Source organism: Kluyvera sp., from assembly GCF_047971185.1.
GTDB lineage: Bacteria > Pseudomonadota > Gammaproteobacteria > Enterobacterales > Enterobacteriaceae > Kluyvera.
This window is the reverse complement of record NZ_JBKDZH010000012.1, coordinates 1-56,228: the sequence shown is the minus strand read 5'-3', so window position 1 is coordinate 56,228 and position 56,228 is coordinate 1. Positions and strand designations below refer to the sequence as shown.

General features: G+C 57.5%; 56 protein-coding genes and 1 pseudogene (1 of these 57 running past the window's edge). 36 read left to right on the top strand and 21 right to left on the bottom strand.

Annotated features, from left to right (window positions below; translation table 11 throughout):
* From sapF to ACK5JN_RS01985, 6 genes are all read right to left on the bottom strand, one after another.
* Positions 1-332: the start of a putrescine export ABC transporter ATP-binding protein SapF gene (sapF, locus tag ACK5JN_RS02010; RefSeq protein WP_035896320.1), read on the bottom strand. 475 nt of this gene lie to the left of the window's left edge; the window shows 332 of its 807 coding nt (coding positions 1-332); its start codon is at positions 330-332; its stop codon lies off the left edge, out of view.
* Position 333: 1 nt separating this feature from the next.
* Entirely contained in the window at positions 334-1,326 is a 993-nt protein-coding gene (sapD, locus tag ACK5JN_RS02005; RefSeq protein ID WP_416868616.1) for a putrescine export ABC transporter ATP-binding protein SapD, read from the bottom strand.
* The gene (gene sapC, locus ACK5JN_RS02000) at positions 1,326-2,216 is read right to left on the bottom strand and encodes a putrescine export ABC transporter permease SapC (protein ID WP_416868615.1); all 891 of its coding nucleotides are present in this window, start codon (positions 2,214-2,216) and stop codon (positions 1,326-1,328) included. The genes sapD and sapC overlap by 1 nt, the downstream gene beginning before the upstream one ends.
* Complete coding sequence (gene sapB / locus ACK5JN_RS01995; RefSeq protein WP_416868614.1) at positions 2,203-3,168, bottom strand: putrescine export ABC transporter permease SapB; 966 nt, start codon at positions 3,166-3,168, stop codon at positions 2,203-2,205. The genes sapC and sapB overlap by 14 nt, the downstream gene beginning before the upstream one ends.
* Positions 3,165-4,814 carry an ABC transporter substrate-binding protein SapA gene (gene sapA / locus ACK5JN_RS01990; RefSeq protein WP_416868613.1) on the bottom strand — a complete coding sequence of 550 codons (1,650 nt, stop codon included), beginning with the start codon at positions 4,812-4,814 and terminating at the stop codon, positions 3,165-3,167. The genes sapB and sapA overlap by 4 nt, the downstream gene beginning before the upstream one ends.
* A gap of 90 nt (positions 4,815-4,904) precedes the next feature.
* Entirely contained in the window at positions 4,905-7,202 is a 2,298-nt protein-coding gene (locus ACK5JN_RS01985; protein WP_416868612.1) for a helix-turn-helix domain-containing protein, read from the bottom strand.
* A gap of 172 nt (positions 7,203-7,374) precedes the next feature.
* Between ACK5JN_RS01985 and ACK5JN_RS01980 the strand changes: the two genes are divergently transcribed.
* Both ACK5JN_RS01980 and ACK5JN_RS01975 read left to right on the top strand, forming a co-directional pair.
* On the top strand, positions 7,375-8,547 hold the full coding sequence (locus ACK5JN_RS01980; protein WP_416868611.1) for a M20 aminoacylase family protein: 1,173 nt from the start codon (positions 7,375-7,377) through the stop codon (positions 8,545-8,547).
* Between the two features lie 27 nt (positions 8,548-8,574).
* A complete protein-coding gene (locus ACK5JN_RS01975; protein WP_416868610.1) occupies positions 8,575-9,960 on the top strand; it encodes an MFS transporter in 1,386 nt (461 codons plus the stop codon).
* A gap of 86 nt (positions 9,961-10,046) precedes the next feature.
* Here ACK5JN_RS01975 and ACK5JN_RS01970 read toward each other — a convergent pair whose 3' ends face one another.
* From ACK5JN_RS01970 to pspF, 3 genes are all read right to left on the bottom strand, one after another.
* Positions 10,047-10,220: a hypothetical protein gene (locus tag ACK5JN_RS01970; RefSeq protein WP_416868609.1), complete on the bottom strand. Its 174-nt coding sequence runs from the start codon at positions 10,218-10,220 to the stop codon at positions 10,047-10,049.
* An 83-nt stretch (positions 10,221-10,303) separates the two neighbouring features.
* On the bottom strand, positions 10,304-10,882 hold the full coding sequence (locus ACK5JN_RS01965; RefSeq protein WP_416868608.1) for a hypothetical protein: 579 nt from the start codon (positions 10,880-10,882) through the stop codon (positions 10,304-10,306).
* Positions 10,883-11,028: 146 nt separating this feature from the next.
* Positions 11,029-12,003, bottom strand: coding sequence for a phage shock protein operon transcriptional activator (pspF, locus tag ACK5JN_RS01960; protein WP_416868607.1), 975 nt, complete (start codon positions 12,001-12,003; stop codon positions 11,029-11,031).
* 167 nt (positions 12,004-12,170) lie between these two features.
* Here pspF and pspA point away from each other — a divergent pair, with 167 nt between their 5' ends.
* The 15 genes from pspA to ACK5JN_RS01885 all read left to right on the top strand — a co-directional run bounded on the left by pspA (position 12,171) and on the right by ACK5JN_RS01885 (position 27,220).
* A complete protein-coding gene (gene pspA, locus ACK5JN_RS01955; protein ID WP_416868606.1) occupies positions 12,171-12,839 on the top strand; it encodes a phage shock protein PspA in 669 nt (222 codons plus the stop codon).
* A gap of 52 nt (positions 12,840-12,891) precedes the next feature.
* Positions 12,892-13,116: an envelope stress response membrane protein PspB gene (gene pspB / locus ACK5JN_RS01950; protein ID WP_416868605.1), complete on the top strand. Its 225-nt coding sequence runs from the start codon at positions 12,892-12,894 to the stop codon at positions 13,114-13,116.
* The gene (gene pspC, locus ACK5JN_RS01945) at positions 13,113-13,472 is read left to right on the top strand and encodes an envelope stress response membrane protein PspC (protein WP_416868659.1); all 360 of its coding nucleotides are present in this window, start codon (positions 13,113-13,115) and stop codon (positions 13,470-13,472) included. Before pspB ends, pspC begins: the two co-directional genes overlap by 4 nt.
* A 14-nt stretch (positions 13,473-13,486) precedes the next feature.
* On the top strand, positions 13,487-13,705 hold the full coding sequence (gene pspD / locus ACK5JN_RS01940) for a phage shock protein PspD (protein WP_416868658.1): 219 nt from the start codon (positions 13,487-13,489) through the stop codon (positions 13,703-13,705).
* A 34-nt stretch (positions 13,706-13,739) separates the two neighbouring features.
* Positions 13,740-15,137 (top strand): YcjX family protein, encoded by a 1,398-nt coding sequence (locus ACK5JN_RS01935; RefSeq protein ID WP_416868604.1) that lies wholly within the window; start codon positions 13,740-13,742, stop codon positions 15,135-15,137.
* Entirely contained in the window at positions 15,134-16,201 is a 1,068-nt protein-coding gene (locus tag ACK5JN_RS01930; protein WP_416868603.1) for a TIGR01620 family protein, read from the top strand. Before ACK5JN_RS01935 ends, ACK5JN_RS01930 begins: the two co-directional genes overlap by 4 nt.
* Positions 16,202-16,325: 124 nt before the next feature.
* Positions 16,326-17,894, top strand: coding sequence for an ABC transporter substrate-binding protein (locus ACK5JN_RS01925; protein WP_416868602.1), 1,569 nt, complete (start codon positions 16,326-16,328; stop codon positions 17,892-17,894).
* A gap of 80 nt (positions 17,895-17,974) precedes the next feature.
* Positions 17,975-19,024, top strand: a complete 1,050-nt coding sequence (locus tag ACK5JN_RS01920) for an ABC transporter permease (protein WP_416868601.1) — start codon at positions 17,975-17,977, stop codon at positions 19,022-19,024.
* Complete coding sequence (locus tag ACK5JN_RS01915; protein ID WP_416868600.1) at positions 19,024-19,857, top strand: ABC transporter permease; 834 nt, start codon at positions 19,024-19,026, stop codon at positions 19,855-19,857. The genes ACK5JN_RS01920 and ACK5JN_RS01915 overlap by 1 nt, the downstream gene beginning before the upstream one ends.
* On the top strand, positions 19,850-20,686 hold the full coding sequence (locus ACK5JN_RS01910) for an ABC transporter ATP-binding protein (RefSeq protein WP_416868599.1): 837 nt from the start codon (positions 19,850-19,852) through the stop codon (positions 20,684-20,686). The genes ACK5JN_RS01915 and ACK5JN_RS01910 overlap by 8 nt, the downstream gene beginning before the upstream one ends.
* Entirely contained in the window at positions 20,673-21,377 is a 705-nt protein-coding gene (locus ACK5JN_RS01905; protein ID WP_416868598.1) for an ABC transporter ATP-binding protein, read from the top strand. The genes ACK5JN_RS01910 and ACK5JN_RS01905 overlap by 14 nt, the downstream gene beginning before the upstream one ends.
* Positions 21,378-21,550: 173 nt before the next feature.
* On the top strand, positions 21,551-23,092 hold the full coding sequence (gene tyrR, locus ACK5JN_RS01900; protein WP_416868597.1) for a transcriptional regulator TyrR: 1,542 nt from the start codon (positions 21,551-21,553) through the stop codon (positions 23,090-23,092).
* Between the two features lie 211 nt (positions 23,093-23,303).
* Positions 23,304-24,563, top strand: a complete 1,260-nt coding sequence (locus ACK5JN_RS01895) for an oligosaccharide MFS transporter (RefSeq protein ID WP_416868596.1) — start codon at positions 23,304-23,306, stop codon at positions 24,561-24,563.
* A gap of 7 nt (positions 24,564-24,570) precedes the next feature.
* Entirely contained in the window at positions 24,571-26,232 is a 1,662-nt protein-coding gene (locus ACK5JN_RS01890) for a hypothetical protein (protein WP_416868595.1), read from the top strand.
* Positions 26,233-26,344: 112 nt separating this feature from the next.
* Complete coding sequence (locus tag ACK5JN_RS01885) at positions 26,345-27,220, top strand: helix-turn-helix domain-containing protein (RefSeq protein WP_416868594.1); 876 nt, start codon at positions 26,345-26,347, stop codon at positions 27,218-27,220.
* A gap of 43 nt (positions 27,221-27,263) precedes the next feature.
* Here ACK5JN_RS01885 and tpx read toward each other — a convergent pair whose 3' ends face one another.
* The gene (tpx, locus tag ACK5JN_RS01880; protein ID WP_064545896.1) at positions 27,264-27,770 is read right to left on the bottom strand and encodes a thiol peroxidase; all 507 of its coding nucleotides are present in this window, start codon (positions 27,768-27,770) and stop codon (positions 27,264-27,266) included.
* A 100-nt stretch (positions 27,771-27,870) separates the two neighbouring features.
* Here tpx and ycjG point away from each other — a divergent pair, with 100 nt between their 5' ends.
* Entirely contained in the window at positions 27,871-28,836 is a 966-nt protein-coding gene (ycjG, locus tag ACK5JN_RS01875) for an L-Ala-D/L-Glu epimerase (protein WP_416868593.1), read from the top strand.
* Here the strand turns inward: ycjG and mpaA are convergent.
* Positions 28,827-29,546 (bottom strand): murein tripeptide amidase MpaA, encoded by a 720-nt coding sequence (gene mpaA, locus ACK5JN_RS01870; protein WP_416868592.1) that lies wholly within the window; start codon positions 29,544-29,546, stop codon positions 28,827-28,829. The two genes, ycjG and mpaA, sit on opposite strands and share 10 nt — an antisense overlap.
* 192 nt (positions 29,547-29,738) lie before the next feature.
* Here mpaA and ACK5JN_RS01865 point away from each other — a divergent pair, with 192 nt between their 5' ends.
* Both ACK5JN_RS01865 and ACK5JN_RS01860 read left to right on the top strand, forming a co-directional pair.
* Positions 29,739-31,355 carry a peptide ABC transporter substrate-binding protein gene (locus ACK5JN_RS01865; RefSeq protein WP_416868591.1) on the top strand — a complete coding sequence of 539 codons (1,617 nt, stop codon included), beginning with the start codon at positions 29,739-29,741 and terminating at the stop codon, positions 31,353-31,355.
* 189 nt (positions 31,356-31,544) lie between these two features.
* Positions 31,545-32,414: an aldo/keto reductase gene (locus ACK5JN_RS01860; protein ID WP_416868590.1), complete on the top strand. Its 870-nt coding sequence runs from the start codon at positions 31,545-31,547 to the stop codon at positions 32,412-32,414.
* Between the two features lie 61 nt (positions 32,415-32,475).
* On the opposite strand, the gene ACK5JN_RS01855 is transcribed toward ACK5JN_RS01860, so the two are convergent.
* On the bottom strand, positions 32,476-33,042 hold the full coding sequence (locus ACK5JN_RS01855) for a DJ-1/PfpI family protein (protein WP_416868589.1): 567 nt from the start codon (positions 33,040-33,042) through the stop codon (positions 32,476-32,478).
* 205 nt (positions 33,043-33,247) lie between these two features.
* Between ACK5JN_RS01855 and ACK5JN_RS01850 the strand changes: the two genes are divergently transcribed.
* Complete coding sequence (locus ACK5JN_RS01850; protein WP_416868588.1) at positions 33,248-33,604, top strand: hypothetical protein; 357 nt, start codon at positions 33,248-33,250, stop codon at positions 33,602-33,604.
* Positions 33,605-33,637: 33 nt separating this feature from the next.
* On the opposite strand, the gene ACK5JN_RS01845 is transcribed toward ACK5JN_RS01850, so the two are convergent.
* The gene (locus ACK5JN_RS01845) at positions 33,638-34,573 is read right to left on the bottom strand and encodes a LysR family transcriptional regulator (RefSeq protein ID WP_416868587.1); all 936 of its coding nucleotides are present in this window, start codon (positions 34,571-34,573) and stop codon (positions 33,638-33,640) included.
* A gap of 95 nt (positions 34,574-34,668) precedes the next feature.
* On the opposite strand from ACK5JN_RS01845, the gene ACK5JN_RS01840 reads away from it, so the two are divergent.
* Both ACK5JN_RS01840 and ACK5JN_RS01835 read left to right on the top strand, forming a co-directional pair.
* Complete coding sequence (locus ACK5JN_RS01840) at positions 34,669-35,103, top strand: DMT family transporter (RefSeq protein ID WP_416868657.1); 435 nt, start codon at positions 34,669-34,671, stop codon at positions 35,101-35,103.
* Between the two features lie 2 nt (positions 35,104-35,105).
* Positions 35,106-35,564: a DMT family transporter gene (locus ACK5JN_RS01835; RefSeq protein WP_416868586.1), complete on the top strand. Its 459-nt coding sequence runs from the start codon at positions 35,106-35,108 to the stop codon at positions 35,562-35,564.
* 58 nt (positions 35,565-35,622) lie between these two features.
* On the opposite strand, the gene ACK5JN_RS01830 is transcribed toward ACK5JN_RS01835, so the two are convergent.
* The gene (locus ACK5JN_RS01830; protein ID WP_416868585.1) at positions 35,623-37,767 is read right to left on the bottom strand and encodes a putative bifunctional diguanylate cyclase/phosphodiesterase; all 2,145 of its coding nucleotides are present in this window, start codon (positions 37,765-37,767) and stop codon (positions 35,623-35,625) included.
* Positions 37,768-38,144: 377 nt separating this feature from the next.
* Here ACK5JN_RS01830 and ACK5JN_RS01825 point away from each other — a divergent pair, with 377 nt between their 5' ends.
* The 3 genes from ACK5JN_RS01825 to dbpA all read left to right on the top strand — a co-directional run bounded on the left by ACK5JN_RS01825 (position 38,145) and on the right by dbpA (position 42,154).
* Complete coding sequence (locus ACK5JN_RS01825) at positions 38,145-39,317, top strand: methyl-accepting chemotaxis protein (protein ID WP_416868584.1); 1,173 nt, start codon at positions 38,145-38,147, stop codon at positions 39,315-39,317.
* Positions 39,318-39,465: 148 nt separating this feature from the next.
* Positions 39,466-40,449 (top strand): zinc transporter ZntB, encoded by a 984-nt coding sequence (gene zntB, locus ACK5JN_RS01820; RefSeq protein WP_416868583.1) that lies wholly within the window; start codon positions 39,466-39,468, stop codon positions 40,447-40,449.
* Positions 40,450-40,780: 331 nt separating this feature from the next.
* Positions 40,781-42,154 carry an ATP-dependent RNA helicase DbpA gene (gene dbpA, locus ACK5JN_RS01815; RefSeq protein WP_416868582.1) on the top strand — a complete coding sequence of 458 codons (1,374 nt, stop codon included), beginning with the start codon at positions 40,781-40,783 and terminating at the stop codon, positions 42,152-42,154.
* Positions 42,155-42,200: 46 nt separating this feature from the next.
* Here the strand turns inward: dbpA and ttcA are convergent, their stop codons facing one another.
* On the bottom strand, positions 42,201-43,136 hold the full coding sequence (gene ttcA, locus ACK5JN_RS01810) for a tRNA 2-thiocytidine(32) synthetase TtcA (RefSeq protein ID WP_416868581.1): 936 nt from the start codon (positions 43,134-43,136) through the stop codon (positions 42,201-42,203).
* A gap of 44 nt (positions 43,137-43,180) precedes the next feature.
* Positions 43,181-43,291, bottom strand: a pseudogene (locus ACK5JN_RS01805) (hypothetical protein); the annotation flags it as partial.
* Between the two features lie 155 nt (positions 43,292-43,446).
* On the opposite strand from ACK5JN_RS01805, the gene umuD reads away from it, so the two are divergent.
* Positions 43,447-43,881: a translesion error-prone DNA polymerase V autoproteolytic subunit gene (gene umuD, locus ACK5JN_RS01800; RefSeq protein ID WP_416868580.1), complete on the top strand. Its 435-nt coding sequence runs from the start codon at positions 43,447-43,449 to the stop codon at positions 43,879-43,881.
* Positions 43,865-45,118 carry a translesion error-prone DNA polymerase V subunit UmuC gene (gene umuC, locus ACK5JN_RS01795; protein WP_416868579.1) on the top strand — a complete coding sequence of 418 codons (1,254 nt, stop codon included), beginning with the start codon at positions 43,865-43,867 and terminating at the stop codon, positions 45,116-45,118. Before umuD ends, umuC begins: the two co-directional genes overlap by 17 nt.
* A 20-nt stretch (positions 45,119-45,138) precedes the next feature.
* Here umuC and ACK5JN_RS01790 read toward each other — a convergent pair whose 3' ends face one another.
* The 3 genes from ACK5JN_RS01790 to ACK5JN_RS01780 form a co-directional block, all read right to left on the bottom strand.
* Positions 45,139-45,480: a hypothetical protein gene (locus ACK5JN_RS01790; RefSeq protein ID WP_416868578.1), complete on the bottom strand. Its 342-nt coding sequence runs from the start codon at positions 45,478-45,480 to the stop codon at positions 45,139-45,141.
* Positions 45,481-45,630: 150 nt separating this feature from the next.
* Positions 45,631-45,834 carry a putative selenium delivery protein YdfZ gene (ydfZ, locus tag ACK5JN_RS01785; protein WP_416868577.1) on the bottom strand — a complete coding sequence of 68 codons (204 nt, stop codon included), beginning with the start codon at positions 45,832-45,834 and terminating at the stop codon, positions 45,631-45,633.
* A gap of 165 nt (positions 45,835-45,999) precedes the next feature.
* Complete coding sequence (locus ACK5JN_RS01780) at positions 46,000-46,245, bottom strand: hypothetical protein (protein ID WP_416868576.1); 246 nt, start codon at positions 46,243-46,245, stop codon at positions 46,000-46,002.
* Between the two features lie 577 nt (positions 46,246-46,822).
* On the opposite strand from ACK5JN_RS01780, the gene ACK5JN_RS01775 reads away from it, so the two are divergent.
* From ACK5JN_RS01775 to ldtE, 8 genes are all read left to right on the top strand, one after another.
* On the top strand, positions 46,823-47,413 hold the full coding sequence (locus tag ACK5JN_RS01775; RefSeq protein ID WP_416868575.1) for a hypothetical protein: 591 nt from the start codon (positions 46,823-46,825) through the stop codon (positions 47,411-47,413).
* A 631-nt stretch (positions 47,414-48,044) separates the two neighbouring features.
* Positions 48,045-48,413 (top strand): Fe-S cluster assembly scaffold SufA, encoded by a 369-nt coding sequence (sufA, locus tag ACK5JN_RS01770; protein ID WP_064545857.1) that lies wholly within the window; start codon positions 48,045-48,047, stop codon positions 48,411-48,413.
* A 10-nt stretch (positions 48,414-48,423) separates the two neighbouring features.
* The gene (gene sufB / locus ACK5JN_RS01765; RefSeq protein WP_416868574.1) at positions 48,424-49,911 is read left to right on the top strand and encodes a Fe-S cluster assembly protein SufB; all 1,488 of its coding nucleotides are present in this window, start codon (positions 48,424-48,426) and stop codon (positions 49,909-49,911) included.
* Positions 49,912-49,928: 17 nt separating this feature from the next.
* Positions 49,929-50,675 (top strand): Fe-S cluster assembly ATPase SufC, encoded by a 747-nt coding sequence (gene sufC / locus ACK5JN_RS01760; RefSeq protein ID WP_416868573.1) that lies wholly within the window; start codon positions 49,929-49,931, stop codon positions 50,673-50,675.
* Positions 50,650-51,924, top strand: a complete 1,275-nt coding sequence (gene sufD / locus ACK5JN_RS01755; protein ID WP_416868572.1) for a Fe-S cluster assembly protein SufD — start codon at positions 50,650-50,652, stop codon at positions 51,922-51,924. The genes sufC and sufD overlap by 26 nt, the downstream gene beginning before the upstream one ends.
* The gene (gene sufS / locus ACK5JN_RS01750) at positions 51,921-53,141 is read left to right on the top strand and encodes a cysteine desulfurase SufS (RefSeq protein WP_416868571.1); all 1,221 of its coding nucleotides are present in this window, start codon (positions 51,921-51,923) and stop codon (positions 53,139-53,141) included. Before sufD ends, sufS begins: the two co-directional genes overlap by 4 nt.
* A 12-nt stretch (positions 53,142-53,153) precedes the next feature.
* Positions 53,154-53,570 (top strand): cysteine desulfuration protein SufE, encoded by a 417-nt coding sequence (gene sufE / locus ACK5JN_RS01745; protein WP_416868570.1) that lies wholly within the window; start codon positions 53,154-53,156, stop codon positions 53,568-53,570.
* 110 nt (positions 53,571-53,680) lie between these two features.
* Positions 53,681-54,655 carry a L,D-transpeptidase LdtE gene (ldtE, locus tag ACK5JN_RS01740; RefSeq protein ID WP_416868569.1) on the top strand — a complete coding sequence of 325 codons (975 nt, stop codon included), beginning with the start codon at positions 53,681-53,683 and terminating at the stop codon, positions 54,653-54,655.
* Between the two features lie 64 nt (positions 54,656-54,719).
* On the opposite strand, the gene ACK5JN_RS01735 is transcribed toward ldtE, so the two are convergent.
* Together ACK5JN_RS01735 and pyk are read right to left on the bottom strand one after the other, a co-directional pair.
* Positions 54,720-54,956 carry a major outer membrane lipoprotein gene (locus ACK5JN_RS01735; protein WP_002908860.1) on the bottom strand — a complete coding sequence of 79 codons (237 nt, stop codon included), beginning with the start codon at positions 54,954-54,956 and terminating at the stop codon, positions 54,720-54,722.
* 311 nt (positions 54,957-55,267) lie between these two features.
* Positions 55,268-56,228: pyruvate kinase (gene pyk / locus ACK5JN_RS01730; protein WP_416868568.1), on the bottom strand; the 961-nt coding region annotated here is incomplete at its 5' end.

Here is a 56,228-nt window from a genome sequence, read left to right as displayed (position 1 = left end):
AGGATCTGCGAAATACGCTGACGCGGGTTCAGCGAGGTGCTCGGATCCTGGAAAATCATGCGGATGCGCTGGCTGCGGAATGAGTAGTCGCCGAATTCCAGTGGATGGTCATCAATCAGCAGCTCGCCGGTGGTTGGTTCGACCATCCCCGCCAGCATTTTCGCCAGCGTGGACTTGCCGGACCCGTTCTCGCCGATAATCGCCAGCGTTTGCTTCTCGCGCAGGGTAAAGCTCAGCGGCTTCACCGCCTGTAGGGTCTGGCGATGGAACCAGCCGGTACGGTAGCGGAAGGTTTTACTGAGGTTGCGCACTTCAAGCAGCGTTTCGACCATGTCACTCTTTCTCCATGTTCAGCGGGAAATGACAGGCGAACAGGTGGTTCTTCGCTCCCGTCAGGCGCGGGGTTTCAATACATTTTCGCTGCGCGTACGGGCAGCGCGGCCCCAGGCGGCAGCCCATCGGCAGCTGTTCCAGCAGCGGAATAGCGCCGGAAAGGGTGTTCAGGCGGCTTTTATGCGGCATGGAACGGCCAAAGTCCGGAATCGCACGAATCAGCGCCTGGGTGTACGGGTGATGCGGCGTGGTCACCAGCTCTTCGCTCGGCGCGGTCTCCACCGTCTGCCCGCAGTACATGACGTTAATTTTATCCGCCCAGTGGGTCAGCATCTGCAAATCGTGGGAAATCAGCAGGATGGTGGTGTTGTTGTTCTGGTTAAGACCGGTCAACAGGCGGAAAATCTGCGCCTGCGTCGTCGGCTCCATGGCGTTGGTCGGCTCATCGGCAATCAGCAGACGCGGCTGGTTAGCCAGCGCGATGGCGATCATCACCTTCTGGCATTCACCTTCGGTCAGCTCATAGGGGAAGCTGCGCATCGCGTCTTTGTGATCCTTAATGCCGACGCGGTGCAGCAGCTCGATCGCGCGACGTTTCCGCCAGCCGAAGCGCTGCCACCAGTGGCCTTTAAAGGTCCAGCCGGGGATATTCTGCATCAGCTGGAGGCCCACGCGTTCGGAAGGGTCCAGACAGGACTGCGGCTCCTGGAAAATCATCGACACGTTGTGGCCGACCAGCCTGCGCCGTTCGCGGTTCGACAGACGCAGCAGGTCGATATCGTCAAAGCGCATACGGTCGGCGGTGACGCGCCAGTTGTCCTTGGTGACGCCACAAATGGCTTTGGCAATCAGGCTCTTACCCGAGCCGGATTCCCCCACCAGGCCGCGGATTTCGCCCTCGGCCAGCGTCATGCTGACGCGGTCAACGGCCTTCACCCAGCCTTCGTTGGTGTTAAATTCAATGGTTAAGTTGCGAATATCAAGTAGCGGCATTATTCCACCCCCGCGTTAATGGCGCGGCGAATACCGTCGCCCAGCAGGTTGACCAGCAGCACGCTGACCATAATCGCCGCGCCCGGCAGCATTACCGTCCACGGCGCAACGTAGATAAGCTCCAGCGCATCGCCGAGCATCGCGCCCCATTCCGGCGACGGCAGCTGCGCGCCAAGGTCGAGGAAGCCCAGCGCGGCAATATCGAGGATTGCCATCGACAGCGCGCGGGTAATTTCGGTCACCAGCCCGGCGGCGATATTCGGCAGAATAGCGAACCACAGAATATTCAGCGTGGTAGCGCCGTCGAGGCGGGCGGCGATGACGTAATCACGCTCCAGCTCGTCGTGCACCATGCTGTAGATCGAGCGCACCATGCGCGGCAGCAGGGCCAGCCAGACGGCAAACATCGCGTGGCTGAGATGCGGCCCGGCGAAGGCGACAACGATAATCGCCAGCAGCAGCGACGGAATCGACAGCAGGGTGTCGAGAATATGGTTCAGCACCGCCGACCGCAGGCCGCGGGTTGACCCGGCAAAGGCGCCCAGTACCAGGCCAAAAACGGTGGCGGCAAGCGTCACGACAAACGCGCCGCCGACGGTGGGCGCCGCGCCGCTGAGCAGGCGGCTCAGGACATCGCGGCCCAGATCGTCGGTGCCGAGGAAGAAGGAAACTTCGCCGTAGCGCGACCACGACGGCGGCAGCAGCTGATAACCGAGGAACTGCTGGTCGATACCGTACGGCGCAAACCAGCCGCCGAGGATACACACCACCGCCAGCCCGATACAGCCATACAGGCCGATCATCGCGGTGGTGTCGCCGTAGAATTTACGCCACACGGTACGCAGCGCGCCCGGCGGGCGCTTCTCGAGGTAGACGCTATCGTAAGGCATACCATTCCTTATGTTTCAGCGGGTTAGCCATAGCACCCAGAATATCGGAGATCACGTTAACAATGATCACCAGCGCGCCAATCACCATCACCCCGGCGGAAATCGCCGCATAGTCCTGCTGGCGAATGGCGTTAATCATCCAGCGCCCCAGCCCCGGCCAGCTAAAGACCATTTCGGTGATCATCGCCAGCGTGAGCATGGTAGAAAACTGCAATCCCAGACGCGGGATCACCGGCGGCAGCGCGTTGTGCAGCACGTGGCGGCGCAGAATAGTCAGACGCGAAACGCCGCGGGTGGCCGCCGCTTTGACGTAGTTGGTGTCGTAGACCGCAATGGTGCTGATGCGCATCAGACGCACCACTTCGGTAGTGGGGGCCACGGCCAGCGTCAGCACCGGCAGCACCATATGGCGCACGGCGCTGATGATCATCTCATGTCGCCAGGGCGAGTCGGAAAGCCAGGCGTCAATCAGCGCGAAGCCGGTGACGTTTTTCACCTCGTACAGCAGATCGAAGCGCCCGGACACCGGCAGCCAGCCCAGCGTCAGGGAGAAGAACAGCGTCAGCAGCAGCGCCAGCCAGAAGATAGGAATTGAGAAGCCAAGCAGGGCGAAAAAGCTGATCACCTTGTCCTGCCATTTGTTGCGGGTGATGCCCGCCAGCATGCCGACGGGAATCCCCACCAGCAGCGCAAAGCCAAACGCCAGAATGCACAGCTCCATGGTGGCCGGGAACACTTCGCGCAATTGCTCGGAAATAGGCTGGCCGTTGATGCTCGACACGCCGAAATCCCAGTGCATCACGCCGTCAAACCAGAACGCCCATGCGTTCCACAGCGACGCGCCCTGGAGCGGCGCGTGCGGGGTAAAGTAGCTCAGGCTGAAGCCGACGAAGGTCAGAAGAAAGAGCGTAACCAGCAGCAGCAACAGGCGACGAAGGGTGAAAATAATCATGGTTTTTGCACCTTCTCTTCTTTTTCCCGCGACACGCCGGCGAACGAGGCATTACCAAACGGACTCAGCACCAGCCCCTTAATGTCGTAACGATAGGCCTGCAGACGCAGCGAAGAGGCCAGCGGCAGCACCGGCAGCTCGCGCGCCAGAATCTGCTGGGCTTCGTCGTAGGCGTCAATGCGTGAGGCCAGCTGCTGCGAGTCCAGCGCTTTGCGCAGCACGCTGTCAAATTCCCGGTTACACCAGTGGGCGAAGTTGGTCTGCGAGTTAATCGCCGCGCAGCTCAGCAGCGGACGGAAGAAGCTGTCCGGGTCATTACTGTCGGTGGCCCAGCCGGAGAGCGTCAGGTCATTATTCATATCCATCAGCCGTGCTTCCTGGAAGCGGCCCTCCACCGGCACGATAATCACCTTCACGCCAATCTGCGCCATGTCGGCCTGAATCAGCTCGGCGGTTTTCAGCGGGCTAGGGTTCCACGCCTGAGAGCTGGTCGGCACCCACAGGCGCAGCGTCAGCTTATCCAGCCCCAGCGCCTGTAAACGTCGACGCGCTTCCTGCGGGTTGTATTCGGTAATTTTAGCCTCGTTATCGTAGGCCCAGGAGGCGCGAGGCAAAATAGAGGCCGCGGTTTCTGCGGTGCCATAATAAATGGACTGCATCAGGCGCTGGTTATTAATCGCCAGCGACAGCGCGTGGCGCACCTCGGGGTTATTCAGCGGCGGCTTGTCGGTGTTAAAGGCCAGATAGGCGATGTTCATCCCCGGACGCAGCGTCAGGCGCAGGCGCGGGTCATCGCGCAGGATGGTGAGCTGGCTGGCGGCAGGCCAGGCCAGCACGTCGCATTCGCCGGTCAGCAGCTTAGACAGACGCCCGGTGCCGCCGGAGCCCAAATCCACCACCACCTGTGGCATCAGCGGCGTGCCGCGCCAGAAGGCGGGATGACGCTGCAAACGAATATACTGCCCGGCGCGGTACTCCGACAGCTGAAACGGCCCGGTGCCGACCGGCTGACGATCGAGCAGTTCCTGACGGTCCTGTTTGGTCAGCTGATTGGCGTACTCCGCCGACATCACCGACGCATAGTGGGTTGCCAGATGCCAGAGAAACGAGGCGTCCGGGCGGTTGAGGCGGAACTCGACGGTATGGCTATCGAGTTTGCGCACGCTGTGCACGCTGTCGGCAAACTGGAGACTATCAAAATAAGGGAACGCGCCGCCGTTGACGTTATGCCACGGGTGCTGGCGATTGAAAATGCGCTCGAAGGTAAATACCACGTCGTCGGCGTTCAGCGCGCGCGACGGTTTAAACCAGCTGGTGGTCTGAAACTGGACGTTATTCCGCAGGTGGAAGCGGTAGGTTGCGCCGTTATCCAGCACCTCCCAGCTCTCCGCTAGCTCCGGCACCAGACGATAGGTGTACGGGTCGACGTCCAGCAGACGGTCGTAAAGCTGGGCGGCCAGGGTGTCGACAATCAGCCCGCTGCCTGCTTTTTGCGGGTTGAAGGTGTTGACCTGCCCGCTGACGCAGTAGACAAAGCCGCTGTCGCGAATGTCGGCATGGGGAGGGGCAAGCGGCTGCGGCGCGGCAATCGCATGGCCGCAGATTAACCCCAACGCAGCCAGGAACGGAGACAAATTCAGGCGCATAGTTTCATTGTTTTTTCGATTGATCTGCAAAGTGTATCGCACTTACGGCTACCAGGTACAAATGTCTGCGCGCAACTGCTTTAAAAGTCATCAGATCAGTGGGGTTAACTCGTATAACACCAGCGCATTGCTCTCCAGCGCCTCAACCACCTGCCAGCTTTCCGCTACCGTTTCTTCGCGCACGCTCAGCGCCGGTCGGGTTTTATGCGCCAGCCACGTCCAGCTCTCCTCATCCGGGCCGCTGCTGCTCTCAATGGCTTCCAGACGCGGGAAAAGCGCGCCGTTGTGCTGGTCGAACAGGTGCCGCTTAATTTTCCAGCGGCCGCTCAACCCCTGAAGCTGTACCGGATACTGCTGGCGAAAGCGCTGAATAAATGCCTCTTCGCTCGATAGCCACGGGTTAAACACCACCGGGTTGCGCAGCAGCAGCTGATAGCGGCCGCGCTGGTGCAGCAACATCACGTTTTTGTCGTTCACCAGTATGTCGCCCTGCAAACGTTGCCACAGCCACAGCACCCAATAGATGGGACGCGTCAGCCCGTGATGGTAATACAGCGCCAGGCTGGAGGTGTCTATAGTCCCGTTGCTGCGCGCCTCACCCTGCTGGCTGGCGTTGAGCCAGAAGCCCGTGAGCTGTACCTGCTCGGCCAGACCGAGCCGGTTGTTCATCAGCAGCGCGCCGCGGAAGAACTCGCCGTTGGTGCGGCGCGTGGAGCCGGTCAGGGTGTTCCACGACAGCAGCCAGAGCGGTAGCGCAAGCTGATGCTGACGCAGGGCGCGCTGAATCTGCCGAACCTTATGCACCGGGTAGTTCTCGGTGGCGGCCAGCCGGGTGCGATCGAACGGCTGCTGCTGGATACGCTCGTTCGCGTTGGCGAAACAGGCGAGGAAGTCGGCTTCTTTCAGCAGCGGGGAGGCGAGGATGGCGTCGTCGACGGTATCCTCTTCGGTGATGCTAAAGCGGTGACAAATGCCGAGCTGCGAGTCCGGTGACCATTGGCGGATCGCCGCTTTTTGCTGCGCCCAGACCTCGGCGCTGGCCTGCGGCGACCAGTGCCAGACGAACTGCCAGCTCGCCAGCGTTGACGGCGGAAAGTGCTGGGCGGCCAGGCGTAAAAACTGGCGCAGCAGGTCGGGGCGCGTCGTCAGGCTGGTGTGCAGCAGCACCTGCCAGCCCCGCTGCGCCAGGAAGGTGAAAACCTGCTGTAAATGGTACCAGCAGGCGTAGCCAACCATCTGCGGATCGTCCCAGCCTTCACTGAACAGCCGGCTGCTGAGGAAAGGTTCATGAATATCAATGGCGTGAATCGGGATCTGCGCATCCAGCGCCATCAGCGACTGGCGGACATCATCACGCAGCAGGTCGTCCAGTTCGCGCAGCGTAATCATCACCTGAGCGTGGCGCAGCGGCGCGCGGCGGATCGCAACCGTGTCGAGGGCAATCTGCCGCGCCTGAAGCGGTGGCTGGAGCGGCGGCGGGCTGTCCCAGTCCTGCTTACCGACGTGGTTGAGCAGGGCATAGAGCGTCTCGGCGGCCACCGGCAGCGTGCGGTCAGGCGGATTTTCGCGGGTGCGGCTACGGGCGACGGTGGTTGACTGTTGACGATACTGGCGCGGCGTCATGCCGTGGCGGCGTTTAAACAGATCGCTCATCACTCGCGCGCTGGCAAACCCCTGCTGCTGGGCGATACGCTGCACCGGCAGGGGGGTGGACAGCAGCTGTTCGGCGGCGTTTTCCAGCCGCAGCGCGGTGATGTACTGCATAAAGCTGACGCCCACTTCTTTATGGAACAGCCGTGAAAGCCAGGCTTCCGATACGCGTTCGGCGCGGGCGATTTCGGCCAGCGACAGGCGCTGGCTGTACTGCGACTCAATGCGCGCCACCACCTGGCGAATGCGATGGCTCCACGCGGATTCATTATTGCGCGGCGCGCCCGCTTTACGCGGCTGCTGAAAGTGGGTCGCCAGCAGCAGGGCAATTTCGCTCAGCCAGCGGTTGGCCTCCAGCCGGGAGTGGTTTTCATGGTTGAGCAAATGGGTGACCAGCAGCTGACGCATCAGCCCGCGCAGCCGTCCTTCGGGCTCCAGCGCAGGGTGCGGCACCTGATAGTCAACGGCAAAAAAGTGCGCGTCGAGGCGCGTCAGCCAGCTGCTGGCCATCACCAGCGTCATCACCGTATTGGCCTGCTCGCCGTGCAGCCGCCAGCGCTGGTTGGGGTTGACGATCGCCAGCGCGCCGGTTTGCAGCCCCCGGGTGTCGTCGGCTGCTTCCAGAGTGACCTCGCCCTGAAGTAGCCAAATCAGCGTCAGCGCCTGCTGTTCATCGTGCACCTGATGGCGAACGTCCTGCACCACAACGGAAAAGTCACTGATTTGCTGGGCTGCCATGGTGCTCTCCTGCGAAGACAAAAAATAACCGCTGCTTTTTTGTCATAACCAAACCGTATGAAAAATAGTCATTTCATTTTTCGTCAATATAGAACAAAAAAGCGCATTTTATCGCCGCTTGCACGTCATAAACTCGACGTTATCACTGTGGAGCCATAAAGGGATAACAAAAATGACACATCCTATCGTTGAAGCATTGCAGAGCCGTGAAGCGGAATTTATCGCGCTACGCCACCGTTTCCATCAGCAGCCGGAGATTGGTTTTCAGGAGCACAAAACCAGCGCCGAAGTGGCGAAGCTGCTAAGCAGTTGGGGCTATGAGGTGGATTACGGCCTGGCGGGGACCGGGGTCGTGGGCACCCTCAAGGTGGGCAACGGCGGCAAAACGCTGGGGCTGCGCGCCGATATGGACGCGCTGCCGATGCAGGAGCGCAGCGGCAAGGCGTGGGCCAGCGAAACCGACGGCTGTTTTCACGGCTGCGGCCACGACGGGCACACCACCACGCTGCTGTATGCGGCGGAATATCTGGCGCGTACCCGACAGTTTGACGGCACGCTGCACCTGATTTTCCAGCCGGCGGAAGAGCTGCTGTACGGCGGCCGCGTGATGCTGGAGGACGGCCTGTTCACCAGGTTCCCCTGTGACCGTATTTTTGGCCTGCACAATATGCCGGGGCAGAAACTGGGCAAAATTGGCCTGCGCGACGGCGCGATGATGGCCTCCTCGGACACGCTGCACATCGACGTTCAGGGCGTGGGCGGCCACGGCGCGGTGCCGGAGCATACCGTCGATGCCACCGTGGTGGCCTGCCATATTACGCTGGCGCTGCAAACTATTGTTTCGCGCAATATCAGCCCGTTCGACCCGGTGGTGGTGACCGTGGGCAGCATTCAGGCGGGGCATGCGTCAAACATCATTAATGACAAAGTACAAATGAAGCTGACGGTGCGCACCCTCAACGAGCAGGTGCGTAAAACCGTGCTGCAGCGTATTCACGATATCGCCGTGGCGCAGGCTGAAAGCTTTAACGCCACCGCCACCCTGACGCACGTCAACGGCAGCCCGGTGCTGAGAAACGATCCGCAGGCTAACCAGATGGTGCGCGATGTCGCAACCTCGCTCTTCGGCGCGGAGTCCATTGGTACGGTCAATCCGTTTATGGGCAGCGAAGACTTCGCCTTTATGCTGGAGCAGAACCCTAACGGCGCGTACTTCACCATCGGTGCGGGCGACGAGCCGGACCGCTGCATGGTCCACAACCCGGGCTATGACTTTAACGACAAGATCCTGCTGACCGGGGCGGCGCTGTGGTGCGGCCTGACGGAACATTACCTGCGTGGATAAGTGACGCGCGCAACATGAGGGCGAGCCATGAGTACCGTGACGTTGAATGAAGCGCAGTATGTCGGCACCGACCGGCTGCTGGCGGGGATTGTGTTAAGCGTATTGACCTTCTGGCTGTTTGCCCAGTCGGTGATTAACGTCGTCCCGGTCGTAAAAAACAGTATCGATATTTCGCTGGAGACGCTGACCCTCGCGGTCAGCCTGAGTGCGCTGTTCAGCGGCTGCTTCGTGGTGGCCAGCGGCGGGCTGGCGGATAAGTTTGGCCGGGTAAGGCTGACGCTGATCGGTCTGGCGTTAAGCATGGTGGGCAGCGCGTTGTTGGTGGTGTCGCAGGGGCCGCTGCTGTTTCTCACCGGGCGCATTATTCAGGGGCTCTCTGCGGCCTGCATCATGCCCGCCACGCTGGCGCTGATCAAAACCTGGTATGAAGGGCGCGCGCGGCAGCGGGCGGTCAGCTTCTGGGTTATCGGCTCGTGGGGCGGTAGCGGCCTGTGCTCGTTTGTCGGCGGGGCAATCGCTACCGGTCTGGGCTGGCGCTGGATCTTTGTCTTCTCGATGGTGGCGGCATTCGCGGCATTCTGGCTGATCCGCGGCACGCCGGAGAGCCGCAGCGCCACCGCGTCACAGCATAAAATGGACCTCAGCGGGCTGCTGAGCCTGGTGGCGGCGCTGGTGCTGTTCAATCTGTTTATCTCGAAAGGGCACCACTGGGGATGGACCAGCGGCCTGTCGCTGACCATGCTGGCGGGCGCGATCGCCGCGATGGCCTTTTTTGTGCGCAGCGGGTTGCGCAAAAAAGAGGCGGCGCTGATCGATTTCGCGCTGTTTAACAATCGTGCTTATAGCGCGGCGGTGCTATCGAACCTGATGCTCAACGGCGCGATTGGCACGATGATGATCACCAGCATCTGGCTCCAGCAGGGGCGGCATCTTAGCCCGTTCCAGACCGGCATGATGACGCTGGGCTATCTGGTGACCGTGCTGCTGATGATTCGGGTCGGCGAGAAACTGCTCCAGCGTTACGGCGCAAGGCTCCCCATGATGGGCGGCCCGGCGATCGCGATGGTGGGGATTTTCCTGATCTCCTGCACCTTCCTCGACACCTGGACCTACATCGTGACGGTCTTTTTCAGTAACGTCTTGTTTGGCCTGGGGCTGGGCTGCTACGCCACGCCGTCTACCGACACCGCGGTGAGCAGCGCGCCGGAAAATAAGGTGGGCGTCGCTTCCGGGATTTACAAAATGGGCAGTTCGCTGGGCGGCGCGTTTGGCCTGGCGATGACCGCCTCGCTGTACGCGCTGTTTCTACCGCACGGCATGGCGAAAGCGGCGCAGTACGCGCTGTGGTTCAACTGTTTGCTGTGCCTGGGGGCGATTATTGTGAGTGCGCTGATGCTGCCGCGTCGTCGTTGACGTCGGCAGATGGGGTTTCATACTGCGGATTTAATATTAATTAAGGCTCCGAATGGAGCCTTAATTATCATCAGGAAGCCACTTTACTATCCGTAGTTTACGAGCCTGGCCTTCCTGGCAGGGCCGACGATATCCAAATCTTTTTCACGACGGCCAAGCGTAGCAAGTTTACTTCCGTCCACCGTCATCCAGAAGTCCAGCGATTTTTGGGCGGCAGTCATTGCTTTGTCTTTATTTATTTTTTTATGATGCTTAATCATATTGCCTCCGCTCTGGCAGATGGTGACTTTCTACCATTTTACACTAGGGGTGTTCACATAACAAACAACGTAGAGCGTAGCTATTATTCATCATTACTGTCGCTCTCCATCTCCCGGATCTTTCGAAGTATCTGCAGTTTGACATCAATAACGGTAGAGGACATGCGATTAAATCGGGTGAAATCCTCTGCAAATCCATATGACCTATAGCGTGGTTTTGCCACATCTGAAGGATCCTGAATCCCAATATCTTCTATTTCGTTGATATCGCAAAATGTCGTGGCGTACACGAGAGCGATAGTCAGTACGTTACCTGTCAGCACCGTCGTCTGGTCGTTAATGAAGTTTTCTAGCATGCAAATAGCAAATTCATCTCGGCGTTGGTCAAATTTACAGATAATGACGGCATGCAAACCATCGGCTACCGTGTGGTCCGTCACTTTTAAAGCGATGTCTAAAATACCCTCACTGACATTCCCGGCATATTGCGTCATGGCCCAGGGCCAGTTCAGCACACTTGTTTCAATCCCATTTTGCAGCGTTCTTTTTTCCGCATCGCTTAGCACGTCAACAGAAATTCCGAACCATCCAAAAGCGTGTAAAACTTGCCGTGTGACCTCGAGACTCTGCTCATGTGTTTCCTGAATTGATAATTCGCTCACTCCATTAGCCTTTCCTGGCGATTTGCGTGAGTGAAAGGGTAAAGCAGAGACCGTGAAAAGTTAACGTATACCGGGAGTCTGAAATCAGACGAAGGGGGAGGTTGTTCGGTGCTTTCTGTGTGAAAGCACCTGATGGAGGAGGGCATTTACAGCGCGTGCTTTTTCAACAATGCCCGCAGCTGATGGTACGTTAACCCCAGCAGCTCGGCGGCGTTTTTCTGGTTAAACCGGGCCTGTTGCAGACTCTGCTGTAACAGGCCTTTTTCTTGCTCCAGCTGGAACTGGCGCAGATTCAGCGGCAGCGTCGGGCCGGCTATTTCCGCTGTGGGTTCCTCGTTGACGGTGGTCTGGCGGTGGAAGGGGTCGATGATAATGTCGTCCAGCGGCTCATCGATGGAACCGTGGCGATAAACCGAACGCTCGACCACGTTTTTCAGCTCGCGAATATTACCCGGCCAGCGGTAGTGCAGCAGCGTCTCGCGGGCGCGGTCGGTAAAACCGGGAAACAGCGGCAGCTTTAGCTCACGGCACATCTGAATGGCGAAATGTTCAGCCATCAGCATGATGTCGCTCTGGCGCTCGCGCAGCGGTGGCAGCAGCACTACATCAAAGGCCAGCCGGTCGAGCAGGTCGGCGCGGAAAGCGCCTTCTTCCACTAATTGAGGCAGATCGGCATTGGTGGCGCACACCAGGCGGACGTTAACCTGCAGCGGCTGGCTGCCGCCGACGCGCTCCAGCTCGCCGTATTCAATCACCCGCAGCAGCTTTTCCTGCACCAGCATCGGCGCGGTGGCCAGCTCATCAAGAAACAGCGTGCCGCCGTCTGCACGTTCAAAGCGACCCGGATGACGCTTTTGCGCGCCGGTAAAGGCCCCGGCTTCGTGGCCGAACAGTTCAGAGTCGAGCAGATTTTCGTTCAATGCCGCGCAGTTCAGCGAGATAAACGGCCCCTGCCAGCAGGAGGAGAGGTAGTGCAGACGGTTGGCGATAAGCTCCTTACCGGTCCCGCGTTCGCCGATAATCAGCACCGGTTTATTCAGCGGCGCCAGCCGGGAAACCTGCTCCAGCACCTCGATAAAGCGGTTGGCTTCGCCGAGGAGGGTGTCTTTGTAATCTGCCATGATGAAATTCGCCACTTGTTGGTGTAATTCGCCATTTCACTGTAGGCGTTTATGGCACAAAATTCAATCACATCGTTTATAATCAATAAGATAAAAAGTTGGCACGGAAGTTGTAATAACCATTACGCAGGGCTAAGCCCGAAACACAGAACCAAGAGGATTGAACAATGGGTATTTTTTCTCGTTTTGCCGACATCGTGAACGCCAACATCAACTCACTGCTGGAAAAAGCGGAGGACCCGCAGAAGCTGGTGCGTTTGATGATTCAGGAAATGGAAGACACGCTGGTGGAAGTGCGCTCCACTTCCGCCCGTGCGCTGGCGGAAAAGAAAGATCTGACTCGCCGCGTCGAACGCGCGCTGGCGCAGCAGGAAGAGTGGCAGGAGAAAGCCGAGCTGGCACTGCGTAAAGATAAAGACGATCTGGCACGCGCGGCGCTGATTGAAAAACAGAAGCTGACCGATGTTATCGATACGCTGGAACATGAAGTCACGCTGGTGGATGAAACCCTGGCGCGCATGAAGAAAGAGATTGGCGAGCTGGAGAACAAACTCAGCGAAACCCGCGCCCGTCAGCAGTCGCTGGCGCTGCGCCATCAGGCGGCCAGCTCGTCCCGCGATGTGCGCCGTCAGCTGGACAGCGGTAAACTGGATGAAGCGATGGCTCGCTTTGAATCCTTTGAACGCCGCATCGACCATATGGAAGCCGAAGCGGAAAGCCATCGTTTTGGCAAACAGCCGTCGCTGGAGCAGCAGTTTGCTGAACTGAAAGCCGATGATGAAATCAGCGAGCAGCTGGCCGCGCTGAAAGCCAAAATGAAGCAAGATAATCAATAACGACTCCGGCGGCACCGACCGTGCCGCTGCTCATAACATATAAGGAGTATCTATGAGCGCGCTTTTCCTCGGCATCCCGCTGACCCTGTTTGTGCTGTTCGTTCTGCCGATTTGGCTCTGGCTGCACTACAGCAATCGCTCTCGTTCGGGCGAACTGTCGCAGGGGGAGCAGCAGCGTTTGCTGCATTTGACCGACGACGCTAAACGGATGCGCGAGCGTATTCAGGCGCTGGAAGCCATTCTGGATGCCGAACATCCAAACTGGAGGGACAAATAATGGCGCTGGATTTTAACAAAAAGCTGTGGCGTATTCCCCAGCGAGGCATGGTGAAAGGGGTCTGCGCCGGTATCGCCGAGTACCTCGACGTGCCGGTGAAGCTGATTCGTATTATTACCGTGCTGGCGATGCTGTTTGGTCTGTTTTTCTTTGTGGTCGTCGCCTACGTGATTTTAACCTTTGCCCTCGACCCGATGCCGGAGGGGGCAATGAACAACCCGCATCAGCCCTCCAGCCGCGACCTGCTGGATGCGGTAGATGCTGAACTGGCCGCCGGTGAACAGCGGCTGCGTGAGATGGAACGCTACGTGACGTCCGACACCTTTACCTTGCGTAGCCGGTTCCGTCAGCTCTGAAATTGAGGTTAATGATGAACAATAAATGGCAGCGGGCAGGCCAGAAGGTGAAGCCCGGTTTGAAAATCGTCGGCAATCTTGCCCTGCTGACCGCATTACGCTACGGCCCGGCAGGGGTTGCCGGGTGGGCGGTGAAGTCCGTTGCCCGTCGTCCGCTGAAGATGATTCTGGCGGTGGCGCTGGAACCGCTGCTGTCGCGCCTCGCCAAACGCTATTTCCCCATGGCAAAATAGCGCTATCGGCGTTGACAGGAGTGTCTGATAAGCAATGAAGCGACTCAAAAATGAATTCAATGCGCTGGTCAACCGTGGGGTTGACCGGCATCTTCGTCTTGCCGTAACCGGACTGAGCCGCAGCGGCAAGACCGCCTTTATTACCGGCCTGGTGAATCAGCTGCTGAATGTCCACACCGGCGCGCGCCTGCCGCTGTTAAGCGCGGTGCGTGAAGAACGTCTGCTGGGGGTTAAACGTATTCCCCAGCGCGATCTCGGTATTCCCCGTTTTACCTACGATGAAGGGCTGGCCCAGCTGTACGGCCAGCCGCCGTCGTGGCCGACGCCGACCCGCGGGGTGAGTGAAATTCGCCTGGCGCTGCGCTACAAATCGAACGATTCGCTGCTGCGTCATTTCAAAGAGACGTCCACGCTGTATCTGGAGATCGTCGACTATCCCGGCGAGTGGCTGCTCGATCTGCCGATGCTGAATCAGGACTCTCTGACCTGGTCGCGGCAGATGACCGGGCTGCTGAACGGCCAGCGCGGCGAGTGGTCGGCCAAATGGCGCGAGCTATGCGCCGGGCTGGATCCGCTGGCCCCGGCCGATGAAAACCGGCTGGCGGAAATCGCCCAGGCCTGGACCGACTATCTGCACCGCTGCAAGCAGGAAGGGCTGCACTTTATTCAGCCGGGGCGCTTTGTGCTGCCCGGCGATATGGCCGGCGCGCCGGCGCTGCAATTTTTCCCGTGGCCGGACGTTGACGGCGCGGGGGAGGCGAAGCTGGCGCAGGCCGATAAACACAGCAACGCCGGGATGCTGCGCGAACGCTTTAACTACTACTGTGAAAAGGTGGTGAAGGGTTTTTATAAAGAACACTTCCTGCGCTTCGACCGCCAGATTGTGCTGGTCGACTGCCTGCAGCCGCTCAACAGCGGGCCGCAGGCGTTTAACGATATGCGCCTCGCGCTGACGCAGCTGATGCACAGCTTCCACTACGGCCAGCGCACGCTGTTCCGCCGCCTGTTTTCACCGGTGATTGATAAGCTGCTGTTTGCTGCCACCAAGGCGGATCACGTCACCGTCGATCAGCACGGCAATATGGTGTCGCTGCTGCAACAGCTGATCCAGGACGCGTGGCAGAACGCCGCCTTTGAAGGCATCACCATGGACTGCCTGGGGCTGGCCTCGGTACAGGCGACGCAAAGCGGGTTGATTGAGGTGAACGGCGAGAAGATCCCCGCGCTGCGTGGACACCGGCTGAGCGACGGTCAGCCGCTGACCGTCTATCCAGGCGAAGTGCCAGCGCGTCTGCCGGGGCAGGCGTTCTGGGATAAACAGGGCTTCCAGTTTGAGGCGTTTCGCCCGCAGACGATGGACGTTGACCAGCCGCTGCCGCATATCCGTCTGGATGCCGCGCTGGAGTTTTTGATTGGAGATAAGCTGCGATGACCGACTCATTTAAACCACGAATTGATTTTGACGGGCCGCTCGACGAAGTGAAGCCGGAACAGTTTAAAACCGCGCAGGCGTTTGACGGCGACGCGGCGGAAAAATTTGCTCCTGTGGCCCTCGACGAAGACGGCGAGCAGGAAGGCCAGGCCGAAGCGACGGTGGAAGCGGCGCTGCGTCCAAAACGTAGCCTGTGGCGCAAAATGGTGACCGCTGGGTTGACGCTGTTTGGCGCCAGCGTGGTGGCACAGGGCGTGCAATGGACGGTCAACGCCTGGCAGACTCAGGACTGGGCCGCGCTGGGCGGCTGCGTTGCCGGCGCGCTGATCGTCGGCGCGGGTGTCGGTTCGGTTGCCACCGAGTGGCGCAGGCTGTGGCGGTTACGCCAGCGCGCGCAGGAGCGTGATGAGGCGCGCACGCTGATGCACAGCCACGGGGTCGGCAAGGCGCGCGCGTTTTGCGAAGGGTTGGCGCGTCAGGCCGGGCTGGATCAGTCGCATCCGGCGCTTCAGCGCTGGTACGCCGCTATTCATGAAACCCAAAGCGATCGCGAGGTGGTGAGCCTCTACGCGCATCTGGTGCAGCCGGTGCTCGACGCCCAGGCGCGCCGCGAAATCAGCCGCTCGGCGGCGGAATCGACGCTGATGATTGCCGTCAGCCCGCTGGCGCTGGTAGACATGGGCTTTATCGCCTGGCGTAACCTGCGCCTGATTAACCGCATTGCCAATCTGTACGGTATTGAGCTGGGGTACTACAGTCGCCTGCGGCTGTTCCGCCTGGTGCTGATCAATATTGCCTTTGCCGGCGCCAGCGAGCTGGTGCGGGAGATCGGCATGGACTGGATGTCGCAGGATCTGGCGGCGCGGCTCTCTACCCGTGCGGCGCAGGGCATCGGCGCCGGGCTGCTGACCGCGCGTTTAGGCATCAAGGCGATGGAGCTTTGCCGTCCGCTGCCGTGGATTGATAACGACAAACCGCGGCTGGGCGATTTCCGTCGTGAGCTGATAGGGCAGCTGAAAGCCACGGTACAGAAGGGCAAAACCAACGCCGCGCAGGACCAATAAGCGAGGATGAATAACCTTATGCCAAAATGGCATAAGGTATATCTATACTTAACTTTACTGAAAGTGACAAGCAGCGCTACCTTAGCGGATACCGTCAACTGCATGATCACAATCAGGAAGTCCGATGACCAGAAAACTGCTGCCGTTATTTGTGCTGACCGCGCTGTCAGCCTCCGCTTATGCCGCCACCCCTCCGAACACGCTGGTAGTGGCTCAGGGGCTGGACGATATTGTCAGCCTCGACCCGGCGGAGGCCAACGAGCTCTCCAGCATCCAGACGGTGCCGAGCCTTTATCAGCGTCTGGTGCAGCCAGACCGCAACGATCCGGCAAAAATTACGCCGATTCTGGCGGAAAGCTGGCAGGCCGATGCGGCAGCGAAAACGCTGACCATCACGCTGAAAAGCGACGCGAAGTTTGCTTCCGGCAACCCGCTGCGCCCGGAAGATGTCATCTTCTCCTATACCCGTGCCGTGACGCTCAACAAATCCCCGGCGTTTATCCTTAACGTGCTCGGCTGGCAGCCCGACAATATCGCCAGCCAGCTGAAAAAAATAGACGACCACACGCTGCAGCTGAGCTGGACCGCCGACGTTAGCCCGGCGGTGGCGCTGAACATTCTGTCGACCCCGATTGCCTCGATTGTTGATGAGAAGCTTGTCGCCGCCAACGTCAAAGGCAGCGACTTCGGCAACGAGTGGCTGAAAATGCACTCGGCGGGCAGCGGCGCCTTCAAAATGCGCGTGTATCAGCCGCATCAGGCCATCGTGCTGGAAGCCAACGAAACCTCGCCGACCGGCGCGCCGAAGCTGAAAAACGTGATCATCAAAAACGTGCCCGATCCGGCCTCCCGTCGTCTGCTGATTCAGCAGGGCGACGCCGACGTGGCGCGCGATCTGGGGGCTGACCAGATTGACGCTCTGCAGGGCAAACCGGGCCTGCAGGTGCTGAGTATTCCTTCCGCCGAGCAAAACTACCTGGTGTTCAACACCGGCAACAGCACCAACCCGCTGCTGGCCAACCCAGCATTCTGGGAAGCGGCCCGCTGGCTGGTGGACTATAACGGCATCACTAAAGATCTGCTGAAAGGCCAGTACTTCGTGCATCAGAGCTTCCTGCCGGTCGGTTTCCCGGGCGCGCTGGATAACACTCCGTTCAAATTTGACCCGGCGAAAGCCAAAGAGATTCTGGCCAAAGCCGGGATTAAAGATGCCCATTTCACCCTTGATGTCGAAAACAAACCGCCGTTTATCACCATCGCGCAGTCCATGCAGGCGAGCTTTGCCCAGGGCGGGGTGAAGGTCGATCTGCTTCCTGCGGCGGGGAGCCAGGTTTACGCGCGCGTGCGTGCCAAACAGCATCAGGCGGCTATTCGCCTGTGGATCCCGGATTACTTCGATGCGCACTCGAACGCCAGCGCTTTCGCCTATAACGATGGCAAATCCAGTACCGTCGCTGGCCTGAACAGCTGGAAAATCCCGGAGCTGAACAAAGCGACGCTGGCGGCGGTGGCCGAGCCGGATGCGGCGAAACGCCTCGACCTGTACAAAAAAATGCAGGAAGAACTGCAACGTAACTCGCCGTACGTGTTTATCGACCAGGGTAAAACCCAGATTGTTATCCGCGACAACGTCAAGGGCTACCAGCAGGGGCTGAACGCCGATATGGTCTGGTACGACCGCGTCACGAAATAACCGCCATTGTTTTCAGCGGCCCGACGGCATGAACCGTTGGGCCGCTGCCGTTTGTTTTCTCGTTGATATACGGAATGCTCATGCCCGCCGCTTTATCGAATCCAACCGCGCAGCGAACCCGGCGTTTACTCTCCGCGCTATTGCAGGGCCTGCTAACGCTGGCGCTTACCCTGCTGGGGCTGCTGCTGGTCACCTTCGCGCTCTCCGCGCTGTCGCCCGTCGACCGGGTGCTGCAAATTGTCGGCGACCACGCCAGCCAGTCGACCTACGATCAGGTGCGTCACCAGCTCGGTCTTGACCGCTCGCTGCCGGTGCAGTTCTGGCACTACCTCGTGAATCTGACCCACGGCGATCTCGGCACCGCCAGCGCCACCGGGCAGCCGGTGCTGCACGACCTGCTGGCCGCTTTTCCGGCGACGCTGGAGCTGGCGACGCTGGCGCTGATTATCGGCGCGGTCTTTGGCGTGATTGCCGGCGTGCTGTGCGCCCGCTACGCCGGTTCGCCGTGGGATTTCGCCGTGCGCACGCTGACGCTGCTGGGCAACTCGGTGCCGATTTTCTGGCTCGGGCTGCTGATGCTGGCGCTGTTTTACGCGAAGCTACAGTGGAGCCCCGGCCCCGGTCGGCTGGACGATATTTATCAGTTCACCATTGAGCCGAAAACCGACTTCGCGCTGATGGATACCTGGCTTTCCGGCGACCGGGAGGCGTTTCGCAACGCCTTCAGCCATCTGGTGCTGCCGGTGCTGCTGCTGGCCTACTATTCGCTGGCCAGCATTACGCGGCTGACGCGATCGGCCTGCCTGAGCGAAATGAACAAAGAGTACATTCTGCTGGCGCGCGCGAAGGGTGCCGGGGAGATGAGCATTCTGCTGCGCCACGTGCTGCCGAACATTCGCGGCACGCTGCTGACGGTGATTGCGCTGGCCTATACCTCAATGCTGGAAGGCGCGGTGCTGACCGAGACGGTATTTTCCTGGCCGGGCATTGGTCGCTATCTGACGACGGCGCTGTTTGCCGGTGATACGGCGGCGATTATGGGGGGAACGCTGCTGATTGGCGTGTGTTTCGTATTGATTAATAACCTCACCGACGTCCTGGTGCGGCTGACCGACCCGAGGGTTCGCTGATGCCAGTTTCGCTATTTTTACGCCGTCTGCTGCGTTCTCCCGCCGCCTGTTGCGGGCTGACGGTGATTACCTTACTGGTTCTGACCGCGCTGTTCGCGCCATGGCTCGCGCCAATGGACCCCAACTGGCAGGATGCCGCGATGCGCCTGCAAATGCCCTCAGCCCAGCACTGGCTGGGCACCGACAGCTATGGTCGTGACCTGCTTTCCCGGCTGATCTATGGCACCCGCCCGGCGCTGGGGCTGGTGGCGCTGGTCACGGTGATTACGCTGCCGGTGGGGCTGCTAATAGGCATTCTGTCCGGCTATTACGGCGGCTGGCTGGAGCGCATCCTGATGCGCTTTACCGACGTGGTGATGTCGATGCCGCGGCTGATTCTGGCCTTCGCCTTTGTAGCGATGCTTGGCCCCGGGCTGGTCAATGGCGCGCTGGCGCTGGCGCTGACCACCTGGCCCGCCTATGCGCGTCAGGCGCGCAGCGAGATTCAGCGCCTGCGGCACAGCGATTATCTCGCTGCCGCGGAAATGATGGGCATTCGTGGCCTACGGCTACTGGTGGGGCACATTCTGCCGCTGTGCCTGCCGTCGGCGATCGTCCGTCTGGCGCTGGATCTGGCGGGGATCATCCTGGCCGCTGCGGGCTTAGGTTTCCTCGGCCTGGGTGCCCGTCCGCCGATGGCGGAGTGGGGCGCGATGATTGCCGACGGGATGCAGGTGATTTTTGACCAGTGGTGGATAGCCGCCGCGCCCGGGGCCGCGATCCTGATCGCCAGCCTGGCGTTTAACCTGCTGGGTGATGGTTTACGTGACGTACTGGAGCCGCAACATGACTGAGCCACGACTCTCCGTAGAGGGGCTGAATATTGATTATCCCGGGGCGCGGGTGGTCAACAATATGCGTTTTACGCTAGGCAACGAGCGGCTGGCGCTGGTGGGGGAATCCGGCTCCGGTAAATCGATGACCGCCCGCGCGTTAATGGGGCTGGTGCGTAAACCCGGCGTGGTCAGCGCGAAACGGCTGAACGTACTGGGCCACGACGTGCTGTCGCTGGATGCCAGGGGCTGGCGCGGGCTGCGCGGCAACGATATCGCGATGGTGTTGCAGGACCCGCGCTACGCGCTTAACCCGGTGAAAACGGTTTATGCACAGCTGGAGGAGGCGTTAACGCTGCATCAGCGCCTGAGCCGCCGTGAGCGGCAGGAGAAAATTGAAGCTGCGGTACTGGCGATGGGCCTGGACCCGCGAGTGCTGCACCGCTATCCGGGCGAGCTGTCCGGCGGGATGGGACAGCGGGTGATGATCGCCATTGCGCTGATCAACGACCCGCAGGTGCTGATTGCTGACGAACCGACCTCGGCGCTGGATGCGCGGTTGCGTAACCAGATCCTTGAACTGTTGGTGGCGCAGTGCGAGCAGCGGCATATGGCGATGCTGCTGATTAGCCACGACCTGCCGCTGGTGGCGCAGCACTGCGACCGCGTACTGGTGATGTATCAGGGCAACGGCGTTGACGAGATGGCGGCCCGCGACCTGCCGCAGGCGACGCACCCCTACACGCGCACGCTGTGGACCTGTCGCCCGAACGCGCAGACCTACGGGCAGATGCTGCCCACGCTGGATCGCACGCAGAATTTTGAGGAGGCGGCGCATGGCGATCGTTAATCTTGAGGCGCTACAGGTCACCTTCGGCGACAAAACGGCGGTGTCTGCCGCCCATTTTCACGTTGACGCGGGCGAGACGTTCAGCCTGATTGGCGAGTCCGGCTGCGGTAAATCGACGATTTTACGCGTGATTGCCGGGCTACAGCGCGACTGGCGCGGCAGCGTTGCGCTGTTTGGCCAGAACATCACCCCGGGCGCGCGCTTTCAGGGAGAACTGCGGCGCAACGTGCAGATGGTCTTCCAGGATCCCTACGCCTCGCTGCATCCGAATCATACGCTGTGGCGCACCCTGAGCGAGCCGCTGCGTATCCACGGCGAAGCGGATATCGAAGCGCGTGTCACAACCGCGCTGGAGCAGGTGGGTCTGCCCGCCGACGCGGCGCGGCGTTATCCGCATCAGCTCTCCGGCGGCCAGCGTCAGCGGGTCGCGATTGCCCGCGCGCTGCTGCTGCGCCCGAAAATCCTGCTGCTCGACGAGCCCACGTCGGCGCTGGATATGTCGGTGCAGGCCGAGATCCTCAACCTGCTTAACCGCCTGAAGCAGGCGCATGGCATGACCTATCTGCTGGTGAGCCACGACGCGGATGTCATTGCCCATATGTCCGACCGCGCGGCGTTTATGGCCAATGGCGTGATTCAGCGCTTTTTCGATCGCCACGCGCTGGAACGGGGCGAGCATCGAATGGGGTAACCTCATCTGTAGCCCGGCCGAGCGAAGCGACGCCGGGACAGCTACCGTATAACTTTACGGCACAACGGCCATTTTTCCGCCATACTGTCAATAATTGTTGACAGTCATCTTCCCGCCAGCCGATAACTGTCTTATTATTCATACGTCTTTGGCTTTTAAGGGTGAACACTCCCATGCGTCTTGAAGTCTTTTGTGAAGACCGTCTCGGTCTGACACGTGAACTGCTCGATCTTCTGGTGCTGCGCGGCATTGACCTGCGCGGTATCGATATCGACCCTGTTGGCCGAATCTACCTCAATTTCGCGGAGCTGGATTTCACCAGCTTCAGTAGCCTGATGGCGGAAATCCGCCGTATTGCTGGCGTCACCGACGTCCGTACCGTGCCATGGATGCCCTCCGAGCGTGAACACCTGGCGCTGAGCGCGCTGCTGGAAGCGATGCCAGAGCCGGTGCTGTCGCTGGACACGCGCAGCAAAATTGAACGCGCTAACCCGGCGAGCTGTCAGCTGTTTGGCATGAGCCAGGACAAGATGCGCAACCACAACGTGGCGCAGCTGATTAGCGGCTTTAACTTCCAGCGCTGGCTGGAGAGCGATACGGTGGAGTCGCACGCCGAGCACGTGGTGATCCACGGGCAAAACTTCCTGCTGGAAGCCACGCCGGTGTATCTGAGCGGTGAAAACGACGCCCGCGTGCTGGCCGGCGCGGTGCTGATGCTGCGCTCCACGCTGCGCATGGGCCGTCAGCTGCAAACCATGACCACCCAGGACGTCAGCGCCTTCAGCCAGATTGTCGCCGTTAGCCCGCGTATGCGTCAGGTGGTCGATCAGGCGCGCAAGCTGGCGCTGCTGACCGCCCCGCTGCTGATTGTCGGTGAAACGGGTACCGGTAAAGATCTGCTGGCCCACGCCTGTCATCTGGCGAGCCCACGCGCGGCGAAACCGTATCTGGCGCTTAACTGCGGCTCGATTCCGGAAGACGCGGTCGAGAGCGAGCTGTTTGGCGATGCCGCCGATGGCAAAAAGGGTTTCTTTGAACAGGCCAACGGCGGTTCGGTGCTGCTGGACGAAATCGGCGAAATGTCGCCGCGCATGCAGACTAAACTGCTGCGTTTCCTCAATGACGGTACTTTCCGCCGCGTCGGTGAGGATCACGAGGTGCACGTCGACGTGCGCGTGATCTGCGCGACGCAGAAAAACCTGGTGGAGCTGGTGCAGAAAGGGTTGTTCCGCGAAGATCTCTACTATCGCCTGAACGTGCTGACGCTGAACCTGCCGCCGCTGCGCGACCGCCCGCAGGACATCATGCCGCTGACCGAACTGTTCGTCGCGCGCTTTGCCGATGAGCAGGGGATTTCACGACCAAAACTGTCTGCCGATCTCAACACCGTGCTGACCCGCTACGGCTGGCCGGGCAACGTCCGTCAGCTGAAAAACGCGGTTTATCGCGCGCTGACCCAACTGGAAGGCTATGAACTGCGCCCGCAGGACGTGCTGCTGCCGGATCACGACGTCTCGAGCGCGGCGGTCGGGGAAGAGGCGATGGAAGGCTCGCTGGACGACATTACCCGCCGCTTTGAACGCTCGGTGCTGACCCAGCTTTATCGCAGCTATCCGAGTACGCGCAAGCTGGCTAAGCGCCTTGGCGTTTCGCATACCGCAATTGCCAACAAATTGCGGGAATATGGCCTGAGCAACAAGAAGACTGAAGAGTAACGCTTGCGGCACGATAACCCCGGTAGCGCCGCGCTGCCGGGGAATTCACCGCGCATCAGAATAGAAAAATTTGCATCATAATTCCTAAACTTTCCGCGTTTCCCTCGACAATTCCCGCTACGTTTTTCGCAGAATGATTTTTTTTGTGATCTCTATACAGTTTTAACACCCATCGCCTGAATACTGTTGGCTCTCCAAAATAGGGGGATGTATGAATACGTGCGATGGAGCTGTAAAAGCAAGGCGGAAAATATATATTACGCTGAGCCTGTTTATATTAGTGTACTTCTTTTCGTGGAAAGCGACACTGGATACCTATTCATTCTGGTTATCAGAAAAGATCGGCCTGGACGGCGTGGCGATCGGTATCGTGTTTGCGGTTAACGGCTTTTGTGCGGTATTAATTAAACCGGTCTACGGTTTCCTCATCGATCGCCTTGGGCTGCGCAAAGATCTCCTTTTCTTTATTTCTCTGATTTCTATTACCGTATTTCCGTTCTTCTTTTATATCTATAAACCGCTATTACAAAATGTTCTTTATCTGGGGATTGTGGTTGGCGCGGTGTTTTTAAGTATGGGCTATTACGCCGGGTGCGCGGCGGCGGAGTCATACCTTGATCGTTTCGGGCGCTTGTTTGACCTGGAGTTTGGCCAGATTAGAATGTGGGGTGCCATTGGCTCGGTCTTTTCCGCTGCCAGCACGGGCTATATTTTCAATATTAATCCGATGATTAACTTTGGTATCAGCTCCGCTGGCGCGCTGGTGATCCTGATTATCGTGCTGACCATGAAGATTGAGGTCAGCGACGAGGTGAAAAGCCGTATCATTTCGAAAGAAAAAACCGCGCTGAAAGATATTACCGCGCTGTTCAGACTGCGTAAATTCTGGACCTTTGTACTCTACGTCTGCGGCGTTGTGTGGGTGCTGTTTGTCGCTGAACAGCAGTATCCGCGCTTCTTTATCACCTTTTATGCCAGCAAGGAGGCCGGGCACCAGATGTACGGCTATCTTGGCGCGGCAAGCCTCGGCTGTGAATTCCTGTTTATGATGATTGCGCCGGGCATTGTTAATCGGCTGGGGCCGAAAGCCGGGATGCTGATTACCGGTTTTGTGGTGGCGGCGCGCTTTATTGGCTCCGGGTTGGTGACCAGCGCGCTGGCAATTGGCATTATTAAACTCTCCTGGGGCATTGAAATGTCGTTCCTGCTGGTGTCGGTATTCAAATATCTGGAGATGAATTTTGATAAGAAAGTGAACGGCACCATGTATTTGCTGGGCTATCAAAGCGTGAACTATGTGGGTACCGTGCTGCTCTCACCGTTAAGTGGTTACTTATATGAAAAGATTGGTTTTGCCGATACCTATCTGTTAATGGGCTGTACCGTACTGCTATTTACGGTGATTTCCGCGGTGTTATTAACGAATAACGCATCCACCGCTCCGCTAACGTTGAATACCGAACGCTCGTGAGCCGCCAATGAAAAGAGAAGATATTATTCACCGCCTTTACCAGCTGATGAACACCACCGTTCACCGAACGCTAAATAAACAGCAAAGTTTTGGCCACACCTTAACGCTGGAAGGCGACCCTTACGTTAGCGGTAAATTTGCGCTGGCGCTAAGCGTGTTGCTTGAAAGGGCACCTGAATGCGCCGGAGAGTGGCAGGGCGTCTGGCCAGCGCTGGTGGAAGCGCCGTGTGATAACTGGGGGAAATACTATTTTCTGCAGGCGCTGCTGAAGCTACAACAAAACGGGCAGCTGGCGCGCGTCTTAACTCCCGAACAACTCGCCACGCTGCGCGAGAAGCTGGACTGGCGCGAGATGGTTGACGAAGGCTCGTGGCAACTGAATCCGCGTTTCCCGACCAACTTTTACGGCGTGGCGTTCAGCGTCGCGCGCCTGCGCTTTTTGTTGGGCTGGGAGAGTGAACGGGCCTCGCAGGGCATTTTGCAGAGGCTGCTTGACCATTTTCGCGCCCACGCCGAAAGCGGCTGTGCGGACGAAACCAACGGGCGCGGGCGGTTCGACCGCTACAGCGTGCTGCTGGTGGCGGAAATCTGTCAGCGGCATCTGGAAACCGGGCTTGCGGTGGCCGACTGGCTCAAAGAGGCATTACGCCAGGCCGCAACGCTGGTGCTGGCGATGCTTAACGATAACGGCAGCGGTTTCCAGTGGGGGCGATCCATCGGCGCTTATGGCGACAGCGCCTTTAATGAAATTCTGGCGGTCAGCGCGCGGTTAGGGCTACTCGACCCGCAGCAGCAGGCAGCGGCCAGCACCTTTTCGCTGGCCTGTAGCGAGCGCTTCCTCAATTTCTGGTATGACGAGGAAGAACAAAGCATCAACCTGTGGTTTAAGGGTCGACAAACCGATGCTTATCGCGCCGAGCATCGGCTGGTAGGGGAAAATATCAGCCTTTGCGTGCAGCACCTGAACGTCCAGCAAGCGTGGGCCCGGCTGCCGGCTTATGAAATGTCGGCGGTCAGTCCGCAGCCGATGGCGCTCACCTATACCGCATTTCGCGAAACGGGCTATACGCGTGGGCTATTTCAGTGGAATGACGGTTTACGCACCTTCACGCTGCCGCTGATCAACGGCGATCGCCCTTATCATGCCACGTCGCCTTATTTCCCCATCCCCTTTAGCGATGGGCTGTTTACCGGCGTGGCGCAGGGGGACGCACCGCTGTGGGTGCCGGGGATACACGATGCACGCGGGCGGGTGCTGCGGCCGCTGGTTTGGTTTAGCGGCTGCCGCCATCAACAAACCGCGGGCGGCTGGGAGATTGTCTTCGAATGCGAGGCGCTGGATGTGGTCGCCGAAGGAGGGGAAGCGGTGCAGGAACCGCAGCGCGACGCCGATTTTACCTGTCGGACGCGCTACCTTATCGCACCGGGATGCGTGACGCGCGAGGATACCTTCACCTGCCCGCCGGGCGGCGCGTTACGCATTGAGCTGCTGGCGGCGGTGTACGACGCGCAGCTGCCGGTGGTGCTTCAGGGCTATACCCACACCGAACGCCGACGCACCACGCTGTGTAGCCCAACCGGCCCGCTGGCGCAGGAGATTATCGCGCGAGCCGAGCTGTGTGACCGGACCCTATTGACCGTGAGCTGGCAGGTGCACTACAGCGAATGATAAAAACGATGTGATAAATAAGGTGATGACATCTTTTGTCCAGCGAATAGCCTGGTGAAAATGATAAAGCGTACCGGGTTGGATTAATTTTATCTTGTTAACCAGAGGAACTATGGCAGCACAGTCCGGCTATGGTAAAGATGTCACGCTACTGGAAACGCTAGAAATTGATGAAAGTGCGATCTATTTCAATCGCATGAAAAACACGTCGGCAGATTACTATCATTTTCATGAATGCCCGGAGATGCTTGTTATTACTCAGGGGGTAGGGATTGCCGTGGCGGAACACCAGCAGTTTACGGTAAAACCGGGGCGGCTATTCGTTTTTCCTCCCGGGCGGGTGCATAAAATTTACGTTGAGCAGGGCGAGCGTAATCAGTATCACCGTACCACGCTGCACTTTAACAGCACCTTGCTGGTGCCTTTCTTCCGCGACTTTCCTCGCCTGCAGATGCTGCTGCGCCAGCTAAGCAGCTACGGGGAGAAGATCCGTATTTTTGATGTTTCCACCCTTCAGCCAATGATTGAAATACTGTTTGAGCGTTTCGAACGACTGGTAAACGCGCAGCTGGTCACCATTAACGACAGCGCGCTGCTGCTAATGCAGTTGGTCAGCTTTCTGCCGGGCCAGGAGCTGGAGAACGCGATGCTTTCCGAGCGGAACGCGTTTTCCGCCAACATTATCCGCTGGATTGAAGAACACTTTCAGGAACATTGCTCGCTGGAGGCCGTGGCGGCGGCATCAGGCTGCTCGGAAGGGCACGCCTCACGTCGCTTCCGCCGCGAAACCGGAGGTACGTTGCAGGAGTATGTGATCATGCGGCGAATTCGTCATGCCTGCGAACTGCTGGTGCATACCACGCTGTCGGTCAGGGAAGTGGGGGAACGTTCGGGATTTACTGAATATGCCTGGTTCATCACCAGTTTTCGAAAATATATGGCAAAAACACCCCTCCAGTACCGTAAATCATATAGTCTAAGAGGCTGAGGGATAAGAAATTGTCCTGACCACAAGGGTCAGGACAACGGTATTACGCTTTCAGTGCCGCCAGTGCAGCATCGTAGTCCGGCTCGTTGGTTATTTCGTTCACCAGCTCGCTGTACACGACGTTGTCGTTTTCATCGATAACCACAACGGCACGTGCCGCCAGGCCTTTCAGCGCGCCATCGGCAATGCCGACGCCATAGGTCTGCAGGAATTCCGGCGCGCGCAGGGTAGACAGCGTCACGACGTTGCTCAGACCTTCCGCGCCGCAGAAGCGAGACTGGGCGAACGGCAGGTCAGCGGACACGCACAGAACGACGGTGTTCGCCAGTTCGCCAGCCAGCTGGTTGAATTTACGCACGGATGCCGCGCAAACGCCGGTATCGATGCTCGGGAAAATGTTCAGAACTTTACGTTTGCCAGCGAACTGGCCCAGGGTGACGTCAGACAGATCTTTTGCCACCAGCGTAAACGGTTGAGCTTTATCGCCCGCCTGTGGGATAGAACCTTGAACAGCAACGGGATTGCCCTGGAAATGTACGGTTTGCGACATGATTATCTTCCTGTTTACATATAGTTAACGTCGACCCTAGTGTATGACAACAGGTGTTAACACGGCAAACCCTATTTACGCCTGTATGAAAGGAGCCAAAATGAGAAAGCTGCGAGTATTCGAAGAGGCCTGGCCGCTGCATACGCCGTTTGTTATCGCACGCGGCAGCCGCAGCGAGGCAAAGGTGGTAGTGGTTGAGCTGGAACAGGATGGCGTAAAGGGCGTCGGTGAATGCACGCCGTACCCGCGCTACGGCGAGAGCATCGCCTCGGTGATGGCGCAGGTTATGGCGATAGGCGAGCAGCTGGAGCGCGGCATCACCCGTGAACAGCTCGGTCATTTGCTCCCGGCAGGAGCGGCGCGCAACGCGGTTGATTGTGCGTTATGGAGTCTGGAAACCGCGCTGAGTGGAAGTGACGTTGTCACTCAACTAGGCGTGACCCTACCTGACACCGTCACCACGGCGCAAACGGTGGTGATCGGCACGCCGGAACAGATGGCCGCCAGCGCGAGTGCGCTGTTTGCCAGCGGCGCGCGGCTGCTGAAGGTAAAACTGGATAACCACTTTATCTGCGAGCGGATGGTGGCGATTCGTGAAGCCGCGCCGGAGGCCACGCTGATTGTCGACGCCAACGAGTCCTGGCGCGGCGACGGTCTGGCGGCGCGCTGCCAGCTGCTGGCGGATCTCAACGTCGCGATGCTGGAACAGCCGCTGCCGGTGGGCGAAGACGAGGCGCTGGATAACTTTATTCATCCGCTGCCGATCTGCGCCGATGAAAGCTGCCATACCCGCGAAGACCTGCCGGTGCTGCGCGGGCGCTATGACATGGTCAATATCAAGCTGGATAAAACCGGCGGCCTTACCGAGGCGCTGGCGCTGGCCGCCGAAGCGAAAGCCCAGGGCTTCGCGCTGATGCTCGGCTGCATGCTGTGCACCTCCCGCGCCATCGCCGCCGCGCTGCCGCTGGCGACACAGGTGCGTTTCGCCGACCTCGACGGCCCCACCTGGCTGGCCGCCGACGCGCAGCCGGCCTTACATTTTACCTGCGGTGAGCTTCATTTGTGATGCGCCGACTGCCAGTGCAGCAGCCCCGTCATCGCCGCCAGATACTTCTCGCTGGCCTCATCTGAGGAGATGGGCGGGAACTCGGCGGTGATGCAGTGCAGGCCAATATCGTTGCACCAGCTGCCGAACGAGCCGGGCGTTTCGTAGCCCACGCTGCTGACCAGCGGCAGCGTGAATGCGTCGGCCAGCCATTGCCCCAGCTCGCTGTGGCGGGGGTCTTCAATACAGGCCAGCGGGTCGTGAAACGACACCACCCACGCCGGACTTATCTGATGAATTAACTGACACAGCGCCCGACTCTCCGGCTCGGAGCCAGGACGGCTGCCGGTCAGCAATACCACGTCGCGCTCATCGGCGGCGCTGTTCCAGCGATAGACCGTTTCTCCCGTTTTCCAGTTGGCGGATGGAAAGTTGCGATTGAGATCCACACCGTTGGCGTTGGCGCGCAGCCCCAGCTGGCAGCCGTCCGGGTTAACCGCCAGCACCACGTGATGACGTCGCAGCTCCGGCGCCAGCGTGCGCAGCGCGCAGGAGAGGGTCACCACCGATGCGTTTTCGTCACCGTGAGTACCGGCAATGATTAACCCGCTCTGCGGCCCTGCCAGCGGCGCGGGAAACCAGATAAGCGGTGCGCCCAGCAGTGAACGACCATAGTGTTGCGTTCCGGGCGGGAAAGCGCCGCGCTGGGCGCGAGGGCGGATGGCTGACATAGCGTGAGTCCTGATACACAAAGAGGATATTGAGCAGTGTTGTGCAAAATCCGCCGCGAATCAAATAGTTTCCTGAACGGTAATTGACGCTACAAATCAATTTTCTGCGACATGGCGTTTGCAATTATGGCGAGTGAAACAAATAATATTTTCATTATGTTGTGTGGGTTTACCTACTTTTAAGGGGATGTCATGAAGTATCCTTTCACCTTGACCTGCTGTGCCGCGCTGCTGGCGGGTTTGAGTACTGCCGCCGTGGCGGCCGATGTTCCCGCCGGGACGACGCTGGCAAAACAGCAGGAGCTGGTGCGCCATATCAAAGATGAACCCGCCTCATTAGACCCGGCGAAAGCCGTCGGGCTGCCGGAAATCCAGGTGATTCGCGACCTGTTTGAAGGGCTGGTGAATCAGGACGCCAACGGCAATATCATTCCGGGCGTCGCTACCCGCTGGCAGACTAACGATCAGAAAATCTGGACCTTTACGCTGCGTAACGATGCCAAATGGTCAGACGGTACGCCAGTAACGGCGCAGGATTTCGTCTACAGCTGGCAGCGTCTGGTTGACCCGAAAACCACCTCGCCGTTTGCCTGGTTTGCGGCGCTGGCGGGGATAACCAACGCGCAGGATATTATTGACGGCAAAGCCAAACCTGAAACCTTAGGCGTGACGGCGGTGGATGCCCGCACGCTGCGCGTACAGCTTGATAAGCCGCTGCCGTGGTTTGTGAATCTGACGGCGAACTTCTCGCTCTATCCGGTCAATAAAACCGTCGTCGAAAGCGATAAAAACTGGACCCGCCCCGGCAAGCTGGTCGGGAACGGCGCGTACGTGCTGGCCGAGCGCGTGGTGAATGAAAAGCTGGTGGCGACGCCAAATCCGTATTACTGGGATAACGCTAAAACGGTGATTCAGAAGGTCACCTTTATGCCGATTAACCAGGAGTCTGCGGCCACCAAGCGCTACCAGGCCGGGGATATCGACATCACCGAATCATTCGCCAAAAACCAGTATCAGAAGCTCAAAAAAGAGCTGCCGGGCCAGGTCTTTACGCCTGCTCAGCTCGGCACCTACTACTACGCTTTTAACACTCAGAAAGGGCCTACCGCCGATGCGCGCGTGCGTCTGGCGCTGAGCATGAGCATCGATCGGCGGATTATTGCCGAAAAAGTGCTGGGAACCGGCGAAAAACCGGCGTGGCGCTTTACCCCGGACGTGACGGCGGGCTTCAAGCCGCAGCCGTCGGCGCTGGAAGAGAGCAGCCAGGCGGAGCTGAACGCGCAGGCGAAAACGCTGCTGCAGGCGGCAGGCTACGGTCCGAACCGCCCGCTGAAGCTGACGTTGCTGTATAACACCCAGGAAGTGCATCAGAAGATTGCCATTGCGGTCGCCTCAATGTGGAAGAAAAATCTGGGCGTGGACGTGAAGCTGCAAAACCAGGAGTGGAAAACCTATATCGATAGCCGCAACACCGGTAATTTCGATGTGATCCGCGCCTCGTGGGTCGGCGACTACAACGAACCGTCAACCTTCCTGTCGCTGCTTACCTCGACCAACAGCGGCAACATCGCGCGCTTTAACGACCCGGCCTATGACAAAGTGATCCGCCAGGCTTCGCTGGAGAACACCGCCGAGGCGCGTAACGCCGATTACAACGCGGCGGAGAAAATCCTCGCCGAGAAAGCGCCGATTGCGCCGATTTATCAGTATACCAACGGGCGTCTTATCAAGCCGTGGGTGAAAGGATACCCGATCACCAATCCGGAAGACGTGGCGTATACGCATACGATGTATATCATCAAGCACTGATAACGCCATCGCGGCAAAACTCAGAACGGGCGCCACTTACCGCGCCCGTTTTCTTACGCCGCATTTTTCTTCCTGAAGGTAAAACGCCTGATTCATGAATCCATTGCATAGGTCAAATCAGCTTTAGCAGGCTAATCGCGGCGAGGTTTGTCGCTTAAAATCATGTTTTAACATGATGGGGGCTTAGCCGTGGAATATTCAGTATTAAGTAACAACCTCAGGATGCCGATGATGGGGTTTGGCGTTTTCAAGGTTACCGATAAAGAAGAGTGTAAGCAGTCGGTGTTAAGCGCTATTCGCACGGGTTATCGCCTTATTGATACCGCAGCCGTCTATGGCAACGAAGACGCCGTAGGGGAGGCCGTTCGTGAAGCCATCGCTGAAGGGCTATGCACCCGCGAGGAGCTCTTTATTACCTCCAAGCTGTGGGTGCAGGATATGGCCAGCTACGACGCGGCGAAAGCCGGTATTGCGGCGTCCCTGGAAAAATCCGGGTTAGACTATTTTGACCTCTATTTACTGCATCAGGCCATGCGCGACTACTTCAGCGCGTGGCGCGCGCTGGAAGAGGCTTATGATGCTGGCAAGCTGAAAGCCATTGGCGTGTCGAACTTCTATGCGCACGTGTTAACCAACTTCTGCGAAACCGTCAGAATTAGGCCGATGGTCAATCAGGTTGAACTGCACCCGTACTTTGCGCAACCTGACGCGCTGGAAACCATGAAGCACTACCATGTTCAGCCTGAAGCCTGGGCACCCTTAGGCGGCGGGAGACACCAGCCGTATGACGATGAACTGCTGCAGGGCATCGCCGCTGCGCATCAAAAAACCATCGCTCAGGTGGTCCTGCGCTGGAACGTGCAGCGCGGCGTCACCGTGATCCCGAAATCTACCCGTCAGCAGCGTATTGAAGAGAACTTTGCGATCTGGGATTTTGCGCTCAGCGAGGCGGAAATGACGCAGATTGCCGCGCTGGATTTAGGCTACGTGGGGGAAGCGGTGAAACATTTTAATCCTGAATTTGTTCGCGGCTGTCTTGGGGTGAAAATCCATGACTGAGCGGCGTTCATGACAAAAAAACAGGCGCAAATAAGCGCCTGTTTTTTGCCCGCTCGCCGTTCTACCGCAACAGTTCGGCAAACTTTGCCAGCCACTGCGGATGCGCAGGCCACGCCGGTGCGGTGACCAGATTGCCATCGACATAGGCCTGATCGATAGCAATTTCAGCATATTCGCCGCCGCTAAGCCGCACTTCCGGCGCGCAGGCCGGGTAGGCGCTACAGGTGCGCCCTTGCAGCACGCCCGCGGCGGCCAGCAGCTGCGGGCCATGGCAGACGGCGGCGATCGGTTTGTTCGCTACATCGAAGTCTTGTACCAGCTTAATCACCGCTTCATACAAACGCAGGTATTCCGGCGCCCGTCCGCCGGGGATCAGCAGCGCATCGTAATCTGCTTCATTAACGCTGGCAAAATCGGCATTGAGCACGAAGCGATGGCCGGGTTTCTCGCTGTAGGTCTGGGCGCCGTCAAAATCATGAATTGCCGTCATGATGTAGTCGCCTTTCGGTTTGTCGGGGCAGACGGCATCCACCTGATGCCCAATCATCTGCAAGGCCTGGAAGGGCACCATCGTTTCGTAATCTTCCGCATAATCGCCAACCAGCATCAGTATCTTTTTGCCTGCCATAACCCATCCTCGTGGAGTAACGATGTCTAAGATATAGCCTGGCGGCAGGGGGATAGCGAACCACAAAGCGCGCGCTGCATCACGGATACGGCTTTTACCCGGGCGGCGCGCCTTCCTACGGCGGTCTATACTTGGCAGACGACTCCACGCGCGCGATATCCGCCGCCTCCACCGCTTTATGTTCGGGCAAACAGAGATGATCTATATGTCTGATGTCATGATATTTGGCAACGTGCTGCTCGCCATTTTTCTGCTCCTGCTGCTGGCAAGCTACCTGTTTTCGAAGCTCAACGTGCCGATTTCCGTACTGTTTACCACGTGGCTCTCTGCCGCCGCGGCCTTTGCGCTGCTGGTGGTGCTGGTGCTGATGCCGGGAATCAAAAATGATGAACTGGCGCTGGGCAAACGCTGGCTTGAAGAGTGCACGGTCATTGAAAAATTTGAGCGCCACACGCTAAGCGAACCGACCAATCGACTTAAATGTCATGGCCTGGAGGAGCAGGTGGACGCCAGCGACTACCAGACCTTCACGCTGGCCTATCTCGAACGCGGGGAGCGTTAACCTATTGATACCGGGGCTCGAACCTACCTTCGCCTATTTCACCTGCCAGTACGGCGGCGTACCAAACGTCTCAACGTAGTAATCAATCACCGCGCGCACGTTGAGCGGCGGGTGACGAGCGTTGGGGTAGATAGCGGCAATCTGCTGCGCTTCGGTACGAATCGCCGCGTCATAATCCGCGAGCAGCTTAATCAGCGTACCGTTTTTCAGGCAGTCGCCCATCAGCCAGTCGGGAAACAGCACCAGCCCCATGCCGCCAAGCGCGGCGGTGAGCAGCGCGTCGGCGTTATTGGAGACCAGCGCTGGCGTCAGCGGATAGTGCACCCACGGCGCTTCACCTTGCCGCAGCAGCCAGCGGTTTGCGCCGGAAGATCCTCTGTAGACCAGGCACGCATGCCGCGACAGCTCGTCCGGCGTGCGCGGTGCGCCGTGCCGGTGCAGATAGGCGGGCGAGGCGGCCACATGATAGTGCTGCTCACCAAAGACGCGCGCGTGAAAGGCCGAGTCGGTCAGCGTGCCGATACGAAAAATAACGTCGGCGGCCTCACGATGGGGATCGATAAAGTCGTCGGTGAGCATCAGTTCAATCCGCAGCCCCGGATAGCGGGTGGCCAGCCCGCCAATCGTGGGGGCGATATGCCGCTGGCCAAAGAATACCGGTGCATTGATGCGTACCAGACCGGACGGCACAACCGCGCGGTTTTGCAACGCTTCTTTCGCGCGCTCCAGCTCTTCGGCAATGGCGCGCACCGGGTCAATAAGCTGTCGCGCCGCCTCTGTCGGCATCACCGAGCGCGTATTGCGATAAAAAAGCTGCTGGCCTATCGCCTCTTCAAACTGCTGCATGGTGCGTGAAATCATCGACGGCGATACCCCTTCTTTACGGGCGACAAGCGAAAAACTTTGCGCGTCGTAAACCGCGATGAAGAACAGCAGCGTGCGGATATTTGTCGTGCTGAGATCGACCATTAATGCAAATCCTGGAAAAGTGTTTCTCTATTTATACCATTTTTAACGCAATCAAAATTGATTATCTTTCTCGCCGTTAACGATGGGAGTAGATGATGCAACTGTTACTGATTGTGCTTGTGATTGCCGGCGGCATGGGGCTGTCGGTCGAGGCCGGAATTCTTGGGCCGCTTGGCGGTGAAGTGGGGGACTTATGGGCGACGTTCAGTATTTTCGGCGTGGGTGCCGTACTGACATTTTTACTGATGCTGTTCTTCAGCCCGCGCTCGGGGCCGTCGTTTTTCGCCCAGCCGGGCTGGACGCTATTAGGCGGCGTGCTGGGGCCCATTTACGTGATGATATTAACCGTTGCCGCCCCGATTATTGGCGTAGCGATGACCATGATCGGCGTCCTGGCGGGCCAGGTCTTTAAAAGCCTGTTGATTGATCATTACGGTCTGTTTGGGGTCGCGCATCGAAAAATTAACGTTCAACGCCTGTATGCGCTGGTGTTTATTCTGGCCGCGCTGCTGCTGGTGGCAAGGGGATAAAAATGTTTGTGATCATGATTTTACTTGCGGTACTGGGTGGCGCAACGTTAAGCATTCAGGCGGCGATTAACGGCCGGCTGGGCAGCCAGGTGGGCGTCTTAAAAAGCGCGTTTCTGACCTTCGCGGTGGGGGCGCTGGTCACGGCGCTGCTGATTGTGTATTTCGAACCGGTTCAGGCGGTCACCCTGCTGGACGTGCCGAAATGGCAGCTGATGGGGGCGATGTTTGGCGTGCCGTATATCGTCATTATGGTGCTGGCGGTGCAGCGTATCGGCACCGGCGTTGCCACGGTGGCGGTGATCTTTGGTCAGCTGGCGATGAGCATGCTGATTGACCATTTCGGCTGGCTGGGGAACGCCTCGATTCACTTTTCGTTGACCCGGCTGGGCGCGGTGGTGTGTTTAGCGATTGCGCTCTACTTTATTTATTCGAGCAACCGGACGAACGGCGAACGCGCGTAAATGCGTTCCTGCGTGCCATCAGTGAGGCTGGAGCCAGGCCCACTGATGGCTGTCTAACTCAAGCCTGTCTCTTTTTCCCCGTTGAGGATGAGATGTCGCGGCGTAGCGCGGCGGGAGCGTGAGGGCCGCTGCTCAACGGCAGATTGCTCAGCATCACCTCAATATCTTCTGCCGGTACTGGGTCGGAGAACCAGAATCCCTGCAGCGCATCGCAGCCCAGCCCGGAGAGAATGCGCTGCTGCTCCTGGGTCTCTACGCCTTCAGCTACCACGTCCATGTTCATTGAGTGGGCGATAGTGATAATCGTCGAGACAATTTTAATGTTCTTACTGTTCTCCCGCATATCCTTCATAAAGCTTTTATCGATTTTCAGTTCTCCGGCCGGGAGATCCTGCAATGCCAGCATGTTGGAGTAGCCGACGCCAAAGTTATCAATGGAGAGGGTGAGGCCGATGCGGCAGAAATCGTTAAAAATCTGCACGCTGCGATCGAAACCGTGCAGCGCCGCGGTTTCGGCAAGCTCGATAGTCAAGCGCGTCGGTGAAATGCGATGGCGAACCAGCGCGTCACAGACCTGCTCGTAGAAGTTCTGCTGCTCAAACTGCACCGGTGAAATATTGAGCGACAGCGTCCAGTCATCATGCCCGGCAATGCTCCACTTATGCAGTTGAACGCAGGCCTGTTCCAGCACCCAGTTACCCACCGGCACGATCAGGCCGGTATTCTGCAGGGTCGAAAGGAAGACGTCCGGCAGCAGTATGCCTTTTTTCGGATGGCGCCAGCGCAGCAGGGCTTCGAAGCCGTAAATGCGTTTGTCTTTGACGTGATATTTCGGCTGGTACCACAGCTCAAACTGACCGCGCTCCAGCGCCTGGGTGAGATCCTGTAAGAAATGCGCGCCCTGCCACGCGCTGTCGAGCATTGACTCGTGATAGAACACCCAGCCGTTACGCCCGCCGTGTTTGACATGATACATCGCCGTATCGGCGGCCAGCTTCAGATCCTGCGGCGTTTCGCCGTGCCCGGGATAGAGGCTGATGCCGACGCTGAGTGAAATTTGCAGTATCTGCCCGGAATGGTAAAACGGCCGCCGGATGCTCTCGACCATCCGCGCGCAGATATCGGCGATTTCCGCCTCGGTGCAGTCGGGGGCCAGCAGAATAAATTCATCGCCGCCGATGCGGGCGAGGGTCATTTTCGGCGTCAGGCAGGCGCTCATGCGGTTAGCGACGGAGACCAGCAGGTTATCGCCAACGTGATGGCCCCAGGCGTCGTTGACCAGCTTAAAGCGATCGAGATCCATCAGCACCAGCGCGAAGGTGCTGCCAGCCAGCTTTGATTGATGCAGGCAGGCGAGCAGACGCATATCAATCTGGCTGCGGTTCGCAAGGCCGGTCAGGCCGTCGTAGCGCGCCTGCTGCTCAAGCTGCTGGTTCAGGCGCTGGAGGTTTTCGGTGAGGCGGGTGGTGCGCACCTGCGAGTCGACCATCGAGATCATCAGCATCAGCCCCAGCAGTAGCAGGGTGGTGACGGAAACCCATATCGAGAGTCCTTCTTCACTGACCATTGCCGCATGATTGGCCATCATGTGCCCGTGGCCGGTAAAGGTGGCGGCGCTCATGCCGGTATAGTGCATCGCGGCTATGGCAATCCCCATGGCGAGCGCCGCGCCGACACGCGTGAGCAGCACGCCTTTGCTGTTCAGGCGCAGGCTGAAGGCCAGCCATAGACCGACGCAGGAAGCCACGATGGCAATCACCACCGAGGCGATAATCAGCGGAATGCTCCAGGTGATATCATCATGAGCCATCAGCGCCGCCATGCCGACATAGTGCATGGTGACGACGCCGCTGCTCAGCAGGGCGGTGGCAATGCACAGGCGCTTAAGCGAGAGCGTATTCCCCGCTACGGCGATATTAATCGCCAGCGAAGAGGCAATAATTGCCGCCAGCAGCGAAACGATCGTCAGCTCAAGGTGATAACTCATCGGCATGGGCATTTTCATGGCCAGCATGCCGATAAAATGCATCGACCAGATCCCAATACCCAGCGTCGCGCCGCCGGTAATACGCCAGAAGATAGCCGCCTTCTTATTTGAAGCGGCAATTTTTGCAGCACTATCAAGCGCGACGAAAGACGCGATGAATGCCACCAGGAATGAAATACCGACCAGTATCGGGTCCCACGAAGCGTGTAGCATCATGCAATCCATACCTTTTCATAAAAGGGTTTGTAGTTAATCTATCAGTAAATTCCGAATTTAAACCACAGAAATAACGAGATACTTCTCTTTTTTTTATCCAATTAGCAATGCTGCTGAATATATTAAGCATGGCTTAATGATGATGAAATGTTCGTTAATAAATAAGCGGTGTGCATTATATTATGCTTTGTTTCTATAGAGTTAAGCCACGCTTAACGATATATCTGCGATAAATTTTGCTTTGGTTAATGGCTTCATCTGCGTAAAGGCAAACTGGCACAGCGAACGGTTAAAGTGATGAAAATAGTCAAAATGGTCTGGAAAATACATCTTCGGGTGATATAACCAAATGACACAACCAGCGCTGAGGGTAGGTTATGTTTAAAAACATTAGCGTCCGAACGTTTATCCTGGTATTTATTCTGGCGGTTTTCCTTATTGCCGATGTGATCTGTCTAATATTATCAAAGAATATATTCTTGCTTTTAACCATAAATATTGTATGGGCGGCCGCGCTGGCACTGCTGTGGCTGTATATGACGAAATACCTGGTGACGCCCATTAATGCGGTGAAGCGCAGCATTGATGAAGTCAATGACGGTAACCTGTCGGTGCGTATTCCCGTCTTTGGGAATAACTGTGCCGGGCGCTTAATTCCGGGGATCAATAACTTATCGAATAATATTTCGACGCTGGTGGCGGAAATTCGCACGTCATCGGATACGGCAATGTCGTTATCCGAGCAGTTGGCAACCCGCAGCGGCGACCTGTCGGTAAAAACCGAGCAGCAGTCGGCCACGCTGATGGAGACCGCGGCGAGCATGGAACAGATTGCCGCCAGTACCAAAAACAACGCCGAGCATACGCGCCTGGCGAGTGAACGCGCCGGTGATGCGACGCAGTGCGCCCGTAAAGGCGGCGCGCTGATGGGCGAAGTGGCGACCAATATGCAGTCGATTACCGATTGTGCCCGACAGATGACGGAAATTATCGCCATGATTGACGGCATTGCCTTCCAGACCAACATTCTGGCGCTGAACGCGGCGGTGGAAGCGGCGAGGGCGGGGGATCACGGTAAAGGGTTCTCGGTGGTGGCCGGGGAAGTGCGGAATCTGGCGCACCGTAGTGCGGAAGCGGCGAAGAGTATTAAAACCTTAATTAACGTCACCAGCGAAAACGTCACGCAGGGGGCGAGTATTGTCGCCGAGGCGGAGAAAAACATGCAGGAGATCGTTGCCGGTTCGGGCGAGCTGAACGGCCTGATGGAGCAGATTGCCGTCTCGACCTCCGAGCAGGAAAAAGGCATCGATCAGATTACGCTGGCGCTGAATGAGCTGGAAACGGTGACGCAGAGCAATATCACGGTGGTTGAAGAGCTGGCCAGATCGTCCGACATTCTGAAGCGCCAGGTAATTGAGCTGCAGTCGCGCACGCAGAACTTCCGCATTGGCGATGAGGCACAGCCGTTAGCGAATATACCGGCGAGAGGGGCAGCGTTACAGCCGGCGGTGATTGGCAGCGCGGAGCAAAACTTCTGGCAATCTTTTTAACCCGCATCCCGGACGAGGCGTAGCCGACTCCGGGAGAACCCCCTGCCCCGGTTTTATCAATCCTTTCAGCGCCATGGCATCGCTAACGGTTGCTTAACAAATGGAGATGGCTAGACTATCAGGACAGAAAGTCGTAAGCGGAGGCGCTGTGGAAGCCATTAAAGGATCGGACCTTAACGTACCAGACGCGGTATTTGCGTGGCTGCTGGATGGTCAGGGCGGCGTGAAGCCGTTAACCGACGCGGAGCTCGTCAGTAAAGATAATCCCTGCTGGCTGCACCTGAACTATACCCACCCCGACAGCGCCCAGTGGCTGGCGACCACGCCGCTATTGCCGAACGTGGTGCGCGATGCGCTGTCCGGCGAAAGCCTGCGCCCGCGAGTGAGCCGCCTGGGAGAGGGGACGCTGATCACCCTGCGCTGCATTAACGGCAGTACCGACGAACGCCCGGACCAGCTGGTGGCGATGCGCCTCTATATTGATGAACGCATGATCGTCTCTACCCGGCAGCGTAAAGTGCTGGCGCTGGATGACGTGGTGAGCGACCTTCAGGAGGGCAGCGGCCCGACGGACTGCGGTTCATGGCTGGTGGATATCTGCGATGCGCTTACCGATCACGCCAGCGAGTTTATCGAGCAGCTGCACGACAAAATTATCGATCTTGAAGATAATCTGCTGGAGCAGGAGGTGCCGCCGCGCGGTTTTCTGGCGCTGCTGCGCAAGCAGCTTATCGTCATGCGCCGCTATATGGCGCCGCAGCGCGACGTGTACGCCCGGCTTGCCAGCGAGCGCCTGTCGTGGATGACCGACGATCAGCGACGCCGGATGCAGGATATCGCCGACCGTCTGGGACGCGGGCTGGATGAAATTGACGGCTGTATCGCCCGCACGGCGGTAATGACCGATGAAATCGCCCAGATGATGCAGGAGTCGCTTTCCCGCCGAACCTATACCATGTCGTTGATGGCGATGGTCTTTTTGCCGAGCACCTTCCTGACGGGGCTGTTCGGCGTCAACCTTGGCGGCATTCCCGGCGGCGGCTCGCATCTGGGCTTTTCGCTATTCTGCATTATGTTGGTGCTACTCATTGGTGGTGTTACGTGGTGGTTACACCGTAGTAACTGGTTGTAAAAAATCACCTTTTTTACCCCCTTTGGATAGGGTAACGCCACTTAATTTGAGCGAGGTCAATAAAAGAAGAGGCCAATCGAGGCAATATCGATCCCGCAGGTGAATGCAACGTCAAGCGATGGGCGTTGCGCTCCATATTGTCTTACTTCCTTTTTTTGAATTACTGCATAGCACAATTGATTCGTACGACGCCGGCTTAGAATAGTCGGCTTTTTTTTGTCTTTTTTCCGCTACCCTGATGCTACCTGCCGATTAATTGTCGCTTCCCGCGGCGAGATCTGCGAGGATACGCGCCTGCTGACCGTTAGCCCCTAATTCGCGAGAAAATACTGTGACCGCTTTTGCCACCCTTAATGCCCTTCCTGCCGCCCAACTCGATAATCTCAACGATCTGGGCTATCTCTCCATGACGCCGGTTCAGGCCGCGTCGCTGCCGGCGATTCTGGCCGGAAAGGACGTGCGCGTGCAGGCCAAAACCGGCAGCGGTAAAACGGCGGCGTTCGGCCTTGGCCTGCTTCAGCACGTGGACGCCAGCCTGTTCCAGACCCAGTCGCTGGTGCTGTGCCCGACGCGCGAGCTGGCCGATCAGGTTGCCGGTGAGATCCGCCGCCTGGCGCGCTATCTGCCGAACATTAAGGTACTGACGCTGTGCGGCGGCCAGCCGTTTGGCGCGCAGCGCGACTCCCTGCAGCACGCGCCGCATATTATTGTCGCCACCCCGGGCCGCCTGCTGGACCACCTGCAAAAAGGCACCGTATCGCTGGACGCTCTGCAAACGCTGGTGATGGATGAGGCGGACCGTATGCTCGATATGGGCTTTAGCGATGCCATTAACGAAGTGATCCGCTTCGCGCCAGTCTCTCGCCAGACGCTGCTGTTCTCCGCCACCTGGCCGGAAGCCATTGCCGCCATCAGCGGCCGCGTCCAGCGTTCGCCGGAAACCATTGAGATCGATAGCGTTGACGCGCTGCCGGCGGTGGAGCAGCAGTTTTTTGACGTGCCGCGCCACGGCAAAATCGCGCTATTACAGCAGCTGCTGAGCCAGCATCAGCCGTCCTCCTGCGTGGTGTTCTGCAACACCAAAAAAGATTGCCAGGCGGTGTTTGAAGAGCTGAACGCGGCGGGGCAGAGCACCATTGCGCTGCACGGCGATCTCGAACAGCGCGATCGCGATCAGACGCTGGTGCGCTTCGCCAACGGCAGCGCGCGCATTCTGGTGGCGACCGACGTCGCCGCGCGCGGGCTGGATATTAAATCGCTGGCGATGGTGGTGAACTACGAGCTGGCGTGGGATCCGGAAGTGCACGTCCACCGTATTGGCCGTACCGCGCGTGCGGGCAACAGCGGGCTGGCGGTGAGCTTCTGCGCGCCGGAAGAGGCGCAGCGCGCGAATATTCTGGCCGAAATGTTGCAACTGAAGCTGAACTGGATGCCGGAACCGGCGAGAACGCGCATTACGCCGCTGGCGCCGGAAATGATGACCCTGTGCATCGACGGCGGTAAAAAGGCCAAAATGCGCGCGGGCGACGTGCTGGGCGCGTTAACCGGTGATATGGGGCTGGTGGCTGCGGATATCGGGAAAATTGACGTACACCCGGCGCATGTTTACGTGGCGGTGCGTGCCGATGTGGCCCATCAGGCATGGAAACTGCTGCAGAAAGGGAAAATCAAAGGCAAAGCGTGCCGTGCGCGTCTGCTGAAATAACAGCCTAAATCAGCGTCTCAGGCCGCAGCCTGAGACGCCGGATCGTTTACTTCACTTCTACCACGTTCAGACGCAGCTCATCCAGCTGACCGTCTTCTTCTTCCGGCTGCCAGCCCACCGGCTGTAGCGGCAGCTCTTCCCGATCGAACGCCAGGTCACCGCCGTCAACCACTTCCGAACCGTGGGTCAGCCCTTTGAAGTCAAACAGGCTGGTGTCGCACAGGTGCGAAGGCACCACGTTCTGCATGGCGCTGAACATGGTTTCAATCCGGCCCGGATAGCGTTTATCCCAGTCGCGCAGCATATCGCCAATCACCTGACGCTGCAGGTTCGGCTGTGAACCGCACAGGTTGCACGGAATGATCGGGAACGCTTTGGCTTCAGAGAAGCGCTCGATATCTTTTTCGCGGCAGTAGGCCAGCGGACGGATAACGATGTGCTTGCCGTCGTCGCTCATCAGCTTCGGCGGCATCCCCTTCATTTTCCCGCCGTAGAACATGTTCAGGAACAGCGTTTGCAGGATATCGTCACGATGGTGGCCGAGGGCAATTTTGGTGGCGCCCAGCTCGGTGGCCGTACGGTAGAGGATCCCGCGGCGCAGACGAGAGCAGAGCGAGCAGGTGGTTTTCCCTTCCGGAATTTTCTCTTTGACGATGCCGTAGGTGTTTTCTTCGACGATCTTATATTCAACGCCCAGCTTCTCCAGATACTCCGGCAGAATGTGCTCCGGGAAGCCCGGCTGTTTCTGGTCGAGGTTGACCGCCACCAGGCTGAAGCTGATGGGCGCGCTCTGCTGCAGATTGCGCAGAATTTCCAGCATGGTGTAGCTGTCTTTACCGCCGGAGAGGCAGACCATGATGCGGTCGCCGTCTTCAATCATGTTGAAGTCAGCGATGGCTTCGCCCACGTTACGGCGCAGACGCTTCTGCAATTTGTTCAGATTGTATTGTTCTTTTTTGGTAATTTCTTGATTTTGTTGCATTTAATAGTTACTCAAAAATCTAAATGGAAACTCAGGCCCTACAGCGTCTTCCAGTCCATTTGATTTACGATAAAAGCGCTGTCCCGCGCTGACGGCGAATCAGCGAATGTGTGGCGTGTATGGTACGGATTACGGCGACGAATGCCAGCATGTTTTGCAGGATGGGGCTTACTAACTCGCGGCTGTGGGGAGCGCGACATTAAATGCAGTGCGCCTTCAACAGGTTGTCCCCGCGCGACAACAAGTGGCTTGATCTCTCCATACGTTGCATAATACTGTATATATAGACAGTATTAACGAGTAAATGAAGATGAGCGCCACGTACGTATATCAAGCTGAACAGGACCTCGAATTACCCTTGTTCCTGGAGAGGATCCCCTGCGGTTTCCCCAGCCCGGCGCAGGACTATGTTGAAGAGAGCCTGGATCTGAACCGGCTGGTGGTCAAGCATCCCAGCGCGACCTACTTTGTGCGCGTTAGCGGTGATTCGATGATGGGCGCGGGCATTGGTGATGGCGATCTGCTGGTCGTCGACCGTTCATTAAAGGCCGAGCACGGCGATATCGTCGTCGCGGCCGTAGCGGGGGAGTTTACGGTAAAAGAATTGCGAACCCGGCCATCATTACAGCTGATGCCGCATAACGCGCAGTACGCGCCGATAGTCTTTCACGCGGAGGAAGAGCTGCAAATCTTCGGCGTGGTGACGTTTAGCTTAAAAGCCCATAAATATGTTCGCGTTGGTTGATGTTAACAATTTTTATGCCTCCTGTGAGACGGTATTCCGCCCGGATCTTCAGGGCCGGCCGGTAGTGGTGGTGTCCAATAACGACGGATGCATTATCTCCCGCTCGGCCGAGGCCAAAGCGCTCGGCATTAGCATGGGCGCGCCGTATTTTAAAATTAAAGAGGAACTGCAGCGTCAGCGGGTGAGCGTGTTCAGTTCTAACTACGCGCTGTATGCCGATCTCAGCCATCGGGTGATGCAGACATTGATGGATCTCGTGCCCAGCGTGGAGATCTATTCGATAGATGAAGCGTTTATTGATATCCCCAGCGGCGTGGGGCTTGAGGCGTTTGGTCACCAGATACGCGACGCGGTAAGGACGAATACGGGGCTGACGGTGGGCGTCGGCATTGGGCCGACCAAAACGCTCGCCAAGCTCGCCAATCTGGCGGCTAAAACCTGGCGACAAACCCAGGGGGTCGTCGATCTCAGCGCCACGGAACGCCAGCGTAAATTGCTTTCCTTGCTTCCGGCGCATGAAGTCTGGGGCGTGGGGAGACGTACGCGTAAGAAGCTGGAGTTGATGGGAATAGAAACCGCCTTGCAGCTGGCCGATAGCTCGACCTGGGTTATTCGCCGCCATTTTAACGTCGTGATGGAACGTACGGTACGTGAACTTCGCGGCGAGTCCTGCCTGGCGCTAGAGGAATTTGCGCCCACGAAGCAGCAGATTATTCATAGCCGCTCGTTTAGCCATCGCATCACCGCGTATAACGAGATGCACCAGGTGGTGTGCGCCTATGCCGAACGTGCGGCGGAAAAACTGCGGGCGGAAAGACAGTACTGCTGCGCCGTAAGCCTGTTTATGCGTACCAGCCCGCACGCGGAGCATGAGACGTTTTATGCTCCGCAGGCCTGCTGCAGGCTGACGGTTCCAACCTGTGATACGCGGGATATTATTCGCAGCGCCACTCAAGCGCTGGATAAGATCTGGAGAGACGGCTTTCGCTATATGAAAGCGGGGGTGATGCTGAGCGATTTTTTCAGCCAGGGCGTGGCGCAGCTGCAGCTGTTCGATGCTTTTCCACCTCAGGCCAATAGTCAGGCGCTGATGCAGGTGATCGACAGCATTAATCATTCCGGGCGGGGCAGTATCGGTTTTGCCGGAAAGGGGGTTGAACAGACATGGGCGATGAAGCGGGAAATGCTCTCCCCCAGCTACACCACTCGCTATGCGGATCTGCCGGTGGCCCGATAGCCGGCACCGGCGCCGGGTAGTTAGCCGAAATTAGTATAAACAGGGCGTTCGTCCAGCTTAAGGCAGTGCCTGACCCGTTCCTCGCCGTCATAGACATACGCGAATGCGTCGCTTGAGACGCGGTGGAGCAGCGTATCGCCGTTGGCGAAGGGGATAATCTCAATGTCGCCGACGCGCTTGTGGCCTGCGCCGGTTTCAAAATGGCCTTTCCAGGCTTCCTGGGTATGCCCGTAGACGTGCAGGATGACTTCGACCAGGCCGCGTTCAGGGCAGTTTAATTTCAGTATGGTTGATGAGAAATTGAGCGCGTAACTTTGACAGGGAATAATAACAAGAAGAAATAATAACTTTAGGAAATTCATTGGATTACATACTTTTATTGAAACAACACGCGATTATTGCCTGATTTGGCTTTTCGGGCTTTGTGTTTGATCAATATAAGTTTTTTGTATTTTCTCTCGGCAGCGCAAAAAATCAGTAAGGCCACCGGAGTGGCCTCGAACGTTGCCGTATTAGTTAAGACCCAGGCGGATCAAATCAACCGGGCAGAACGTGCCGTCACAACCATCAATCTCTACGCAGCTCTCGCGACGCAGCTGTTCCGCCGTTTTACCTTCACCGTGAATAGCGGTAATGACGCCGGTAGCGCCATTGTTGGCTACCATGACACGGGTGCCGAGCGTGATAGCGTTACGGTTACGATCGTAGGTTTTCATCGTCTCCTCCTTTCACATATTAAGACGGGTTATATTGGCGGTGTGAATTAATAGCGCGATCGAAAACGCGCTGTTTTGCGCTTCGTCAAAGTGCGGTTTTTTTATGAGTATTATGGACAAAACGACTGCATGGCTGCTGATTTTTTGCTCAATAAAAAGGCCGCATTAGCGACCTTCAGCATTGTGCCGATTAAAAGCGGCCAGCCAATCATACTTGTTGCGGGTGCCGACTTCCTTTTCTCCCTCTTCAAGTTTAATGATTAGCCTGCGCTTATTAATGCTTTCCTGGTTAAAGAAATAGGGGGTTAGCCTTCTGGACAGGGACTCATACATCGCCTGAGCGACTTCCTCACCGGCCTGCGGCCCGTGTTTGTCAAACTCATCCTTTATATCCTGGAAATCCTGATTCATACGTTCTCCACAACCACTTGAGAACGTTCAGTATGGGTGAGGCATCTGCATTTATCCACTGCTGACACTTTAGCTATGCAGGGATTGTCCATAACCTATTGATATTGCTTTTAAGGGCAGGCTGCACTGAAGGACCAAAAATCAATTGAATAAATAGGTATTATTTATCTAACTCTTGTTTATTGCATTGAAATTAAACAACTTTTAGCATTTCTTTTTTTGCTTTGGGGCGCGGTGGGGGCGTTGCGGTTTGGAATTTATTGCTCAGCATCCCCACCTGGTCCTGATCCAACTCGCCAATCCACTTCCTGTAGACCTCATAAACCATGTGTGAGTCTACTTCGATATGCTTCCTTAACTTTAAGGGGCGGCAATATGATAAGAAGCGAACATTCAAACCCTGCGGTTAACCCCGCGGGGCTTTTGCGTTTCTGGGGCATGCCTTGATATGATTATTTCTAAATACTTGGAACTGTTAATGAATGTGTACATCGGCTATATTTGGTTCGATTTTAAATTTCACACGTATCTCTTTTTTTCACAGTTCAAGCTTATGGATAAGTGAAGGTGCTTTGGGATGTCTAAGAAAGTAACGTTTACATCAATTATGACTGCCATTGGTACAGTAGCGTCAGTCTTAGCGTGTATTTACGCGATCAAGGCGTATGAATCGACTAAAACCCCGACATTTCCTTTAGACGATGCATATACAAATTCAATTGAGATTTCTTCTTTGACAAAAAATGCAAATCGCTTTGAAGATTTCTTAGAAGCCCATGTTGGGCGAGTTGTATATCTCAATGTGTATTTTGACCCAGATTCTGGTTTCATTGATGTTGATGAAGAACCTGAGCTTTCGCCAGAAGAGTATGAGTCTTATGACAAAGAGACTAGAGAGGCAATAGATCAGCAAAATGAGACTTTAGATCCTGAATCATTGACAATCTGGACAGAATGTTATGATGGATTCGACAAAAAGCAGAGGCCCAGTGTCGAGAACCACTGTACTGGATTAACTATTAGTTTTTTAAAAAACCCTGGTTCCTACTCGAGTCTTGAGTGGTTCAGGGGGGGGTATTATTTAAAAGGATATTTTCAGGTTGTGCTCCACCGTGGGCCGTATCAAGGATTTAGGGTTGCGACATTAAGAGGCGAAAGCGCCAGATAGATATTCTAATTTTTACAGATGAAAGTCATCAATGGCTCGCTTCGGCGGGCCTTTACCTTTTCAGGCTCCGGGAAAACTCATCGACGTGTGTTGTTGTTAAATCAGCCCTGAACCCGTACTTGTACGAATACTCTGCTTTTTGCTGTGCGCCTTCGCATTAAATAGCCCTCGATTTACAAGCAGGGAGATGATGGCGATCTGGCGGGTTAATCGCTTCCAGAAAGCAGGAGTGATGCTGGGCAGAGTGTTCAGCAGCAGTGGCAAATTTTTGGGCATGAAAAAGTCTGCCTATGTCCCTATATGTCCATACAGTGGTTTTCATAACTCATTGATAAGCCTCTAACCCCTTGATTCACAGAACATGCCAAAACCAATCGAATAAATAGGTATTGACTATACATCTTTAGCACTCCGCCATATCCCGCCTATCAGTAACAATAAATTCATTATTTATCAAAGCATTGTAAAAATATCGCTATCCCTCTCACCGGCGTCGGCAGGGTCTATGCTTATAAAAAGGCATGATCAAAGGGCCGCGTGCGGAATACCCCCACGCGGCGCGGGTTGAAGTGATAATCATTATCACTAACATAGCGTTAACCCTTTGTGGCTCCACTGATGAGGTAGACCTATGGATTTGCATTCAGGAACCTTCGATCCCAACGATGTGACCTGGCGCGGCATTACGCTGACGCCGTCGGCCGCGGCGCATATTCGTGAGCTGGTCAAACAGCAGCCTACGATTCAGGGCGTGCGTTTAGGGGTGAAGCAGACCGGCTGCGCGGGCTTTGGCTACGTGCTGGACGCGGTAAGCGAGCCGGATAAAGACGATCTGTTGTTTGAATCCGACGGCGCGAAGCTGTGGGTGCCTTTACGCGCAATGCCGTTTATTGACGGCACGGAAGTGGATTACGTGCGCGAAGGTTTGAATCAGCTGTTCAAATATCATAACCCGAAGGCGCAGAACGAATGCGGCTGCGGCGAAAGCTTTGGGGTATAGGCGGTACATAATGACGCGTAATACTGACGCAACTGACGATGTCCAGACCTGGGCCAGTGGCCCGCTGAACTATAAAGAAGGGTTCTTTACCCAGCTGCAAACCGATGAGCTGGCGAAAGGCATTAACGAAGAGGTGGTGCGGGCGATTTCCGCCAGGCGCAACGAACCGGAGTGGATGCTGGAATTTCGCCTGAAGGCTTACCGTGCCTGGGTTTTGATGGAAGAACCGCACTGGCTGAAGGCGAAGTATGATTCGCTGAACTACCAGGACTACAGCTACTACTCCGCGCCGTCCTGCGGCAACTGCGACGATAGCTGCGCGTCTGAACCCGGCGCACAGCAGCAGACCGGCAGCAGCAGCTTTTTAACCGATGAGGTGGAAGCCGCGTTTAATCAGCTGGGCGTGCCGGTGCGTGAGGGCAAAGAGGTGGCGGTTGACGCGATTTTTGACTCGGTATCCGTCGCCACCACCTACCGGGAAAAGCTCTCGGAGCAGGGCATTATCTTTTGCTCGTTTGGTGAAGCGATTCACGATCATCCCGAGCTGGTCAAACGCTATCTCGGCACGGTAGTGCCGGAAAATGACAACTTCTTCGCCGCGCTGAACGCCGCGGTAGCGTCGGACGGCACCTTTATTTATATCCCTAAAGGCGTGCGCTGCCCGATGGAGCTGTCGACCTATGTCCGGATCAACGCCGAGAAAACCGGCCAGTTTGAACGCACCATCCTGATTGCCGATGAAGGCAGCTATGTCAGCTACATTGAAGGCTGCTCGGCCCCGGTACGCGACAGCTATCAGCTGCACGCGGCGGTGGTAGAGGTGATCATTCATAAAGACGCGGAGGTGAAATATTCCACCGTGCAAAACTGGTTCCCCGGCGATAACAACACCGGCGGGATCCTGAACTTCGTCACCAAGCGCGCACTGTGCGAAGGCGAAAACAGCAAGATGTCGTGGACCCAGTCGGAAACCGGCTCGGCGATCACCTGGAAATACCCCAGCTGCATTCTGCGCGGCGATAACTCGGTCGGCGAATTCTTCTCGGTGGCGCTGACCAGCGGCCATCAGCAGGCCGACACCGGCACCAAGATGATCCACATTGGCAAAAATACCAAATCGACCATTATCTCGAAGGGGATCTCCGCCGGGCATAGCCAGAACAGCTATCGCGGGCTGGTGAAAATCATGCCGACGGCGACCAACGCGCGTAACTATACCCAGTGCGACTCGATGCTGATCGGCCCCGACTGCGGCGCGCACACCTTCCCATACGTGGAGTGTCGCAATAACAGCGCGCAGCTGGAGCACGAAGCGACAACGTCACGTATTGGTGAAGATCAGCTGTTTTACTGCCTGCAGCGCGGGATTAGCGAAGATGATGCAATCTCAATGATCGTGAACGGATTTTGTAAGGATGTTTTCTCGGAGCTGCCGCTGGAGTTCGCCGTGGAAGCGCAAAAACTGCTGGCTATCAGCCTTGAACACAGCGTCGGTTAAGGATTAAGGGAATCGATATGTTAAATATCAATGAATTACAGGTCTCCGTTGATGAGAAAGCGATCCTGCGCGGCGTGAGCCTGAACGTGCGTCCGGGCGAGGTGCACGCCATTATGGGGCCGAATGGCTCCGGCAAAAGCACGCTCTCCGCCACGCTGGCAGGCCGCGAAGACTACAGCGTAACCGGCGGCTCCGTGACCTTTAAGGGTCACGACCTGCTGGCGCTATCGCCGGAAGAACGCGCTGGGGAAGGCATTTTTATGGCCTTCCAGTATCCGGTTGAGATCCCGGGGGTGAGCAATCAGTTTTTCCTGCAAACCGCGCTTAACGCGGTACGCGCCCACCGGGGCCAGGAGCCGCTGGATCGTTTTGACTTTCAGGACCTGATGGAAGAGAAGATTGAGCTGCTGAAGATGCCGACGGATCTGCTGACCCGCTCGGTCAACGTGGGTTTCTCCGGCGGTGAGAAAAAGCGCAATGACATCCTGCAAATGGCGGTGCTGGAGCCGGCGCTGTGTATTCTGGATGAAACGGATTCCGGGCTGGATATCGACGCGCTGAAAATCGTCGCCGAAGGGGTGAACGCGCTGCGCGACGGCAAGCGTTCCTTCATTATCGTCACCCACTATCAGCGCATTCTGGACTACATCAAGCCCGACGTCGTCCACGTGCTGTATCAGGGGCGTATTGTAAAATCCGGTGATTTCTCGCTGGTGAAACAGCTGGAGGAGCAGGGCTATGGCTGGCTTAGCGAACAACAATAGCGCGCTTCAGCAGTGGCATGCGCTATTCCAGGCGCGCGGCGGACAGGCCTCGCCGCAGGCGCTGGCGCATCTCCAGCAGATCCATCAGCTTGGGCTGCCAACGCGTAAAGACGAAGACTGGAAGTACACGGCGCTGGATAAGCTGCTCGCCAGCACCTTCGTGGCGCCCGCGCTGCCCGCGCTGAGCGCCGACCAGCTTGACGCCCACGCGGTCGCGCTGCCGGCCTATCGTCTGGTGTTTGTTGACGGCCAGTTTGATGCCCGGCTCAGCGATGACCTCAGCGACAGCGGGTTTGAGGTGACGGTGGATAACCAGCGCCAGTCGCTGCCGGAGGCGGTGCATCCGGAGGTGTTCCTGCATCTGACGGAAAGCCTGGCCAGCAGCGTGACGCATATCCAGGTGCGACGCAATCAGCGTCCGGATAAGCCGCTGCTGCTGCTGCATATTACGCGCGGGCTGGAAAGCGACGAGATGAACACGGCGCACTATCGCCATCATATCGAACTGGCGGAAGGGGCGCAGGCGACGGTGATTGAACAGTATGTCAGCCTGAACCCGGTGCGTCATTTTACCGGCGCAAGGTTCACCATGACGGTGGCGGATAACGCCCAGCTTCAGCACCTGAAGCTGGGGTTTGAAAACGACCAGAGCTACCATTTTGCCCATAACGACCTGCGGCTGGGGCGCGATGCCGCTGCCTTCAGCCACAGTTTTCTGCTGGGGGCGGCGGTAACGCGCCATCACACCAGCACGCAGTTGAACGGGGAAAACAGCACGCTACGGCTCAACAGCCTGGCGATGCCGGTTAATGCCGAAGTGTGCGATAGCCGGACCTGGCTTGAACATAACCGCGGCTACTGCGACAGCCGCCAGCTGCATAAAACCATCGTCAGCGATAAAGGCCGCGCGGTGTTTAACGGCGTGATTACCGTGGCGCCGCACGCCATTAAAACCGACGGGCAGATGACCAACAACAATCTGCTGCTGGGGCGTCTGGCGGAAGTCGACACCAAGCCACAGCTGGAAATTTACGCCGATGACGTAAAATGCAGCCACGGCGCGACCGTGGGTCGAATCGATGATGAGCAGCTCTTTTATCTACGCTCGCGCGGGATTGCGTTAGAGGAGGCGAGAAACATCATCCTCTACGCCTTTGCCGCCGGGCTGACCGATGCCATCGCCCTTGATGCGCTGAAACAGCACGTGCTGGCGCGCATTGGGCTGCGTCTGGCGAGGGGGAAACCATGACCTTTTCCGTACAGCAGGTTCGCGGCGATTTTCCGGTGCTCGCGCGCGAAGTGAACGGCCAGCCGCTGGCTTATCTGGATTCCGCCGCCAGCGCGCAGAAACCCGAGCAGGTGATCCACGCCGAGGCGGCGTTTTATCGTCACGGCTATGCGGCCGTACACCGGGGAATTCACACCCTGAGCGCCGAAGCCACCCAGCGTATGGAAGAGGTGCGCCAGAAGGTGGCGCATTTCCTGAACGCCGCCAGCGCCGAGGAGGTGGTTTTTGTTCGCGGCACTACCGAGGCGATCAACCTGGTTGCCAACAGCTGGGGCGCCAGCAACGTGCAGGCGGGCGATAATATTGTCATCACCGCGATGGAGCACCATGCGAATATCGTGCCCTGGCAGATGCTCTGCGCCCGCACGGGCGCGCAGCTGCGGGTGATCCCGCTCAACGCCGACGGCACGCTGCAAATGGACGTCGCGGCGGGGCTATTTGATGAGCACACGCGGCTGCTGGCGGTCACGCAGGTTTCTAACGTGCTGGGCACCGAGAACCCGCTGGCGGAGTTGATTACGCTGGCGCACGACAGCGGGGCGAAGGTGCTGGTGGACGGCGCGCAGGCGGTGATGCACCACCCGGTTGACGTCCAGGCGCTGGGCTGCGACTTCTACGCCTTCTCCGGCCATAAATTATACGGCCCGACGGGTATCGGCGCGCTGTACGTTAAAGCCGATATCCTGCAGGCGATGCCGCCGTGGGAAGGGGGCGGTTCAATGATCGCCACCGTCAGCCTGAGCGAAGGCACCACCTGGGCAAAAGCGCCGTGGCGCTTCGAAGCCGGTACGCCGAATACCGGCGGAATTATCGGCCTGGGGGCGGCACTGGATTACGTCGCGGCGCTGGGGCTGACGCAAATCGGCGAATACGAACAGACGCTGATGCGCTACGCGCTGGACGCGCTGGCGGAGGTGCAGGACCTGCACCTGTACGGCCCGGCGGAGCGGCTGGGGGTGATTGCGTTTAACCTCGGCAAACATCATGCCTACGATGTGGGCAGCTTCCTCGATAACTACGGCATTGCCGTGCGCACCGGCCACCACTGCGCGATGCCACTGATGGAATTTTATCAGGTGCCCGCCATGTGCCGGGCATCGCTGGCGATGTACAACACCGTTGAGGAAGTAGACCGCCTGGTGGCGGGCCTACAGCGCATTCGCCATTTATTAGGGTAACAGGGAGCGACAATGGCGGCTTTACCGGACAAAGAAAAACTGTTGCGCAACTTTAACCGTTGCGCCAACTGGGAAGAGAAATACCTCTATATTATCGAGCTGGGTCAGCGATTGCCCCCGCTTAGCCCCGAGCAGCATAGCCCGGAGCATATTATTCAGGGGTGCCAGAGCCAGGTGTGGATCGTGATGGGGCGCGATGCGCAGGGACGCATCACGTTACAGGGCGATAGCGATGCGGCTATCGTTAAAGGCTTGATTGCCGTGGTCTTTATCCTCTACGATGGGATGACCGCCGCGGATGTACAGGCCTTTGATGTTCGCCCCTGGTTTGAGCAACTGGCGCTGGCGCAGCATCTGACGCCATCGCGCTCACAGGGGCTGGAGGCGATGATCCGTGCAATCCGCACGCAGGCGGCGAGTTTTGGCTAATATCAAATAGACAGCTTTCATTCTGTTACGAAAGGTGGGCGGGCAGCCCACCGCGCTGGTGGTTCAGCTTTCTGGCACGTTGTCAGTGAATATGAATAAGGAATCCAGATATGAAGCGCGCGTCCCTCTTAACACTCAGCATTTTAGGTGCCCTCAGCGCGATTTCCAGCGCCTGGGCAGTCGACTACCCGTTACCCCCTGCTAACAGCCGTTTAATCGGCCACAATCAAACCTACACCGTTCAGGAGGGCGATAAGAACCTACAGGCGATCGCCAGGCGCTTTGATACCGCCGCGATGCTTATCCTCGAAGCCAACAATACCATCGCGCCGGTTCCGCGTCCGGGCACCGTGGTGACCATTCCGTCGCAGATGCTGCTGCCTGACGTTCCGCGCGAAGGGATTGTGGTTAACCTTGCAGAACTGCGTCTGTACTACTTCCCGCCGGGCGAACAGATGGTGCAGGTCTATCCAATCGGCATTGGCCTACAGGGGCTGGAAACGCCGGAAATGACCACCCGCGTGGGGCAGAAGATCCCTAACCCGACCTGGACGCCAACCGCGGGCATCCGCAAGCGCTCGCTGGAGCGCGGCGTTACGCTGCCGCCGGTCGTACCTGCCGGGCCGAATAACCCGTTAGGGCTTTATGCGCTGCGTCTGGCGTACGGTAACGGTGAATATCTTATTCACGGCACCAACGCGCCGGATAGCGTCGGCCTGCGCGTCAGCTCGGGCTGTATTCGCATGAACGCGCCGGATATTAAAGCGCTGTTCGCGCAGGTGCGCAGCGGTACGCCGGTGCGGGTGATTAACGAGCCGGTGAAGTATGCGGTAGAGCCGAACGGCGCGCGCTATCTGGAAGTGCATCGTCCGCTGTCGCAGAACGAAGCGCAGGATACGCAAACCATGAAGATGACGCTGTCGTCGGGCTTTAAGCAGTTTGCCGGGCAGGCGAGCGAAGGGCAGGTGAAGAGCGCGCTGACGCGTCGTGCCGGGTATCCGGTGATGGTCTCTGAGGTGCAGGGGACGGCATCGGTGCTGTCGGCGCAGAATAGTTCGGTGGCTTCAGGAACCGTGACGCAGTAGGAAAGGGTAAATCGCAGGCAAAAAAAATGGCGCACAGTGTGCGCCATTTTTATTACCAGAACTCTTACTTACGGTAAGAGTGAGCCTGGTTGTCCAGACGCTGGTTAGCACGAGCTGCGTCGTCTTTAGCAGCCTGAACGTCGGAACGCATTGCGTTCACGTCGTTGCTCAGCTGGTCAACTTTAGCGTTCAGAGTCTGAACGTCAGAAGACAGCTGATCGATTTTAGCATTGCTGGAGCAACCTGCCAGCAGAGTAGAACCCAGGATTACCGCGCCCAGTACCAGTTTAGTACGATTCATTATAAATACCCTCTAGATTGAGTTAATCTCCATGTAGCGTTACAAGTATTACACAAACTTTTTTATATTGAGAATATTTTTTTATGCGTTTTCCCTTATTTTTGATCGTTCGCTCAAAGAAGCATCGACTTTAGGGTTTTAGGCGGAAAATGCGAGTGAAAACAGAGGACTTCCATCGGATTCATCTTAGATAATCAAAGTTTAAATAGTGGCAGCCTATTGGATTTTTTATTGAGCTACGTTATCAGAATGTATAAAAAAAGCGCCCAGTGGGCGCTTTTTTAGGCAAACTATAATAAGTATGTGGATTATTACAGTACGTGCACGGATGCGGTGTTGGTGGTGCCGCTCGGAACCAGCGCGCCGGAAACCATCACCACCACGTCGCCTTTCTGTGCCAGGCCGCTTTCTACAGCCACTTCTTTACCCAGACGGTAGAAATCATCGGTAGAGCTGATTTCTTTGACAACCTGAGCCACAACGCCTTTGCTCAGCACCAGCTGACGCGCAGTGGTTTCGTTGGTGGTCAGGGCCAGGATGGTGGCATCCGGGAAGTATTTACGGATAGCGCGTGCAGATTTACCGCCCTGGGTCGCCACGACGATCAGCGGCGCGTCCAGTTTTTCTGCAGTTTCAACCGCGCCACGGCAAACAGCTTCGGTGATGCGCAGTTTACGGCTGTCGTTGTTGAACTCCAGACGGCTGGTCATCACGCGGTCAGTACGTTCGCAGATGGTTGCCATGATGGTCACAGCTTCCAGCGGGTACTTACCTTTAGCGGATTCGCCGGACAGCATCACTGCGTCGGTACCGTCGAGGATGGCGTTAGCCACGTCGCCTGCTTCAGCGCGGGTCGGACGCGGGTTTTTGATCATGGAATCCAGCATCTGAGTCGCGGTGATAACCACTTTACGTGCGCGGATACATTTTTCGATGATCATCTTCTGCGCGAAGATAACTTCTTCAACCGGGATCTCAACGCCCATGTCGCCACGAGCAACCATGATGCCGTCAGACGCTTCGAGGATTTCGTCGAAGTTGTTCAGGCCTTCCTGGTTTTCAATCTTGGAGATAATCTGAATGTTATCACCGCCGTGGGCTTTCAGGTGCTCACGAATTTCCACTACCTCAGAACGTTTACGGATAAAGGAAGCCGCAACGAAGTCGACGCCTTGCTCGCAACCGAAGATCAGATCCTGTTTATCTTTTTCTGCCAGTGCCGGCAGGGCAATGGAAACGCCCGGCAGGTTAACGCCTTTGTTTTCGCCCAGG

Excerpts from the sequence above, each read along its gene's own strand:
- pspF (WP_416868607.1), bottom strand. The coding sequence starts at position 12,003 with ATGGCAGATTACAAAGACACCCTCCTCGGCGAAGCCAACCGCTTTATC.
- ACK5JN_RS01790 (WP_416868578.1), bottom strand. The coding sequence starts at position 45,480 with ATGAATTTCCTAAAGTTATTATTTCTTCTTGTTATTATTCCCTGTCAA.
- ACK5JN_RS01865 (WP_416868591.1), top strand. The coding sequence starts at position 29,739 with ATGAAGTATCCTTTCACCTTGACCTGCTGTGCCGCGCTGCTGGCGGGT.
- ACK5JN_RS01925 (WP_416868602.1), top strand. The coding sequence starts at position 16,326 with ATGACCAGAAAACTGCTGCCGTTATTTGTGCTGACCGCGCTGTCAGCC.
- sufD (WP_416868572.1), top strand. The coding sequence starts at position 50,650 with ATGGCTGGCTTAGCGAACAACAATAGCGCGCTTCAGCAGTGGCATGCG.
- ACK5JN_RS01910 (WP_416868599.1), top strand. The coding sequence starts at position 19,850 with ATGACTGAGCCACGACTCTCCGTAGAGGGGCTGAATATTGATTATCCC.
- ycjG (WP_416868593.1), top strand. The coding sequence starts at position 27,871 with ATGAGAAAGCTGCGAGTATTCGAAGAGGCCTGGCCGCTGCATACGCCG.
- ACK5JN_RS01970 (WP_416868609.1), bottom strand. The coding sequence starts at position 10,220 with ATGATTAAGCATCATAAAAAAATAAATAAAGACAAAGCAATGACTGCC.
- ACK5JN_RS01975 (WP_416868610.1), top strand. The coding sequence starts at position 8,575 with ATGAGTACCGTGACGTTGAATGAAGCGCAGTATGTCGGCACCGACCGG.
- sufC (WP_416868573.1), top strand. The coding sequence starts at position 49,929 with ATGTTAAATATCAATGAATTACAGGTCTCCGTTGATGAGAAAGCGATC.
- ACK5JN_RS01780 (WP_416868576.1), bottom strand. The coding sequence starts at position 46,245 with ATGAATCAGGATTTCCAGGATATAAAGGATGAGTTTGACAAACACGGG.
- pspA (WP_416868606.1), top strand. The coding sequence starts at position 12,171 with ATGGGTATTTTTTCTCGTTTTGCCGACATCGTGAACGCCAACATCAAC.
- ACK5JN_RS01920 (WP_416868601.1), top strand. The coding sequence starts at position 17,975 with ATGCCCGCCGCTTTATCGAATCCAACCGCGCAGCGAACCCGGCGTTTA.
- ACK5JN_RS01890 (WP_416868595.1), top strand. The coding sequence starts at position 24,571 with ATGAAAAGAGAAGATATTATTCACCGCCTTTACCAGCTGATGAACACC.
- pspD (WP_416868658.1), top strand. The coding sequence starts at position 13,487 with ATGAACAATAAATGGCAGCGGGCAGGCCAGAAGGTGAAGCCCGGTTTG.
- ACK5JN_RS01905 (WP_416868598.1), top strand. The coding sequence starts at position 20,673 with ATGGCGATCGTTAATCTTGAGGCGCTACAGGTCACCTTCGGCGACAAA.
- sapD (WP_416868616.1), bottom strand. The coding sequence starts at position 1,326 with ATGCCGCTACTTGATATTCGCAACTTAACCATTGAATTTAACACCAAC.
- umuD (WP_416868580.1), top strand. The coding sequence starts at position 43,447 with ATGAGCGCCACGTACGTATATCAAGCTGAACAGGACCTCGAATTACCC.
- ACK5JN_RS01835 (WP_416868586.1), top strand. The coding sequence starts at position 35,106 with ATGTTTGTGATCATGATTTTACTTGCGGTACTGGGTGGCGCAACGTTA.
- tyrR (WP_416868597.1), top strand. The coding sequence starts at position 21,551 with ATGCGTCTTGAAGTCTTTTGTGAAGACCGTCTCGGTCTGACACGTGAA.
- umuC (WP_416868579.1), top strand. The coding sequence starts at position 43,865 with ATGTTCGCGTTGGTTGATGTTAACAATTTTTATGCCTCCTGTGAGACG.
- ACK5JN_RS01855 (WP_416868589.1), bottom strand. The coding sequence starts at position 33,042 with ATGGCAGGCAAAAAGATACTGATGCTGGTTGGCGATTATGCGGAAGAT.
- sufS (WP_416868571.1), top strand. The coding sequence starts at position 51,921 with ATGACCTTTTCCGTACAGCAGGTTCGCGGCGATTTTCCGGTGCTCGCG.
- ACK5JN_RS01735 (WP_002908860.1), bottom strand. The coding sequence starts at position 54,956 with ATGAATCGTACTAAACTGGTACTGGGCGCGGTAATCCTGGGTTCTACT.
- ACK5JN_RS01845 (WP_416868587.1), bottom strand. The coding sequence starts at position 34,573 with ATGGTCGATCTCAGCACGACAAATATCCGCACGCTGCTGTTCTTCATC.
- sapC (WP_416868615.1), bottom strand. The coding sequence starts at position 2,216 with ATGCCTTACGATAGCGTCTACCTCGAGAAGCGCCCGCCGGGCGCGCTG.
- ACK5JN_RS01980 (WP_416868611.1), top strand. The coding sequence starts at position 7,375 with ATGACACATCCTATCGTTGAAGCATTGCAGAGCCGTGAAGCGGAATTT.
- ldtE (WP_416868569.1), top strand. The coding sequence starts at position 53,681 with ATGAAGCGCGCGTCCCTCTTAACACTCAGCATTTTAGGTGCCCTCAGC.
- ACK5JN_RS01935 (WP_416868604.1), top strand. The coding sequence starts at position 13,740 with ATGAAGCGACTCAAAAATGAATTCAATGCGCTGGTCAACCGTGGGGTT.
- ACK5JN_RS01930 (WP_416868603.1), top strand. The coding sequence starts at position 15,134 with ATGACCGACTCATTTAAACCACGAATTGATTTTGACGGGCCGCTCGAC.
- ACK5JN_RS01885 (WP_416868594.1), top strand. The coding sequence starts at position 26,345 with ATGGCAGCACAGTCCGGCTATGGTAAAGATGTCACGCTACTGGAAACG.
- sufB (WP_416868574.1), top strand. The coding sequence starts at position 48,424 with ATGACGCGTAATACTGACGCAACTGACGATGTCCAGACCTGGGCCAGT.
- sapA (WP_416868613.1), bottom strand. The coding sequence starts at position 4,814 with ATGCGCCTGAATTTGTCTCCGTTCCTGGCTGCGTTGGGGTTAATCTGC.
- mpaA (WP_416868592.1), bottom strand. The coding sequence starts at position 29,546 with ATGTCAGCCATCCGCCCTCGCGCCCAGCGCGGCGCTTTCCCGCCCGGA.
- ACK5JN_RS01915 (WP_416868600.1), top strand. The coding sequence starts at position 19,024 with ATGCCAGTTTCGCTATTTTTACGCCGTCTGCTGCGTTCTCCCGCCGCC.
- ACK5JN_RS01850 (WP_416868588.1), top strand. The coding sequence starts at position 33,248 with ATGTCTGATGTCATGATATTTGGCAACGTGCTGCTCGCCATTTTTCTG.
- ydfZ (WP_416868577.1), bottom strand. The coding sequence starts at position 45,834 with ATGAAAACCTACGATCGTAACCGTAACGCTATCACGCTCGGCACCCGT.
- ttcA (WP_416868581.1), bottom strand. The coding sequence starts at position 43,136 with ATGCAACAAAATCAAGAAATTACCAAAAAAGAACAATACAATCTGAAC.
- ACK5JN_RS01840 (WP_416868657.1), top strand. The coding sequence starts at position 34,669 with ATGCAACTGTTACTGATTGTGCTTGTGATTGCCGGCGGCATGGGGCTG.
- ACK5JN_RS01895 (WP_416868596.1), top strand. The coding sequence starts at position 23,304 with ATGAATACGTGCGATGGAGCTGTAAAAGCAAGGCGGAAAATATATATT.
- sapB (WP_416868614.1), bottom strand. The coding sequence starts at position 3,168 with ATGATTATTTTCACCCTTCGTCGCCTGTTGCTGCTGCTGGTTACGCTC.
- pspB (WP_416868605.1), top strand. The coding sequence starts at position 12,892 with ATGAGCGCGCTTTTCCTCGGCATCCCGCTGACCCTGTTTGTGCTGTTC.
- ACK5JN_RS01825 (WP_416868584.1), top strand. The coding sequence starts at position 38,145 with ATGTTTAAAAACATTAGCGTCCGAACGTTTATCCTGGTATTTATTCTG.
- ACK5JN_RS01775 (WP_416868575.1), top strand. The coding sequence starts at position 46,823 with ATGTCTAAGAAAGTAACGTTTACATCAATTATGACTGCCATTGGTACA.
- sufA (WP_064545857.1), top strand. The coding sequence starts at position 48,045 with ATGGATTTGCATTCAGGAACCTTCGATCCCAACGATGTGACCTGGCGC.
- ACK5JN_RS01985 (WP_416868612.1), bottom strand. The coding sequence starts at position 7,202 with ATGGCAGCCCAGCAAATCAGTGACTTTTCCGTTGTGGTGCAGGACGTT.
- sufE (WP_416868570.1), top strand. The coding sequence starts at position 53,154 with ATGGCGGCTTTACCGGACAAAGAAAAACTGTTGCGCAACTTTAACCGT.
- tpx (WP_064545896.1), bottom strand. The coding sequence starts at position 27,770 with ATGTCGCAAACCGTACATTTCCAGGGCAATCCCGTTGCTGTTCAAGGT.
- ACK5JN_RS01830 (WP_416868585.1), bottom strand. The coding sequence starts at position 37,767 with ATGATGCTACACGCTTCGTGGGACCCGATACTGGTCGGTATTTCATTC.